Source organism: Rhizobium sp. NXC14, assembly GCF_002117485.1.
Classification (GTDB): domain Bacteria; phylum Pseudomonadota; class Alphaproteobacteria; order Rhizobiales; family Rhizobiaceae; genus Rhizobium.
Genome location: NZ_CP021030.1, coordinates 1,255,228 through 1,310,561, shown reverse-complemented (window position 1 = coordinate 1,310,561; position 55,334 = coordinate 1,255,228). Strand labels below are relative to the sequence as shown.

At 62.1% G+C, this 55,334-nt stretch carries 55 protein-coding genes and 1 pseudogene (2 of these 56 only partly in view); 29 read left to right on the top strand and 27 right to left on the bottom strand.

Features of this window, described 5'->3' with window-relative positions; all coding sequences use genetic code 11:
- Both NXC14_RS06480 and NXC14_RS06475 read right to left on the bottom strand, forming a co-directional pair.
- Positions 1 to 254: the start of a hemolysin III family protein gene (locus NXC14_RS06480; RefSeq protein WP_085777467.1), read on the bottom strand. The gene continues 415 nt to the left of window position 1, outside the view; the window shows 254 of its 669 coding nt (coding positions 1–254); the start codon lies at positions 252 to 254; the stop codon falls past the left edge of the window.
- A gap of 129 nt (positions 255 to 383) precedes the next feature.
- A complete protein-coding gene (locus NXC14_RS06475) occupies positions 384 to 803 on the bottom strand; it encodes a universal stress protein (RefSeq protein WP_085777466.1) in 420 nt (139 codons plus the stop codon).
- A gap of 278 nt (positions 804 to 1,081) precedes the next feature.
- Here NXC14_RS06475 and NXC14_RS06470 point away from each other — a divergent pair, with 278 nt between their 5' ends.
- Positions 1,082 to 1,942: a VOC family protein gene (locus tag NXC14_RS06470; RefSeq protein ID WP_085777465.1), complete on the top strand. Its 861-nt coding sequence runs from the start codon at positions 1,082 to 1,084 to the stop codon at positions 1,940 to 1,942.
- An 11-nt stretch (positions 1,943 to 1,953) separates the two neighbouring features.
- On the opposite strand, the gene NXC14_RS06465 is transcribed toward NXC14_RS06470, so the two are convergent.
- Positions 1,954 to 2,337, bottom strand: a complete 384-nt coding sequence (locus NXC14_RS06465) for a hypothetical protein (protein ID WP_085777464.1) — start codon at positions 2,335 to 2,337, stop codon at positions 1,954 to 1,956.
- A 190-nt stretch (positions 2,338 to 2,527) separates the two neighbouring features.
- Between NXC14_RS06465 and NXC14_RS06460 the strand changes: the two genes are divergently transcribed.
- Complete coding sequence (locus tag NXC14_RS06460; protein WP_085777463.1) at positions 2,528 to 3,694, top strand: AI-2E family transporter; 1,167 nt, start codon at positions 2,528 to 2,530, stop codon at positions 3,692 to 3,694.
- Between the two features lie 18 nt (positions 3,695 to 3,712).
- Positions 3,713 to 5,005 (top strand): FAD-dependent oxidoreductase, encoded by a 1,293-nt coding sequence (locus NXC14_RS06455; protein WP_085777462.1) that lies wholly within the window; start codon positions 3,713 to 3,715, stop codon positions 5,003 to 5,005.
- A gap of 45 nt (positions 5,006 to 5,050) precedes the next feature.
- Here the strand turns inward: NXC14_RS06455 and NXC14_RS06450 are convergent, their stop codons facing one another.
- Together NXC14_RS06450 and NXC14_RS06445 are read right to left on the bottom strand one after the other, a co-directional pair.
- Positions 5,051 to 5,848 (bottom strand): polysaccharide deacetylase family protein, encoded by a 798-nt coding sequence (locus tag NXC14_RS06450; RefSeq protein ID WP_085777461.1) that lies wholly within the window; start codon positions 5,846 to 5,848, stop codon positions 5,051 to 5,053.
- 98 nt (positions 5,849 to 5,946) lie between these two features.
- Positions 5,947 to 6,336 carry a DUF930 domain-containing protein gene (locus NXC14_RS06445; RefSeq protein WP_085777460.1) on the bottom strand — a complete coding sequence of 130 codons (390 nt, stop codon included), beginning with the start codon at positions 6,334 to 6,336 and terminating at the stop codon, positions 5,947 to 5,949.
- Between the two features lie 242 nt (positions 6,337 to 6,578).
- On the opposite strand from NXC14_RS06445, the gene NXC14_RS06440 reads away from it, so the two are divergent.
- Both NXC14_RS06440 and NXC14_RS06435 read left to right on the top strand, forming a co-directional pair.
- Positions 6,579 to 8,687 (top strand): S9 family peptidase, encoded by a 2,109-nt coding sequence (locus NXC14_RS06440; protein ID WP_085777459.1) that lies wholly within the window; start codon positions 6,579 to 6,581, stop codon positions 8,685 to 8,687.
- A gap of 36 nt (positions 8,688 to 8,723) precedes the next feature.
- A complete protein-coding gene (locus tag NXC14_RS06435; protein ID WP_085777458.1) occupies positions 8,724 to 9,248 on the top strand; it encodes a DUF1697 domain-containing protein in 525 nt (174 codons plus the stop codon).
- An 85-nt stretch (positions 9,249 to 9,333) separates the two neighbouring features.
- Here the strand turns inward: NXC14_RS06435 and NXC14_RS06430 are convergent, their stop codons facing one another.
- Positions 9,334 to 10,779: an MFS transporter gene (locus tag NXC14_RS06430; RefSeq protein WP_085777457.1), complete on the bottom strand. Its 1,446-nt coding sequence runs from the start codon at positions 10,777 to 10,779 to the stop codon at positions 9,334 to 9,336.
- Positions 10,780 to 11,039: 260 nt separating this feature from the next.
- Here NXC14_RS06430 and NXC14_RS06425 point away from each other — a divergent pair, with 260 nt between their 5' ends.
- Positions 11,040 to 12,542 carry a protein adenylyltransferase SelO gene (locus tag NXC14_RS06425; protein ID WP_085777456.1) on the top strand — a complete coding sequence of 501 codons (1,503 nt, stop codon included), beginning with the start codon at positions 11,040 to 11,042 and terminating at the stop codon, positions 12,540 to 12,542.
- A 140-nt stretch (positions 12,543 to 12,682) separates the two neighbouring features.
- Positions 12,683 to 15,022 carry a glucose/quinate/shikimate family membrane-bound PQQ-dependent dehydrogenase gene (locus NXC14_RS06420; protein WP_085777455.1) on the top strand — a complete coding sequence of 780 codons (2,340 nt, stop codon included), beginning with the start codon at positions 12,683 to 12,685 and terminating at the stop codon, positions 15,020 to 15,022.
- A 309-nt stretch (positions 15,023 to 15,331) separates the two neighbouring features.
- Here the strand turns inward: NXC14_RS06420 and NXC14_RS06415 are convergent.
- Positions 15,332 to 17,337, bottom strand: a pseudogene (locus tag NXC14_RS06415) (BTAD domain-containing putative transcriptional regulator).
- A gap of 174 nt (positions 17,338 to 17,511) precedes the next feature.
- On the opposite strand from NXC14_RS06415, the gene NXC14_RS06410 reads away from it, so the two are divergent.
- Positions 17,512 to 17,751, top strand: a complete 240-nt coding sequence (locus NXC14_RS06410) for a DUF1127 domain-containing protein (RefSeq protein ID WP_085777454.1) — start codon at positions 17,512 to 17,514, stop codon at positions 17,749 to 17,751.
- 28 nt (positions 17,752 to 17,779) lie between these two features.
- Here NXC14_RS06410 and bla read toward each other — a convergent pair whose 3' ends face one another.
- The 3 genes from bla to dmeR form a co-directional block, all read right to left on the bottom strand.
- Positions 17,780 to 18,685, bottom strand: coding sequence for a class A beta-lactamase (bla, locus tag NXC14_RS06405; protein ID WP_085777453.1), 906 nt, complete (start codon positions 18,683 to 18,685; stop codon positions 17,780 to 17,782).
- Positions 18,686 to 18,835: 150 nt separating this feature from the next.
- On the bottom strand, positions 18,836 to 19,843 hold the full coding sequence (gene dmeF / locus NXC14_RS06400) for a CDF family Co(II)/Ni(II) efflux transporter DmeF (RefSeq protein ID WP_085777452.1): 1,008 nt from the start codon (positions 19,841 to 19,843) through the stop codon (positions 18,836 to 18,838).
- Between the two features lie 19 nt (positions 19,844 to 19,862).
- Positions 19,863 to 20,135 carry a Ni(II)/Co(II)-sensing transcriptional repressor DmeR gene (gene dmeR, locus NXC14_RS06395; protein WP_085777451.1) on the bottom strand — a complete coding sequence of 91 codons (273 nt, stop codon included), beginning with the start codon at positions 20,133 to 20,135 and terminating at the stop codon, positions 19,863 to 19,865.
- A 277-nt stretch (positions 20,136 to 20,412) separates the two neighbouring features.
- Between dmeR and NXC14_RS06390 the strand changes: the two genes are divergently transcribed.
- Positions 20,413 to 20,907, top strand: coding sequence for a GNAT family N-acetyltransferase (locus tag NXC14_RS06390; RefSeq protein WP_085777450.1), 495 nt, complete (start codon positions 20,413 to 20,415; stop codon positions 20,905 to 20,907).
- 41 nt (positions 20,908 to 20,948) lie between these two features.
- Positions 20,949 to 21,578: a glutathione S-transferase gene (locus NXC14_RS06385; protein ID WP_085777449.1), complete on the top strand. Its 630-nt coding sequence runs from the start codon at positions 20,949 to 20,951 to the stop codon at positions 21,576 to 21,578.
- 48 nt (positions 21,579 to 21,626) lie between these two features.
- Here the strand turns inward: NXC14_RS06385 and NXC14_RS06380 are convergent, their stop codons facing one another.
- The 3 genes from NXC14_RS06380 to NXC14_RS06370 all read right to left on the bottom strand — a co-directional run bounded on the left by NXC14_RS06380 (position 21,627) and on the right by NXC14_RS06370 (position 23,833).
- Positions 21,627 to 22,541 (bottom strand): cytochrome c, encoded by a 915-nt coding sequence (locus NXC14_RS06380; RefSeq protein WP_085777448.1) that lies wholly within the window; start codon positions 22,539 to 22,541, stop codon positions 21,627 to 21,629.
- A gap of 86 nt (positions 22,542 to 22,627) precedes the next feature.
- A complete protein-coding gene (locus tag NXC14_RS06375; RefSeq protein WP_085777447.1) occupies positions 22,628 to 23,068 on the bottom strand; it encodes a cytochrome c in 441 nt (146 codons plus the stop codon).
- A 129-nt stretch (positions 23,069 to 23,197) separates the two neighbouring features.
- Positions 23,198 to 23,833 carry a LysE family translocator gene (locus tag NXC14_RS06370; protein WP_085780009.1) on the bottom strand — a complete coding sequence of 212 codons (636 nt, stop codon included), beginning with the start codon at positions 23,831 to 23,833 and terminating at the stop codon, positions 23,198 to 23,200.
- Positions 23,834 to 23,962: 129 nt separating this feature from the next.
- Between NXC14_RS06370 and NXC14_RS06365 the strand changes: the two genes are divergently transcribed.
- Positions 23,963 to 24,655, top strand: coding sequence for a YafY family protein (locus NXC14_RS06365; RefSeq protein WP_085777446.1), 693 nt, complete (start codon positions 23,963 to 23,965; stop codon positions 24,653 to 24,655).
- Positions 24,656 to 24,910: 255 nt separating this feature from the next.
- On the opposite strand, the gene NXC14_RS06360 is transcribed toward NXC14_RS06365, so the two are convergent.
- The gene (locus tag NXC14_RS06360) at positions 24,911 to 25,756 is read right to left on the bottom strand and encodes a metallophosphoesterase (RefSeq protein WP_085777445.1); all 846 of its coding nucleotides are present in this window, start codon (positions 25,754 to 25,756) and stop codon (positions 24,911 to 24,913) included.
- Positions 25,757 to 25,858: 102 nt separating this feature from the next.
- Positions 25,859 to 26,461, bottom strand: coding sequence for a superoxide dismutase (locus NXC14_RS06355; RefSeq protein ID WP_085777444.1), 603 nt, complete (start codon positions 26,459 to 26,461; stop codon positions 25,859 to 25,861).
- 210 nt (positions 26,462 to 26,671) lie between these two features.
- Between NXC14_RS06355 and NXC14_RS06350 the strand changes: the two genes are divergently transcribed.
- The 3 genes from NXC14_RS06350 (at position 26,672) to NXC14_RS06340 (ending at position 28,640) form a co-directional block, all read left to right on the top strand.
- Complete coding sequence (locus NXC14_RS06350; RefSeq protein WP_085780008.1) at positions 26,672 to 26,998, top strand: hypothetical protein; 327 nt, start codon at positions 26,672 to 26,674, stop codon at positions 26,996 to 26,998.
- A 197-nt stretch (positions 26,999 to 27,195) separates the two neighbouring features.
- Positions 27,196 to 27,849, top strand: coding sequence for a class I SAM-dependent methyltransferase (locus tag NXC14_RS06345; RefSeq protein ID WP_085777443.1), 654 nt, complete (start codon positions 27,196 to 27,198; stop codon positions 27,847 to 27,849).
- A 59-nt stretch (positions 27,850 to 27,908) separates the two neighbouring features.
- The gene (locus NXC14_RS06340) at positions 27,909 to 28,640 is read left to right on the top strand and encodes a sulfite exporter TauE/SafE family protein (protein ID WP_085777442.1); all 732 of its coding nucleotides are present in this window, start codon (positions 27,909 to 27,911) and stop codon (positions 28,638 to 28,640) included.
- A gap of 15 nt (positions 28,641 to 28,655) precedes the next feature.
- On the opposite strand, the gene NXC14_RS06335 is transcribed toward NXC14_RS06340, so the two are convergent.
- Positions 28,656 to 28,997 (bottom strand): nuclear transport factor 2 family protein, encoded by a 342-nt coding sequence (locus tag NXC14_RS06335; RefSeq protein WP_085777441.1) that lies wholly within the window; start codon positions 28,995 to 28,997, stop codon positions 28,656 to 28,658.
- An 82-nt stretch (positions 28,998 to 29,079) separates the two neighbouring features.
- Here NXC14_RS06335 and NXC14_RS06330 point away from each other — a divergent pair, with 82 nt between their 5' ends.
- A complete protein-coding gene (locus NXC14_RS06330) occupies positions 29,080 to 30,342 on the top strand; it encodes a multidrug efflux MFS transporter (RefSeq protein ID WP_085777440.1) in 1,263 nt (420 codons plus the stop codon).
- Here the strand turns inward: NXC14_RS06330 and NXC14_RS06325 are convergent.
- On the bottom strand, positions 30,304 to 30,921 hold the full coding sequence (locus NXC14_RS06325) for a TetR/AcrR family transcriptional regulator (RefSeq protein WP_085777439.1): 618 nt from the start codon (positions 30,919 to 30,921) through the stop codon (positions 30,304 to 30,306). The two genes, NXC14_RS06330 and NXC14_RS06325, sit on opposite strands and share 39 nt — an antisense overlap.
- A gap of 117 nt (positions 30,922 to 31,038) precedes the next feature.
- Here NXC14_RS06325 and NXC14_RS06320 point away from each other — a divergent pair, with 117 nt between their 5' ends.
- Entirely contained in the window at positions 31,039 to 31,710 is a 672-nt protein-coding gene (locus NXC14_RS06320; protein ID WP_085777438.1) for a glutathione S-transferase N-terminal domain-containing protein, read from the top strand.
- A 12-nt stretch (positions 31,711 to 31,722) separates the two neighbouring features.
- On the opposite strand, the gene nadE is transcribed toward NXC14_RS06320, so the two are convergent.
- A complete protein-coding gene (nadE, locus tag NXC14_RS06315; protein ID WP_085777437.1) occupies positions 31,723 to 32,556 on the bottom strand; it encodes an ammonia-dependent NAD(+) synthetase in 834 nt (277 codons plus the stop codon).
- Between the two features lie 460 nt (positions 32,557 to 33,016).
- Entirely contained in the window at positions 33,017 to 33,904 is an 888-nt protein-coding gene (locus NXC14_RS06310) for a branched-chain amino acid aminotransferase (RefSeq protein WP_085777436.1), read from the bottom strand.
- 244 nt (positions 33,905 to 34,148) lie between these two features.
- Between NXC14_RS06310 and NXC14_RS06305 the strand changes: the two genes are divergently transcribed.
- Positions 34,149 to 35,192: a zinc-dependent alcohol dehydrogenase family protein gene (locus NXC14_RS06305; RefSeq protein WP_085777435.1), complete on the top strand. Its 1,044-nt coding sequence runs from the start codon at positions 34,149 to 34,151 to the stop codon at positions 35,190 to 35,192.
- An 84-nt stretch (positions 35,193 to 35,276) separates the two neighbouring features.
- Here NXC14_RS06305 and NXC14_RS06300 read toward each other — a convergent pair whose 3' ends face one another.
- Entirely contained in the window at positions 35,277 to 36,203 is a 927-nt protein-coding gene (locus tag NXC14_RS06300; protein WP_085777434.1) for an AraC family transcriptional regulator, read from the bottom strand.
- A gap of 242 nt (positions 36,204 to 36,445) precedes the next feature.
- Here NXC14_RS06300 and NXC14_RS06295 point away from each other — a divergent pair, with 242 nt between their 5' ends.
- The 9 genes from NXC14_RS06295 (at position 36,446) to NXC14_RS06255 (ending at position 44,785) form a co-directional block, all read left to right on the top strand.
- Positions 36,446 to 37,876 (top strand): extracellular solute-binding protein, encoded by a 1,431-nt coding sequence (locus tag NXC14_RS06295; protein WP_085777433.1) that lies wholly within the window; start codon positions 36,446 to 36,448, stop codon positions 37,874 to 37,876.
- Positions 37,877 to 38,012: 136 nt separating this feature from the next.
- Positions 38,013 to 38,891: a sugar ABC transporter permease gene (locus tag NXC14_RS06290; RefSeq protein WP_085777432.1), complete on the top strand. Its 879-nt coding sequence runs from the start codon at positions 38,013 to 38,015 to the stop codon at positions 38,889 to 38,891.
- The gene (locus tag NXC14_RS06285; RefSeq protein ID WP_085777431.1) at positions 38,888 to 39,721 is read left to right on the top strand and encodes a carbohydrate ABC transporter permease; all 834 of its coding nucleotides are present in this window, start codon (positions 38,888 to 38,890) and stop codon (positions 39,719 to 39,721) included. The genes NXC14_RS06290 and NXC14_RS06285 overlap by 4 nt, the downstream gene beginning before the upstream one ends.
- Before the next feature lies 1 nt (position 39,722).
- A complete protein-coding gene (locus NXC14_RS06280; protein ID WP_010052171.1) occupies positions 39,723 to 39,929 on the top strand; it encodes a DUF2160 family membrane protein in 207 nt (68 codons plus the stop codon).
- A 4-nt stretch (positions 39,930 to 39,933) separates the two neighbouring features.
- Positions 39,934 to 40,974: an NAD(P)-dependent alcohol dehydrogenase gene (locus NXC14_RS06275; RefSeq protein ID WP_085777430.1), complete on the top strand. Its 1,041-nt coding sequence runs from the start codon at positions 39,934 to 39,936 to the stop codon at positions 40,972 to 40,974.
- A gap of 122 nt (positions 40,975 to 41,096) precedes the next feature.
- Positions 41,097 to 42,167 (top strand): sn-glycerol-3-phosphate ABC transporter ATP-binding protein UgpC, encoded by a 1,071-nt coding sequence (ugpC, locus tag NXC14_RS06270; RefSeq protein WP_085777429.1) that lies wholly within the window; start codon positions 41,097 to 41,099, stop codon positions 42,165 to 42,167.
- 25 nt (positions 42,168 to 42,192) lie between these two features.
- Positions 42,193 to 42,921, top strand: coding sequence for an SDR family oxidoreductase (locus tag NXC14_RS06265; protein ID WP_085777428.1), 729 nt, complete (start codon positions 42,193 to 42,195; stop codon positions 42,919 to 42,921).
- 23 nt (positions 42,922 to 42,944) lie between these two features.
- On the top strand, positions 42,945 to 43,673 hold the full coding sequence (locus NXC14_RS06260; protein WP_085777427.1) for an SDR family oxidoreductase: 729 nt from the start codon (positions 42,945 to 42,947) through the stop codon (positions 43,671 to 43,673).
- 166 nt (positions 43,674 to 43,839) lie between these two features.
- Positions 43,840 to 44,785 (top strand): IS630 family transposase gene (locus tag NXC14_RS06255; protein ID WP_198175470.1). Its coding sequence is split into 2 segments (ribosomal slippage): positions 43,840 to 44,178 and positions 44,180 to 44,785, totalling 945 coding nucleotides; the frame shifts between segments, so codons are not numbered across the junction.
- A gap of 92 nt (positions 44,786 to 44,877) precedes the next feature.
- Here NXC14_RS06255 and NXC14_RS06250 read toward each other — a convergent pair.
- Positions 44,878 to 45,684 (bottom strand): class I SAM-dependent methyltransferase, encoded by an 807-nt coding sequence (locus NXC14_RS06250; protein ID WP_085777426.1) that lies wholly within the window; start codon positions 45,682 to 45,684, stop codon positions 44,878 to 44,880.
- 467 nt (positions 45,685 to 46,151) lie between these two features.
- Here NXC14_RS06250 and NXC14_RS06245 point away from each other — a divergent pair, with 467 nt between their 5' ends.
- The 3 genes from NXC14_RS06245 (at position 46,152) to tam (ending at position 49,130) form a co-directional block, all read left to right on the top strand.
- Positions 46,152 to 46,613, top strand: coding sequence for a cupin domain-containing protein (locus tag NXC14_RS06245; protein ID WP_085777425.1), 462 nt, complete (start codon positions 46,152 to 46,154; stop codon positions 46,611 to 46,613).
- A gap of 390 nt (positions 46,614 to 47,003) precedes the next feature.
- Entirely contained in the window at positions 47,004 to 48,284 is a 1,281-nt protein-coding gene (locus tag NXC14_RS06240) for a hemolysin family protein (protein WP_085777424.1), read from the top strand.
- 75 nt (positions 48,285 to 48,359) lie between these two features.
- Positions 48,360 to 49,130, top strand: coding sequence for a trans-aconitate 2-methyltransferase (gene tam / locus NXC14_RS06235; protein WP_085777423.1), 771 nt, complete (start codon positions 48,360 to 48,362; stop codon positions 49,128 to 49,130).
- Positions 49,131 to 49,253: 123 nt separating this feature from the next.
- Here the strand turns inward: tam and NXC14_RS06230 are convergent, their stop codons facing one another.
- The 6 genes from NXC14_RS06230 to NXC14_RS06205 all read right to left on the bottom strand — a co-directional run.
- Positions 49,254 to 50,291 carry an Ldh family oxidoreductase gene (locus tag NXC14_RS06230; protein WP_085777422.1) on the bottom strand — a complete coding sequence of 346 codons (1,038 nt, stop codon included), beginning with the start codon at positions 50,289 to 50,291 and terminating at the stop codon, positions 49,254 to 49,256.
- On the bottom strand, positions 50,288 to 51,463 hold the full coding sequence (locus tag NXC14_RS06225; RefSeq protein ID WP_085777421.1) for an alpha-hydroxy acid oxidase: 1,176 nt from the start codon (positions 51,461 to 51,463) through the stop codon (positions 50,288 to 50,290). Before NXC14_RS06225 ends, NXC14_RS06230 begins: the two co-directional genes overlap by 4 nt.
- A gap of 73 nt (positions 51,464 to 51,536) precedes the next feature.
- A complete protein-coding gene (locus tag NXC14_RS06220; protein ID WP_085777420.1) occupies positions 51,537 to 52,334 on the bottom strand; it encodes an ABC transporter permease in 798 nt (265 codons plus the stop codon).
- Positions 52,331 to 53,188: an ABC transporter permease gene (locus tag NXC14_RS06215; RefSeq protein WP_085777419.1), complete on the bottom strand. Its 858-nt coding sequence runs from the start codon at positions 53,186 to 53,188 to the stop codon at positions 52,331 to 52,333. Before NXC14_RS06215 ends, NXC14_RS06220 begins: the two co-directional genes overlap by 4 nt.
- A complete protein-coding gene (locus tag NXC14_RS06210) occupies positions 53,185 to 54,219 on the bottom strand; it encodes an ABC transporter ATP-binding protein (RefSeq protein ID WP_085777418.1) in 1,035 nt (344 codons plus the stop codon). Before NXC14_RS06210 ends, NXC14_RS06215 begins: the two co-directional genes overlap by 4 nt.
- Before the next feature lie 60 nt (positions 54,220 to 54,279).
- A protein-coding gene (locus NXC14_RS06205; RefSeq protein ID WP_085777417.1) for an extracellular solute-binding protein crosses the window boundary here: on the bottom strand, positions 54,280 to 55,334 show its 3' portion. 28 nt of this gene lie beyond the right edge of the window; the window shows 1,055 of its 1,083 coding nt (coding positions 29–1,083); its start codon lies off the right edge, out of view; it ends in the stop codon at positions 54,280 to 54,282.

The window sequence follows — 55,334 nt, the reverse complement described above, 5'->3', positions numbered from 1 at the left end:
AAGCGGCGCAGGAACCATTTGGTGCGCGAGACCGGCCAGAGATTGTAAGAAAAGGAGATGGCAAGCGTCAGCACCAGTCCGACGCCATAGATCCAGGCGGCGGCGAGCGCGCCGTGGGAGCTCCAGACCGTGGCGTAGAAGATCAGAGCGGTGGCGCCGATCAGCGCCAGCACAAGACCGACGCCATGGACGATGCCGTCGGCGATCAGCTCATATCTGTCATAAGCCCAGCGAATACCGTTGAACTCGGCCATGCACGCCAACCCGTTTCGTACCCGATTGCGATGGTCGCACCGAACGGGCGGGGGCGCAACTGCGGCGCATCGTGCGCGTGGTAAATCTTCGTGACAGACCACACAGGCGACCTCGACGGCGGCGCAGATTCAGATCTTCTGCCGCTCGACCAGCACGGAGCACTTGGCGTGCCGCACGACACGGTCGGCCGTGGCGCCGATAAAGTAGTTGGAAAAGTCCGGAATATGCGAGGCGAGGATGATGAGGTCGGCGCCGTGGCTTTCGGCGGCTGCGATGATGGCTTTGGCCGGCGGACCGTTGCGGATGTCGATCGTCGCCGTGACCCCGGTTGCGGCGACCAACGCCTCCAGCTTGTCGCGGCCATCCTTCATGGCGTCCTCGAGCATGTTGGCCGGCAGTTCGATCGCGACATAGGTCGGCACATCCTCGACGACGTTGAGCGCGACAATCTGGCCGCCCGCGTCGAGCAGCGAGGCGGCCTTGCGGAGAATGTTCTCTCCCCTGTCGAGGCTGCCGAGCGCGATCGCCACGATGATTTTCCTGTACATGGCTCCCTCCTGACTGAGATGCATAAGCTTGCTCAGATGAAGATATGGGCGCATTGACTCCGATCAAGCAGGTGAAGGTCATCGTCAACATCTGCTCAACGCTTCATCCTCAAAAACAAGCCTTCTGTGAACAATCGGGATAGGCCATATAGAGATCAAGTACGGCAACCGAAGAGACCAGGCGCATGAACCGGCGAGACTTCCTCGGATCTGCCACGGGCGGCATGATTGCCGCCACCGCCGGTACGCCTTGAACTGCAGAGGCAGGAGACCCATTGATGACGACAGAAACATCCTATGCGCTGACGCGGCCTGCCTATATCGACCAGTCGCATCTCGTCGTCACCGACCTCGGCCTCGTTTCCGGCTTCTATCAGTCGATGCTCGGCCTGAAGGTCATCGAGAAGACGACGAGCGGCGAAGTGCTGGGTGTCGGGGGCCATCCGCTGCTGACGCTGACCACGGCAAAGGACGCGGCAGTCGCGCCACGGAATGCCGCAGGCCTTTTCCACACAGCCTTCCTGATGCCCGACCGCACCGAACTGGCGCGCTGGCTGCGCCACGCCGCCCAAAACAACGTTGTGCTCGACGGCGCCTCGGACCATCTCGTCAGCGAGGCGATCTACCTTTCCGATCCCGAGGGCAACGGCATCGAAATTTATGCCGATCGGCCACACGAGGGATGGAAATTCCTTGAGGATGGTATGGTCGAAATGGCGACGCGGCGGCTAGACCTGCAGGCTCTTTATAACAGCGCACCGGAGGATCGCTGGGGCGGCATGGCTGAGGGAACGGCAATCGGCCATCTGCACCTGCAGGTCGGCAATATCCCGCAGGCGGACGCCTTCTACCGCGACGTGCTCGGTCTCAAGCTGATGGCCCGTTATCCCGGCGCAAGCTTTTTTGCCACCGGCGGCTATCACCACCATCTCGCCGCCAACATCTGGAACAGCCAGGGCGCCACTGCCCGCGCCGACAATATGACCGGGCTGTCGGACTACCGGATCCGTTTCAACGACAAGGCGACGCTCGACGCGGCGGTTTCCAGGCTCGACGTGCTGGAGCTCAACAGCGAGAAGCGCGACGGCGGCGTCTTCCTCAAAGATCCCTGGGGCATCGGCCTGACACTTTCGGCCTGAACCTGAAAACCCTATTGAACCTTCTCGGTTCCTGATGGCGTCGTCACCTGCGTCGGTCCGCCGCCGTTTCCGCTTGGCGTTGGCGACCGGTCTGTCGCTTCGGGCGGCCGTGCAGGGCCGGAGGCCGGGTCGTTGTTGAAGGCGCCGGGACCGGAGGGCTGCGTATTGATCGCATCCGGCTTGGTCGAAGCCGTTGCAGTCGGATCATTGTTGCTGGGATCGGGCCAGATTGCAACGCTCACGCCGGCAATGATGAGAACTGCCGCGCCCGCCGCAAGAACGGCCCAAACCCACCAACGCTGCTGATCGGCGGCTTTCAGCCTCGCCTCGTCCGCATAAGGGGGATCGCTCGAATAGGTCTCGGTGCTTTTCTTCTGGTCGGGATCTGCAATCATGAGCACTCTCCTTCCGAGGTCGAACGCCAGCGACGGCGAGGTTGTTCCGGCTGCAGGATCAAATCGGCGCGCGAGCCGACAAAAGGGCGGACGCTTCAGCGCCCTTACAACAGCGCCATGGGGAGGCGGAACCGGAACCGCATCAGCGCGTTTTTGTGGCGAAGCAATCTGGCTTCGGGGACCTCAACGCATGGGCATCGCCAACGGCATCCGCAAACACGCAAAGAAGATCGCCATCGGCGAACGCCAAACCAGCGCCTGGGCTAAGTCGTTGCAGGAGACGGCGGAGGAATTGCCGTCCCCGCCGGTGCATCGGCTTGAGAAGGACGGGCTCGACATCAGCATGGCCTGGGCGATCATCGGCATTTTCGCCATCCTCGGCCTTGCCGCCGTCTATACGATGTCGCTGATCCTGATTCCGGTGACCCTTGCCGTCGTCGTCGGCATGATCCTAGGCCTCGCCGCGGAAAATCTCAGCAAAATGGGTGTGCCGAGGCTTGCCAACGCCTTCCTTCTGTCAAGCAGCGTCGCTTTGGTCATCGTTCTGCTGGTCACTTCGCTTGCCGATCCGCTGGCGACGCTTGCCAACGAAGCCCCGGCTTTCGTCGAGCGGATGATAAGCCGCATCATGCCCTATCTGGAGCGCATCGAATGGCTGCACATCACGCCGGCGACATTCGAAAGCGGGCCGATGTCGATCGGCGCGCTGCTGGAAAACACTGGTAACGTGCTGCATGTGGTGACGACAAGCCTGACGCCGGCACTGATCCAGGGGCTGATCTTCTTCGCCGCGCTGCTCCTCTTTCTTGCCAGCCGCGTCAATCTGCGCAAGACGATCATCATGACCTTCCGCACCCGCCCACAACGGCTGGCCGCGATCCGCGTCATCAATGGCGTCGAGCAGGTGCTCGGCTTCTATTTCGCCACCGCTTCGCTGATCTACATCGGGCTTGGCGTCGTCATGACCATCATCGCCTATGCGAGCGGCTTGTCGGCGCCGGTGCTCTGGGGCTTCTTCGCCTTCCTGTCGAGCTTCATTCCCTATCTCGGCATCACGCTGATGACGCTCTCCGTCGCCATCGCCGGGATCATCACCTATGACGGCTTCATCGTCGGCCTGGTGCCGGCGGCAGCCTTCTTCACCGTGCATCTCGTCATGGAGAACCTGATCTTCCCGGCGGTGATGGGGCGGCGGCTGGAAATCAATCCCTTTATCGTCTTCCTCGCCATCCTGTTCTGGACCTGGATGTGGGGTGCCGTCGGCGCAATGCTGGCGCTGCCGCTGTCGCTGATCGTCATGACTATCATCGAGGAACTGCTGATCGAGGAAAAACCGCAGCCGCAATTGCCGAAGTGATCAAGCGAGGAGACATAAGTGGCGTCCGATCTCGATCTCGACGAATCCGATCATGACCAGATGGTCAGCGGCTGCTCGCTCTGGGGAAAGAATGCCATACGTCCGCAATGGCGGCCGATGGCGCAGAGCTTTTCGACGGATGTTGCGGTGATCGGCGGCGGCATCACCGGCGCGCTGATCGCAGATCATCTGACGGCGCGCGGCTTTTCCGTTGTTATCATCGACCGGGAAGAGCCAGGCTTCGGCAGCACTGCCGCCAGCACCGCGATGCTGCAATGGGAAATCGACAGCACGCTCACAGAACTCGAGACCTATTACGGCTTCGAACGAGCCGCGGGAATCTATCGCCGCAGCGCCGCCGCCGTGGCCGGTCTTTCGAAGCTGATCGCAGCGAACGGAATCGCCTGCGGCTTCCGGCCGCGCAACACGCTTTATCTCGCCTGCAACCTGGAAGGCGCCCGCGATCTCAGGGAAGAGCGCCAGCTTCGACGGCGGGCGGGGCTGCCCGGCGTCTATCTCGAACATCCTGATCTCTTTACGCAATTCGAGTTCGATCGCGATGGCGCAATCTATTCGCCGGGTTCGGCGGAGGCCGATCCGCTGCTGCTCACTTGGGCGCTCATCGCAATGGCGGTCCGGCGCGGCGCGCAGCTGGTCAGCGCTTCCGTGACCGCGCTGCACAGCGAAGGCGATTGCGTCACGGCGGAGACGGATGGCGCCCATGTCATCGAAGCGCGGCATGCCGTGCTGGCGACCGGCTATTCGATGCCGGGCCTCGACATGCCGAAGCTGCACCGCACAAGTTCGAGCTGGGCCTTCGCCACCGTGCCGCAGGATCCCGCCACATTCTGGCGCGACCGGGCTTTGCTCTGGGAGGACAACCATCCCTATCTCTACATGCGCACGACCGCGGACAATCGCATCGTCGCCGGCGGCGAGGACGACGGTACGACAGATGCCGCGGCGCGGGATCGAAAGCTGCCGGCCAAGATCAGCGCCGTCCAGGAGAAGATGAAGCGGTTATGGCCGGGAGCGGAGCCCCGCATCGCCCATGCCTGGGGCGGAACCTTCGGCGAAACGGCCGACGGCCTGCCGCTGATCGGCCCGTTACCCGGCATGCCGCATGTCTTCGCCGCCCTCGGTTATGGCGGCAACGGCATCACCTTCTCCTATCTCGCCGCCCAGATGATCGGGGCGATGATTGCCGGGATCTACCGCGACTGGTTCGAGGATTTCGCGCTCGACCGGGAAGAACCGGGGATACGGCGGTTTGGAGAGGATATGGTGCGGGCCGGGAGTGAGTTGAGGTAAGGACTTCACATTGGCGGGCGTGCCTTATGGCACACCTTCGTGGATCTAGTCCGTCGTCTTATCGTCGCCCCTATCCTGGACGTCCTCCAGACGAACGAACTCGGTGCCCTTGGCCTTGAGGTCGACCAGCGCCTTCGCCACTCCATCGCCCGCCGCATGAGTCGGCTGATTGATGTGGGAGATGACGACATCGCCGTCCTCGGCGGAGGCGATGCGTTTTTCGGTGATCGCTGCGCCGAGCAGCGAACCACCGTCGCCGTTCACCGAGTAGCCGGCGATGCGATAGCCCATGGCGCGAATCTCGCCGATGGCGGAAAGATCGTATTTGGCCGTGGAGCCGCGGAACCAGTGCGGTGCGGGAATGCCGGCCGCGACCATGGCGGCGGCGCCGCCTTCGACTTCCTGCCGCACCGCCTGCGGCGAGCCGGCCGAGGCGATGCCATAGACGAGCGTCGGCGTATCGACGGCCGGAATATGGTTCTCGCCATGGTTTTCGAGCTCGAAGAGATCCGGATTTTGCAGGAAGACGGCAAGGGCTTGCGGGTTGCGCTTCAGCCAGCGGGCGGTGACGAAGATCGTTGCCGGAATGCGCTCGCGCACGAGGGTCGAAAGGATGCGTTCGTCCGCCTGCCCCATGCAGGCGTCGAAGGTGAGCGCGACGCGGGCATGGCCCGGTATGTTGGAACGGGCGATATGCAGATGCGGCTCGACGAGCTTGACCGACGGCGCCTTGGCCGGACCAATTGCGGTCGGGGCCGAAGCGATTGGCGGAGGCATTTCGTCCGCCAATGCAGCGGAGAAGGAGGCGAGAAGCAAGACCGATGTGAGCAGGATGCGGTTCATGTCATGGACTTTACAATTCGAGCGCCGCGACTCTAGCCGCTCGCCTTGCCAGACGCCATGTGGCCGGATGTCACCGCAGCCGCCGGCTGGAGACCGCATCAATCGTAGAGATAGTACTTGTCCCACTTCTCGCGCGGCACCTTCTCACCGATCTGGTAGTCGAGCTGGCGCACGTTGATATGCTGCGGGCCGGTGATGCAATTGTAGGAAAGATGATACCAGTCGCCCTTGCTGCGGAAGACCGCGCCCGGCGCCTGCAGCGAATTGTCGCCGGCGATCGGGTCCTTGAAGGTATAGGCGATCACCTTGTCGGGCTTGAAGCCGGTGCTGTCCTTGTTGATGCGGCTCATCGCTTCCGTGTCGCAGCTCTGTTCGAGGCGGGTGGAGGGATCGAGTTTTTCCAGCTGCTTCTTAATAGCCGGGTCGACGGCAAAGGCGGGGGCAGCCAAGCCGGCCAGGGATACAAACAGGAGCAGACGTTTCGGCATTGCGGAGGAAATCCCTTACTGTTGTACAGTCTTCATCCTGCCGCCGGCGGCTTGCCGGGGGCTGGCACGTGCAAAATTCGCTCTGCGATAGCGGACCTCCTTAAACATTGTGGTGACATCAAGGCACGGCGGGCGGTGCCGTCTCCTCGACTGTGGACGGTCACCTGCACCCTTGGCGCTTGATCCGGCGGCTGCGCGCCTCTATCTCTTGCCAACCCGACATTCCGACCGGAGCCAATTCCTTGTCCGTCTTCAAGAGCCTGCCGACACCGCCCGCCGCACCGAAAAAGCCCGTCTCCGATACGCGCCACGGCATTACCCGCACGGACGATTACGCCTGGCTGCGCGCCGACAACTGGCAGGCAATGTTCAAGGACCCGTCGATCCTCGACCCCGAGATCCGCCGGCATCTGGAAGCCGAAAACGCCTATATGAATGCGGCGATGGAGGATACCAAACCGCTGCAGAAGGCGCTGTTTGCCGAAATGCGCGGCCGCATCAAGGAAGATGACAGCTCGGTGCCGATGAAGGACGGCGCCTATGCCTATGGCACGTTCTATGTGACCGGCGGCGAACAGCCGCGCTATTTCCGTATTCCCCGCGACGGCGACGTCGCCGACGAGGCGATCCGCACCGTCCTGCTCGACGGCGACAAGGAGGCATCAGGCAAGGCCTATTTTCGCCTCGCCGGCCTCGACCATTCGAGCGACCACAGCCGCGGCATTTGGGGCTATGACGACAAGGGCTCGGAATTCTTCACCCTTAAAGTGCGCGACCTAGCGACCGGTGAAGATCTCGATGACCGGATCGAGAATACCGGCGGCGGCGGCGTCTGGGCGCCTGATGGCAAGAGCTTCTTCTATTCGGCGCTCGATGAGAACCACCGGCCCTCGAAGGTGTTCCACCACATTGTCGGCCAGCCGCAATCGGAAGACCGGCTGGTCTATGAGGAGGCCGATGCCGGCTTCTTCATGGGTGTCGGCGGCTCGCTGCTCGACGACTTCATCTATATCGATATTCACGACCACGAGACCAGCGAATACCGGCTGCTGTCGACCAAGGACCTGACGGCCGAGCCGAAGCTGGTGGCGGCGCGCGAGGAAGGCATCGAATATTCGCTGACCGAGGGCGGGGATGTCTTCTATATCCTGACCAATGACGGCGGCGCCAAGGATTTCAAGATCATGGAAGCGCCGGTGGACAATCCGGGCAAGGAAAACTGGCGCGAAGTCGTCGCTCACAAGCCCGGCACGCTCATCATCAGCCACATGGCCTATGCCCGCCATCTTCTGTGGCTGGAGCGCAAGGACGGGCTGCCGCGGATCATGATCCGCGACCGGGCGACCGGCGAGGAACATGCGATCGCCTTTGCCGAGGAGGCCTATTCGCTCGGGCTTTCGGGCGCGGCGGAATACGATACCGACGTCATCCGCTTCTCCTATTCCTCGATGACGACGCCGTCGCAGCTCTACGACTACAATATGGTGACGCGCGAGCGCACGTTGTTGAAGACGCAGGAGGTTCCCTCCGGCCATAATCCCGACGACTACGTCACCCGCCGCGTCTTCGCCCCGACATGGGACGGCGAGACGGTGCCGGTCACCCTGCTCTATCGCAGGGATACGCCGCTCGACGGCAGCGCCCCCTGCCTGCTTTACGGCTACGGCGCCTACGGCATCACCATTCCGGCCGGCTTCAACACCAATTGCCTGTCGCTTGCCGACCGCGGCTTCGTCTATGCCATCGCCCATATCCGCGGCGGCAAGGACAAGGGCTTTGCCTGGTACGAAGACGGAAAGATGGACAAGAAGACGAATAGCTTCAAGGACTTCGTCGCCGCGGCCGATTATCTGAATCAACAGAAGTTCACCTCTTACGCGAAGATCATCGCCGAAGGCGGATCGGCCGGCGGCATGCTGATGGGCGCCGTCGCCAACATGGCGCCGGAGAAGTTCGCCGGTATCATCGCCGCCGTTCCCTTCGTCGACGTGCTCAACACCATGCTTGATGACACGCTGCCGCTCACCCCGCCGGAATGGCCGGAATGGGGCAATCCGATCGACAGCAAGGAGGAATACGAGCAGATCGCCGCCTATTCGCCCTATGACAATGTCGAGGCAAAGGCCTACCCGCCGATCCTGGCGCTCGGCGGCCTTACCGATCCGCGCGTCACCTATTGGGAGCCGGCCAAGTGGGTGGCGAAACTGCGCGACAAGACAACGGGCGAGGCGCCGATCCTGCTCAAGACCAACATGGACGCCGGCCATGGCGGGGCGTCGGGACGGTTCCAGCGGCTGGAGGAGATTGCGTTCGAGTATGCATTTGCGATCAAGGTGGCTGGGAAGATGTGAGGTGGCGGCGACGGCACAAGATCGAGCGAGAGAGAAATGCCAGTCTACATCGCCCTCCTCCGCGCGATAAACGTCGGCGGCACCGGCTCGCTGCCGATGGCTGAACTCAAGGTGATCTGCGAAGGCGTCGGCTTTACCGACGTGAAAACCTACATCCAGAGCGGCAATGTGCTTTTCCGCTCTGACGAGACTGAGAAGGCGGTCGCGGAAAAACTCGACGCCGCGCTCGGACAAAAGATGGGCAAGCGGCCGGGCGTGATGGTGCGCAGCCGGAAAGAGCTCGAGGCGATTGCCGCCAACGCGCCCTTTGTCGATGCCAAGCCGAATTTCCTGCTCGTCACCTTCCTGTCCGAAAAGGCGTCCGGCGATGCGCTCGATAAAATGGTGGCGCCCGATGGCGAGGAGGCGAAGCTCGCCGGCCGGGAGATCTACGTGTACTACCCCAACGGGTCCGGCCGCTCGAAGCTGAAGCTGCCTGCGCTTAAATCAGGCACCTCGCGCAATCTCAATACCGTGCGCAAGCTTGCGGAAATGGCCGCTGACATGGAGGACAAGATCTGAGAACAAGGATTAAGAACGGCTGCGTCGCGCAGAATTTGATTCAGGCGAAGCGCCTCAAGTGCTTGTTTTCATGGCGCCGCTTTTCTCAAGAAGCATCTTTGGCCCGCTTGGCCTTATAGCCGCTGATCTCCTCGCCAGCGGTCGGCGAAAAACGCAGGTTCCAGACGGTCGCGGTGATCGAGATGATGGTGACGACGATGAAGGCGGTCGAGAAATCGCCGAGATCAGGCGTTTCGCTGCCTGAGAAAGCCATGGAGCCGTGCAGCGCCAGGGCCCCGATGCAGATGCCGAGCGACAGCATCAGCTGCTGAAAAGTGGTGTAAAAACTGGTGGCCGAGCTCATCCGCTCCTTGTCGATCTCGTCATAGGCGATGGTGTTGTAGGCGGTGAACTGGAACGACAGGAAGAAGGCGCTGAGCACCAGAACGACGAAGATGAGCGGCATCGGCCAGTCCGGCCGGAAGGCGGCGCAGAGGGCATAGCCGGCCGTGCCGAGGATGCCGTTGAGGACGAGGCTGCGGCGGAAGCCGAGCCGGCTGAAGACGAACCGCGCCATCGGCTTCATGGCGAGCGCGCCGAGCGCGGTTGATATGACGATCTGACCGGCCGCGGCGGCGGAAAGGCCGAAGCCTATCTGGAACAGCAGCGGCAGCAGGAAAGGCTGGGCGCCCTGGGTGATGCGCGTCAGCGAACCGGCAATGACCGAGGTGCCGAAGCTCGACACCTTCATCAGCGAAAAATCCATGATCGGCGACGGATGCCTGCGGGCATGCCTCAAATAGCCGATGCCGAAGAGCAGGCCGACTGATATCAGGAAGATCGAAAAGGCGCCCTCGCCTTCATGACTCGACATTTCGAAGCCGAAGAGCAGCGAGCCGAGCGAAATGCCAGAGAGGATGAAGCCGATCGTATCGAAGGGGCCGGCCGCCTTGCCCTTGACCTCGTCGATATAGATCGAGACGAAGATCATGCCGATAATGCCGATCGGCACGTTGATGTAGAAGATCCAGCGCCAGTCGAGATAGGTGACGATGAAGCCGCCGAGCGGCGGACCGACGATCGGGCCGATCAACGCCGGCACCAGCAGCCAGGACATGGCGCTGACCATATCCTTGCGGGCGACGCTGCGCATCAGCACCAGACGGCCGACCGGCATCATCATGGCGCCACCCATTCCTTGCAGCAGCCGCGCCAGCACCAGGAAGGGCAGCGTCGGGGCCAGCGCGCAGAGGACGGAGCCGATGACGAAGACGGCGATCGCCGCCCTGAACACTGTGCGCGAACCGAAGCTGTCGGCCATGCGGCCGCTCGCCGGAATGAAGATCGCCAGGCTGAGGAGATAGGAGGTCAGTGAGATCGACATGGCCGGCGCGCTGACGGCGAAATCGCGCGCCATGGTGGGCAGCGCGGTCGCCAGCACGGTCGCGTCGATATTTTCCATCAGCATCGCACTCGCGACGATCATCGCGATCACCCGAAAATTGGGCGCGGCGCGCCGAACCATCGGCGCCTGATAAATCTGATCCGACATCGTCCGGAATCACTCACGGTGGCGCGGCGGAGCAGAGGAAGCAGCAAGGCCGCGGGGATGACATGGCACAAGGCCAAGGGGAGACGATCTGCTATACGCCCGAGATCATGGCGGGGCTATGGCCTTTCTGGCAAAGCAGCTTTGACGAGAGGTAAAAGCAGATCACGATTCCTTGCATCGGCATGATCTGCGTGACGGCCGACCGACCGGGCGCGCAAGACCGGCTTGCGCGCGGGCCAGCCCGGTCCTACCTATGAACAATGACCTCGACCCCGCAGAAAATCCGGTCCGGTGCGGCCTTTCCGTTCGACAACAGCTATGTCGGCTTGCCCGAGCGCTTCTTTGCGCGGCAAATGCCGACGCCGGTGGCCGAGCCCCGGCTGATCAAGCTGAACGAACCGTTGGCCGCCGAGCTCGGCCTTGACGTCGAGACGCTACGCCGCGACGGCGCGGCGATCTTTTCCGGCAATCTCGTTCCCGAAGGGGCCGAACCGCTGGCGATGGCCTATGCCGGGCATCAGTTCGGCGGCTTCTCGCCGCAGCTCGGCGACGGCCGGGCGATCCTGCTCGGCGAGGTGGTCGACCGCAGCGGCAAGCGTTTCGATATCCAGCTGAAGGGCGCCGGGCCGACACCTTTTTCGCGCCGCGGCGACGGCCGGGCGGCAATCGGGCCGGTGCTCAGAGAATATATCATCAGCGAGGCGATGTTCGCGCTTGGCATTCCCGCCACACGGGCGCTGGCGGCCGTGACAACGGGCGAACCGGTCTATCGCGAAGAGGTGCTGCCAGGCGCGGTCTTCACCCGGGTGGCGGCGAGCCATATCCGTGTCGGCACTTTCCAGTATTTCGCCGCAAGGGGCGACACAGACGGCGTGCGGGCGCTCGCCGATTATGTAGTCGACCGCCACTATCCCGAACTGAAGGCTGCCGAAGAACCCCATCTCGCGCTGTTTTCGGCAATCGCGGAGCGCCAGGCGGCGCTGATCGCCCGCTGGCTGCATGTCGGCTTCATCCATGGCGTGATGAATACGGATAACATGACGGTATCTGGCGAGACGATCGACTTCGGCCCTTGCGCCTTCATGGATGTCTATAACCCGGCGACCGTCTTTTCGTCGATCGACCAGCATGGCCGTTATGCCTATGCCAATCAGCCGTCCATCGGCCAGTGGAACCTTGCCCGGCTCGGCGAAACGCTGCTGCCGCTGATCGGCCCCGAGCCGGACGACGCGGTCGACAAGGCCAATGCCATCATCCGCGCCTATGGCGAGCGGTTCCAAGCCGAGTGGCTTGCCGGCATGCGAAGAAAAGTCGGCATTGCCGGCGAAGAAGATGGCGATCTCGAGCTTGTCCAGGCGCTGCTATCGCTGATGCAGGCACAGGGCGGCGATTTCACCCTGACGTTCCGGCGGCTCGCCGATCTGGCCGGCAACGACGGCGCAGAGCCCGCCTTTGCCGGGGGCTTCCGGGAACCGGAAGCCTGCACCCCCTGGCTCACGCGGTGGCGCGAGAGATTATCGCGCGATCCGCAGACAGCGGCCCAACGCGCCAGCGCCATGCGCCGCGTCAACCCAGCCTTCATCCCCCGCAACCACCGGGTCGAACAGGCGATCGAGGCTGCGGTCGAACACGGCGATTTCTCGCTGTTCGAGGCGCTGCTCACCGTGCTGTCGAAGCCGTACGAAGACCGGCCGGAATTTGCCGCTTATATGGAACCGCCGAAGCCGGAGGAACGAGTGCTGCAGACTTTCTGCGGGACCTAAGCGGCTTCAATACAACCGTACCGTGACATCCACCTGCGGCAAATGCAGCCGTTGAAAGGCATCTCCCTCGCTCTATCTGCCTGACCGGCGGACCTTTTCCGCTGATCCCCCACCGGCTAACCCACGCGGGAGACAGCCTTATGGCGCTCGTCATCACCTCCATTCTCTTCATCATCATCGGGGTTGCGCTCGGCGGCGGCGGGCTCTGGCTCATCTCGCTCGGCGGCAGCATTTTCTATCTGTTTGCCGGCCTGATGTTCCTCATCACCGCAGCGCTGCTGCTGATGCGCAAGGCGGTTGCGCTCTGGGTCTATGCGGTGCTCGTGGTCGCCGCACTCGCCTGGGCGATCTGGGAGGTGGGATTCGACTGGTGGCAGCTCGGCCCGCGCGGCGGCGTCATCATCCTGCTCGGCCTCTGGCTGCTGACGCCCTGGATCCGTCGGCCGCTCGGCTTTCGCAGCCCGACCGGCATTGTCTACGGCGCTAATCCCTGGCCGCTCGCCGTGCCGGTCATTCTCGCTATCCTCGTCGCCGTCTATTCGATGACGACGGATCCGCATGATCTGGCCGGTGATCTGCCGAAGGATGCGGTCGCCGCCAATCCAGCCTTCGGCGGCAGCGTGCCGGACGGCGAATGGCACCAATATGGCCGCACGCCGTTCGGCCAGCGCTATTCGCCGCTCGACCAGATCAATGTCGCGAATGTCTCCACCCTGAAGGAAGCCTGGCGGTACCAGACCGGCGACGTCAAGCGGCCGGAGGATATCAGCGAGACAACCTATCAGGTGACGCCGCTGAAGGTGAAGGACACGCTCTATCTCTGCACGCCGCATAACTGGGCGATCGCACTCGACGCCAAGACCGGCAAGGAGAAATGGAAATACGACTCGAACTCGGGCATGAATCCCAACCGGCAGCACCAGACCTGCCGCGGCGTCACCTATTATGCCGATCCTGATGGCGCCGCCGGCGAGCCCTGCGCCGAGCGCGTCTACCTGCCGACCTCAGACGCCCGGCTGATCGCCCTCGACGCGGCGGACGGCAAGGTCTGCACCAGTTTTGCCGATCAGGGCGTGCTGCATCTGGAAACCGGCATGCGCTTCAATCCGGCCGGCTATTATTATTCCACCTCGCCGCCGGTCGCGGTGGCCGGCGAGATCATCATCGGCGGGGCGGTCAACGACAATTATTCGACCGAGGAGCAATCCGGCGTCATCCGCGCCTTCGACATCAAGACCGGCGCACTGATCTGGAACTGGGATTCCGGCAATCCCGACGTGACGACGCCGATCGCCGACGGCCAGACCTACACGACCAACTCGCCGAACAGCTGGTCGGTCTTCAGCGTCGATGAGGCGCTCGGCATGGTCTACATCCCGCTCGGTAACCAGGTGCCCGATCAGATCGGCATCGGCCGCAGCGACAATGTCGAGAAATTCTCTTCTTCGATCGTCGCGCTCGATATCGCCAGCGGCCAGCTGCGCTGGGTGCGCCAGACGGTGCATCATGACCTCTGGGACATGGACGTGCCGGCCCAGCCGGCGCTCATCGATCTGACCAAGCCTGACGGCAGCGTGGTTCCCGCCCTCGTCGGCCCGACCAAGCAGGGCGATCTCTATGTGCTCGACCGGCGCAGCGGCGAGCCGATCATCCCGACCAAGGAGATTCCGGCGCCCGGCGGCGCAGTCTCGGGCGATCATACGTCGCCGACGCAGCCGATCTCCGACCTCACCTTCTCGCCCGAGCCGCTTCGGGAAAAGGACATGTGGGGCGTGTCGCTGTTCGACCAGCTCCTCTGCCGCATCGACTTTCACCGCTACCGCTATGAGGGCCGCTACACGCCGCCGTCGCTGAAAGGCACGATCGTCTATCCCGGCAATTTCGGCACCTTCAACTGGGGTTCGGTGGCTGTGGATCCGGAGCGGCAGATCATGTTCGGCATGCCGACCTATCTCGCCTTCACCTCGCGCCTGGTGCCGGCCGCCGACATTCCGCCGCGAGGACAGGACGAGAAGGGCAGCGAACAGGGGCTCAACCGCAATGACGGCGCACCCTACGGCGTCTTCATGGGTCCCTTCCTCGGACCGCTGCAGATCCCCTGCCAGGCGCCGCCATGGGGCTATGTCGCCGGCGTCGACCTGCGCACCGGCAAGATCGCCTATATGCACAAGAACGGCACCGTGCACGACATGACGCCGCTGCCGCTGCCTTTCAAGGTGGGCGTGCCCGGCATCGGCGGGCCGATGCTGACCAAAGGCGGAGTCGCCTTCCTCGGCGCGGCGGTCGACAACTACCTGCGCGCCTATGACGTGACGAACGGGCGCGAGCTCTGGCGGGCGCGCCTTCCGGCCGGCGGCCAGGCGACGCCGATGACCTATACGACCGACGACAACAAGCAATATGTCGTCATGGTCGCCGGCGGCCACGGCTCGGTCGGCACCACGCCCGGCGATTACGTGATCGCGTATACGCTACCGTGATGGGAAATCTTCTCGCGAGCTCCATGCGGCCGCCGCATGAGCCCCACGGAAAGTGGAGCGTTTCGATCACCCGCGTTTCCCTCACATTCCGTCATCGGCGGGCCTGACCCGGCGATCCATGCTGCGGGCGCCGACTGGAGAGCTGACGTCCGGCGAAACCCACCCTGAAGTCAGGTGCATGGATGCTCGGGTCAAGCAAAAAGCGGATGCCGGGAGCCTCTATCGCCGGCCTCGGCGACATAGACGGCGGCACGACGGGCACCAGCGGAGCGGAAAGCGAATGGGGCAGAGGTCTCGTTCGCCGCATGCCTACTCCGGCAACCCCGCCATACGAAGCGCCTCTATATAGCGATTGCGGTCATCCGGTCGCCGGAACGGTGGGAGAATATCGGCGAGGTTCGAAAGCCGAAGCGCCGGATCCAGCAAGCGCAGGCGCGCAATCGTTTCCCCTGCTTCCGCTTTCCGCCCGGCCATGGCTTGGCCCGCCGCCATCACCCGCATCGCGCTGGGGTAATTCGGCTGATGGCGCAACGATTTTGCGGCCCAGACGGCGGCGTCCTCGTAACGGCCGGCGCAGAAGTGAGCCAGGCCGGTATTGAACTGCCAGGCAAACAGGCGCGGATCCACGGGGCTCAGCCTCATGGCGAGGGCAGCATGTTCGACGGCCTTGTCCGGCTCGCCCAGGCAGGCTCGCACCCAACTGCTGACGCCCAGGGCAACGGCCAGGTACGGGTTGAGGAAGAGCGCGCGATCGATGCAAGCCGCGCTGTCATCGAGGTCGCCGCCGACATAACCGAGCACATATCCGCCATAGGCGAGCGCGACTGCATCGTCCCAGCCGAGTTCGACGGCTCTTCTCGCCAGTTGGGTCGCCTCGGCAATTTCGTTGGCCGGATCGATCATCCAGCCATTGCTCTTGCGGGTCGCGTAGCATCGCGCCGCCCGGGCGTGGGCGATGGCAAAATCCGGATCGCGCTCGATTGCCTTCATGAATAGCCGCAGAGCCTCGTCGACGACTGATCTGTTGGTCACCGTCCGATCGAAGGCCGCCAGCCCGCGGAGATAATAGTCATAGGCGTCGAGGCTCTCGGTCGGCTTGCGTTTGGCCCGCTCGATCTCCGCCTCTTCCACTTTCGGCGTTATTGCGCCGACAATGCTGGATGCGACCTGATCCTGCAGATCGAACAGGTTCGCCAAGGTTCCGTCAAAACGGTCTGCCCAGAGATGCGCGCCGGTCGAGGTGTCGATGAGTTGTCCGGCGATACGAAGCCGGTCGCCCGCGCGGCGCACGCTTCCCTCGACCACATAGTCCACGTCCAGCTCGCGCCCGACCCGCTTTATGTCGACGGCCTGCCCCTTGTAGGTGAAGCTCGAATTGCGGGCGATGACATAGAGATGACGGAACTGCGCAAGAGCGATGGTGATATCCTCCACGATGCCGTCGGCAAAATATTCCTGCTCCACATCGCCGCTCAAATTCTGAAACGGCAACACCGCAAGGGATGGCCGATCATGATGTTTCGTCGGAGCGGAGAAGACCTGCAGCTGCGGCTCGACTGCGGCCGCGGCCCGCCGATCACCGGATCGCTGCCGCGGTTGCAGCGAGGCAGCCAGGGACGACGTCTCCGCTTCGGGTTCGACATCCAGATGCTTCTTCAGGAGAGCTCGGCAGGTCTCGAACTGGCGCAAGGCCCTGTTCTCGTGGCCGCGGAGAGTGTGGATCCGCATCAACGCCCTGTGAGCACCCTCCGCCGTCGGGTCAGAGGCGAGAAGCCTCTCGGCAAGCCCTTCACAGGACGGTTCTTCCGCGAGCCTGGTTCCAAGAGGGCAAGGCTCAAACGCTCCACGAGCTGCAGCGCCTTGCGCTGATATGTGCTTCGGTACGGTGCGAACCACTCAGCCAATTCATCCGGAATGGACTCGCCTTCAAGCAGATCGCCGCGGTAGAGATCCGCTGCGGAGGCGAGATCTGCGCTCGCCCCCGTCCCCAGCTTCCGGTCGAAGAGCGAAATGTCGGCTTGATCGGGATCGACGAAAAGCGCCACCGTCTCCTGATCCCCTTCGATAGAGACGGTGCCGTCACTGCTCGCCGGGAACGACCGCCTGATGTCGACCAGCGCCTGCCGCAAACTATTGCGGGCCTGCTCATTACCTCGTCCCGGCCAGAAGGCTTCGGACAGCACCTCCCTGCGGAAGCCGCGGCGGCCTGCCAACGCCAGGGCAGCAAACAGCAGCGACGTCTTGCGCGTGGCGAAGCGGACTGGCCGGCCTTCTCCGGAGATGACCTCGAGACCGCCTAGCAACCTGATGCGCATAGAAAGCCCCCAGACTTTGAACCGCCGCTCGCAGAATAGCATTTGGGAAGACGGATTTAACACCGATTTAGCGGCGGCTTGTCGAAGTTTTCTTCCCGGTTCACGCTCAGCCGAACAGGCCGAAAACGCTCGTATGGCAGATTTCCACCCGCACATCACAAGTGGAGATCGGAAATGGCTCATACGGAAACACAGCCTATCGTCAGCGCGCCGACAAACCAGGTGGCTGGCCCCACGAACATCATCGCAAACCTGATCGCTGGCCTGCAGGCGTGGCGACGGGCGGTCGTGAGCCGGCAACGACTGGCCGAGCTGACACCCGATCAGCTGAGAGACATCGGTCACCCGGAGGCCAATCGGCCCGTGCTCGAAATCAAAGCGGGCCTGATCACGAATTTGATGTCGATGCGGTAATCAATTGATTCTGATGCGATTTAACACATCACACCATCTCGGTGATCATCCTGCCGACTTCGGCAAAGGTCGGGTTGAGATCCTTCACCGGCGCGGTCGCTTCGGCGATATAGACGGCAGCGACGATCGGCCCACGGTCCGGCGGCCAGATAACGGCGATGTCGCCGAGGGAGCCGTTCGGGCCGGTGCCGGTCTTGTCGCCGACCTTCCAATCGGCAGGCAGGCCGGCCCGCAGCCTTTCCTTGCCCGTGGTGCTCGCCACCAGCCAGGCGATCAGCTTGTCGCAAGAGGCCCCGGTCAACACCGAGCCGAGCGTCAGATTGCCGAGCGTATCGAGCATCGCATCCGGTGCCGTGGTGTCGCGCGGATCGTCCTTACGACCCTCGTTCAGTGTCGGTTCGGTGCGGTCGAGACGCGTGGTGCCGTCGCCGATCGAGCGCAGCCAATCGGTCAGTGCCGGCGGGCCGCCGAAACTTTCGAGCAGCAGGTTGCCGGCGGTGTTGTCGCTGACCGTTACCGCCGCCTCGCAGAGTTCGGCGATCGTCATGCCGTCGGCACCGGCGTGTTTTTCGCTGAGCGGCGAATAGTCGACGAGCTTGTCCCTGCCGTAGGTCACCCGGCGCTCGAGGCTCTCCTGCCCCTTGTCGACGCGGGCAAGGACGAAGCCTGCCGCCAGCGCCTTGAAGGTGCTGCACATCGGAAAAGCTTCGCTGCCGCGATAGCCGAAGGAAATGCTCGTCTGAGTGTCGAGCACCGAGACGCCGAGGCGTCCGCCGGTGCGCTTTTCCAGCGCGGCCAGGCGACGCTCGATATTGTCGTCGCCCTCCCCCGCAGTTTCCTGTGCATTGGCCGCAAGCGCCAGCGTGGACAGGCCCAAGGCAGGCAGGCAGAGTGCCGAGCCGATCAGCATGCGGCGAGTAAGGCTGGGGTCCATAAATTCCTCCGACGATTCGGAGAATAGAGCTAAGGACCGATTGCGGCGGCATCTCGTCCCCGCTGCAACTTGTTGTCGGCCGCTGCAACCTTGTTGTCAGCCGCTGCACCCTTGTTGAGTAGCAGCGATTTCGTCCTCCGCCCGCAGCAATCAGGCGGCGCGCGTGACCTCGACCGTCACATGCGACAATTCTTCCAGCGCCGAAAGCCTGTCCTTGTAAAAGGCCGGATCGCGCGCCTGCGAGGTGACGACCGCGACGATCGCTGCATGATGGCCGGGGCCGACCTGCCAGACATGCAGGTCGGTGATCCGATCCTCCTCTGTCTCGATCGCCTGGCGGATTTCGCCCGGCAGGGTCTCGCCTTCGGGCATGATGTCGAGAAGGACGCCGCCCGACGATTTCAGCAGGCTCCAGGACCAATTGGCGATGACCAGGCCGCCGACGATGCCCATGATGGGATCGAGCCAGAGCCAACCATAGAGGCTGCCGAGGGTGAGCGCCGCGATGGCGAGCACTGACGTGAGCGCATCGGCCATGACATGCAGATAGGCGGCGCGGATATTGTTGTCGCCGGCCTCTGCGTGATGGTGGGCATGGTCGCCGTGACCGCCATGGCCGTTGCGGTGTGCGTGGTGCCCATGCGCGTGATGGCCATGCGCGTGCGCATGATGTCCATGCGCGGCATGACCGCCGCCGGCCAGCAGCCAGGCGCTGGCGAGATTGACGGCAAGGCCGATGACCGCGACGGCGATTGCCTGGGCAAAGCCGATCGGCACCGGATTGGAGAGGCGCAGCAGGCTCTCCCAGGCCATCAGGAGGGCGATCAGGGCAAGGACAATGGCGCTGGCGAAGCCGGCGAGATCGCCGAGCTTGCCGGTGCCGAAGGTGAAGCGCGGATTGCGCGCCTGCCGGCGGGCAAAGAGATAGGCGAGCGCGGAAATTAAAAGAGCGCTGGCATGGGTTGACATATGCCAGCCATCAGCGACGAGGGCCATGGAGCCGTAGACGGTGCCGGCGGCGATTTCCGCCACCATCATCACCGCCGTCAGCGCAATCACCAGCCAGATGCGCCGCTCGTTGCGCAAATGATCGGCGCCGAGGAACACATGATCGTGTTGGAGGGCTTTCACTTCGACTTTCCCGATCCCGGCATTCATTCCCAGGGTCCTTCTCTCATCAGCGGATATAGGTTCTCAGCACTTCAGATATTTCTTCGACTGCCTCGGCCCGGGCTCTGTCGTCCTCGGCATTGAGCACGTGCTCGCGCAGGTGATCATCCAAAACCTCGCCGGTCAGCCCGGTCAGCGCGCCCCGAATGGAGGCGAGCAGTCGCAGGATTTCGCCGCAGGGGCGTTCAGCCTCGAGCGCCCGCTCGACCGCTTCCAGCTGCCCCTTCAGGCGGCTGACGCGGGCAATGAGCTTCTTCTTCTGCAGGGTGGTGTGAGACATCGCAGACCTTCGGGTAGCATAGGGGGGTATCCTATTTGGGTTCTCGGCTGGATTCAAGGCCTGAGATGTTTCAACGTCACGCGCTCACGCCATTGACAAATGCCGCGTTTGCGGCGATGGATGCTGCATGATCAAGAACGTGCACCAGAGCCGCTCGTATTTTTGGCTGTACCTGTAAAGGGCGGCCGGACAGATCATATTGTCAACAAGCCGCCGTCAGGCGGCTTTGTTGTATCGGCAGCGTCCTGACGGCAGATTATCAAAGGACGCGAAAACCATGACTGAAATCGAAGACAGCGAAATTTCACTGATGCGCCCATCGGTGGTGACGATCCGCGCCGCCAAGCCGCGCGACCTGCCCGAGCTCAACGAGATGATCGCGCTGCTTGCCGCCCATCATGGCGACGCGGCCGCGACGACGCCGGAGCAATTGGAGCGCGACCTGTTCGGCCCGCTGCCCTGGATCACCGCGCTTGTGGCAGAGACCAGCGAAGGGCTGATCGGCTATGCCATTCTCGTGCCGCTCTACAGGGCGCAGGAAGGCAAACGCGGCATGGACCTGCACCATCTCTTCGTGCGCGACGGCCATCGCGGCCACGGCACCGGTCAGCTGCTCGTCGACCGCGCCCGCGAGACGGCGCGCAATGCCGGCTGCGGTTACCTCTCCGTCAGCGCCGCTACCGGCAATGTGCTGGCGCATCGTTTCTACGAGCAGATGGATTTCACCCCGCGGCCGGTGACCGGCATGCGTTACATGCAGTCGATCGCATAACCCGCCCCGCGAGTCTAAGTCTGTGTTGATGAGGAGATTTCATGCCTGACTTCAAACTCCATTGCTTCGCTCTCTCGGGGAACGCCTACAAGGTCGCCCTCTTCTTCGCCCTTGCCGGCATCGAGTGGGAGAGCATTTTCGTCGATTATCTCGGCGGTGAAACGCGAACCGAACAATGGCGCGAAACCATCAACGAACAGGGCGAGGCGCCCGTGCTCGAACATGGGCAGACGAAGATCAGCCAATCGGGAGTTATCCTCGACTACTTGTCAGAGGTGACGGGGCAGTTCGGGGCGCAGTCAGCCGAAGAACGGCGCGAGATCATGCGTTGGATCCTTTTCGACAACCATAAATTCACAAGCTGTTACGCGACGTTGCGGTTCATCTTTGGCCTTCAGAAGAGCGGCGAGACGCCGGTCGTCGAGTTTTTGAGGCTGCGGGCCAAGGCTGCCTATGCAATTGTCGACGGCCACCTTGCCCACCGAGCCTTTATGGTCGGCAACCGGGTGACAATCGCAGACCTCTCCTTGGCTGGCTACGTCTTCATGCCGGAGGAAACCGGGATCGATCACAGAGCCTATCCGGCGATCGCAGCCTGGAAAGACCGGATCAGCAGCATGCCAGGCTGGCGCCACCCCTATGATCTGATGCCGGGTCCCACCTCGCTTTAAACAATTTGAACAAGCGTCCTCGTCCGTCCGAATGGACGCACCGCCGCTTTAACGTCCCGGCACGGCCTTGAGATAGGCGGCGATCGCCTCGCGGTCGGCAGCCGGCAGGCGGGCGATATTGTGCTGCACATCGACCATCGAACCGCCGACGGAATCGAAATCGGGCGTGAAGCCGGTTTCGAGATAGTTGGCGATATCCGCCTCGCTCCAGTTGCCGATGCTCTTCGAAGCTGGGGTGATATCGGGTATGCGCCCCTTCCCCTCCGGATTAGGCGCGCCGGCGAGCCACAGATCGGCCTGGAAGCCGCCGAGCGCGTCGCGCGGCGTGTGGCACTCGCCGCAATGGCCGGGGCCTTCGACGAGATATTGCCCGCGCTTGATCTTGTCATCGTTCTTGGCGAGCGCGACGCGCGGCTGATCGTTGAAATAGAGGAATTTCCAGCCGCCGAGCGCAAGGCGGATGTTGTAAGGAAAGGGCAATTCATGCGGGGGCGCGACGCTGGTGCTCTTCGGCAGGGTTTTCAGGAAGGCGAAGAGATCGTTGACGTCCTTGTCGCTCATGCGGGAATAGGAGCCATAGGGAAAGGACGGGTAAAGATGCTCTCCGCCCGGGGCGACGCCGCGCTTCATCGCATTGCCGAACTGGGCCAGCGTCCAGGCGCCGATGCCGGCCTTTTCATCCGGCGAAATGTTCGGCACGTGGAAGGTGCCGAAAGGGCTCTTCAGCGCCAGACCGCCCGCCAGCGTCAGCCTGGCATCGCCTTCGGAACCGGGTGCCGAATGACAGCTGACGCAGCCGCCCGCCCAGAAGACCATCTCACCGTTTGCCGGATCCGGCGCGCCGAGACCGGCCCAATGGCTCTCCGGCAGCGGATCGGGCGCGGTAACGACATAGACGGCGCCGCCGCCGAGAACGGCGACGCCGATCAGACAGAGCAGTAACCGGATGAACCTGCGGACCATGCGCCGCCTCCCCTGTTGCCGACGTGACCCGCCGTCGATCGCAAATCAGGCGATCCGCGCCGGCGGAAATTGCTCAGGCCGGCTTATCATTCCTTAATACGATAGGCCTTGTGACAGCCGCCGCAATTGGCGCCGAGCGTATTGAGCGCGGCACCGACACCGGCGGCATCGGCCGGGAGCTGAGCGAGGGCGGTTTCCGCGTCGGTCGAGAGCTTTGCGGCGCGCGCCTTGAAGTCGTCCATGTTTTCCCAGACCTTCGGGCTGACCTCGGGATCATTCATATCGCTGCCCGGCTTGAACTGATCGGGGAAAACCTTGGCGGTGGCGGCGATCGTCGTCAGCGCCGACCTTACCGTCTCGGCATCATAGGGCTTCTCGCCCTTGGCGATGGCGGCCATCGCGCCCGCCGAACCGCCGATCTTCTTCATCAACGCAATGCGCGAATCATGGGTGCCATCGGCGGCGGTCACCGAACCGAAGGCGATGGCGGCGATCGCTGCGGCGGCAGCTACTGCTTTCCAATTCATATTTCCTCTCCGTTTTCTTGAGGCCAGGGCGGCCGCTGGCCAATCTGCACCGGGAGCATGACAAAATCCATGCGTCCAGGCAGTCACGTTTTGCCGGAGGGTCATAAAAACAATGTGATAACCGGCGGCTCAGGCGGTTTTCCAGCCTTGCCAGAGGCTGAAGGCGGAGACCGCAACCAAAAGCAGTCCGGCGCAGCGGCCGACAAAGGCCGTGGCGTCGGGATTTGCCACCAGCAGATCGCGGCTGCGGCCTGCCGTCATCGCCAGCGCTCCGTAAACGGCAAACTGGGTGACGACGGTCATGGCGCCCATGATCAGCCCCTGCAGCCAGATCGGGCCATATTCAGGCTTGAGAAACTGCGGGTAGACGGCGAACATGAAAATATAGGCCTTGGGATTGACGAGACAGGTTACGGCGCCCTGGCGGAAGGCGCGCCAGCCGGAGCGCGCCGTCGCCGGTCCGACCGCCTCGACGGTGATCGAACTGCGCATCAGCGAAACGCCAATCCAGATCATATAGGCGACGCCAGCAAAGAGCAGCAGGTTGAAGAGCTGCGGCAGCATGGTGACGAGCACGCCGACGCCGGCCGCGCCATAGGCCGAATGCACGGCACCGCCCGCCATGATGCCGCCGGTTGCCGCCAGCCCGCGCCTGATACCGCCGGTCAGCGCGTTGGCAAGCACGAAGAGCATGTCCATGCCCGGCACGATGATGATGCCGAAGAGAAGGGTAAAGAAGAGCCAGAGGTTTTCATGGTAATTCATGTCAGTTGCCACCTTCAGTTCCACGGGCCATTTTCAAAAGACCCCGATTGATTTCAATCCGATAGGCGGCTCTATACGCAAACCCAACTGACAGTGTATTGTCAGGAGCGTGAGAAATGGAGAGGCAAAATGCGCAAGGCCTCGCGGCTTTTCGAGATCATTCAGATCCTGAGGCTCGCCAGAAAACCGATGACGGCCGCTGTCATGGCCGAGACGCTCGAAGTGACCGTGCGCTCGATCTATCGCGACATCGCCGCCCTCCAGGCAATGCGGGTGCCGATCGAAGGCGGTCGCGGCATCGGCTACATCATGCGGCCGGGCTTCGACCTGCCGCCCCTGATGTTCTCGATCGAGGAGATGGAGGCGATCGTTCTGTCGCTGGCGCTGCTCGAACGCACGGCCGACGAGGAGCTGAAGCAGGCCGCCCGCAGAGTCAACCAGAAGATATCGGGCGCCGTGCCGGCGCCGCTTCGTGAGGCGATGAACAACAAGGCGCTTTATGCCTGGGGCTCGACCGCGCAGCCGGCTGCCATCGACCTTGCGGTCGTGCGCAGGGCGATCCGCGACGAACGCAAGCTGATGCTCGCCTACCGCGACGAACTCGGCCGCGCCAGCGAACGGACGATCCAGCCGATCGCGCTGATCTATTATTCGCAGACCGCCAATATCGTCGCATGGTGCGAGTTGCGACAGGCGATCCGCAATTTCCGCAGCGACCGGGTGGAGGGTTGCGAGGAGGCCGACGATTTCTTCAAGGGCGACGGCGACCGGCTGCGGGATTTGTGGACGAGTGGGTGGACGGAGAAGGCTGCGGCGGTGTGAATCAGCCGCTTGGCCGATCATCGACGCTCACATGCGCGTCGACGTGCCCCCTCATCCGCCTGCCGGCACCTTCTCCCCGTAAACGGGGCGAAGGGGATATGCCGCGGCCCCTCCGTTCCTCACCAACCTCTGGTATGGCACGTCCCCTCGCCCACGGGGAGAGGGTTAGGGTGAGGGGCAGCTATTGCACTGATCTGACGGCAGAGTGGCACAAGCCTGAGCAGGATGAAAAGACCTGCCGGCCCCGGTCGCAGCCTAATAAACCAGCGTGCGGCTTTCCTCTCGGCCGAAACCGCGGATCTCGATGCGGTTGGGGTGCAGCTCGACGATGGCGAAGGCGTTCTGGTTCTCGGTGTCGACCACGCCCTTGAAGTTGACGAAGTGGCAGGCGCCGGCCTTGCCGTAATTGCCGACATGGTCGTGGCCGTTGAGATAGGCGACGACATGGGGCTGCGAGGCGAGCAGCGCGACGACGCGCTCGCTGTCCCACATGCCGTGCTCACCCGGCGGATACACCGGATAGTGGTTCATCACGATGACCTTCTCGCCGGCGGCAGCTGCGTTGGCGATCTCATCACCGAGCCAGGCGAATTGCTCGTCGCTCAACGCACCGTTCCAGTGATGGGCGTTCGCCGCCTCTTTGGCCTGCAGTTCCGCCAGCATCCGTGCGGCAAGAGCGCGATGAGGATGGTTTTCCGGCGGCGCGAAGGCGCTGACCTCGCTGCCGTCGAGGACGATGAAGCGCCACCCGTGACGGGAGAAGCTGTAATAGGGAGACGGCATGCCGAGACGAGCGACTATTTCGGACAGATGCCCCGCGGAGACGGAGAAATCGTGATTGCCGAGCAGGAAGAGCGCCTCGTGCCTCAGCTTGCCGTAGACCGGCAGGATGTCGTCGAAGCTGGCGAAGCTGCGGTCGATGACGTCGCCGAGCGTCATGACGAAGCTCAACTCCTCGCCGTTGAATATCTCGATCGCCTCGGCGACTTTGGTCAGGCTGTTGGCGTAATGGCGGTCCATGGCCGCGTGTGGGGCGACCGCCGCATATTGCGGGTCGGCGATGATGCCGAAGCGGAACAGAGGAACAGCAGAGGACGACATGGGGCGTGCTTAAGAGCGGCCGATGACAGGGCTGTGACGGCTTTATGCGAAAAGAAAACACCCGGCGTTTGCGACGCCGGGTGTCGAATTGGGCGAAGTCGCTTACTTCGTGGCTGCTTCATAGCGCTCCAGGACGTAGTCCCAGTTGATCAGGCTATCGATGAAGGCTTCGAGATACTTCGGACGCGCGTTGCGATAGTCGATGTAATAGGAGTGTTCCCAGACGTCGACGCCGAGGATCGGGGTGGCGCCGTGAACGAGCGGGTTTTCGCCGTTCGGGGTCTTGGAGATTTCGAGCTTGCCGTTCTTGACGGAAACCCAGGCCCAACCGGAGCCGAACTGGGTGGCGCCGGCATTGGCGAAATCGGCCTTGAACTTGTCATAGCCGCCGAGATCGGAGGCAAAGGCCGCTTCGAGCTTGCCCGGCAGCTTGTTGCCGCCGCCGCCCTTCTTCATCCACTTCCAGAAGTGGATGTGGTTGTAGTGCTGGGCGGCGTTGTTGAAGAGGCCGGCATTGGTGCCGAAGGACTTCTTCACGACCTCTTCGAGCGAGAGATCCGAAAGGCCGGCTTCAGCGGCGAGCTTGTTGCCGTTGTCGACATAGGCCTTGTGGTGCTTGTCGTGGTGAAACTCCAGCGTTTCCTTCGACATGAAGGGGGCAAGCGCTTCGTAATCATAGGGAAGTTCAGGCAATTCGAAAGCCATGTCAGATCTCCTCTTGGCAATAGATTGCGTCCTCGGCAGGTGAGGCGGAACATAGGAGGGGAAAGGAGGAGAGGCAACCGGCGAAATATCAAAAAACACCCGGACGGAGGAAAATTTGCCTCAGTTTCAGGGCGGTATTCGAGTGTGCAAATCGGCCGCCACACCGCCGAAAACCGCCTCGTCGGCGACCGCTACCAATGGAGATCCGATATGAACAGGAATATAATCCCGCACCTCGCCATTGCCGCGCTTCCGTTTCTTGTCACTGCGGCGCATGCCTCTTCGGACGAGGCCTGGAAACAGCTCGCCGCCGAGGTGGAAGCCAAGTGCAGGAAGGCTGCGGTCGCGATCGAAAAACCCAATGCCGTCGTTGATCCCTTTGGCAGCTCGCGTTACGGGCTGGCCCTGGTGACGGGAAAGCCGAAGGGGGCAAAGGGGTTCGTCGTTCAGATCTGCGTCTATGACAAGCAGGAGAAGTCGGTCGAGATCGGCAGCGAGATGGATGCCAAAGAGCTTGGGTTGACGCCAGCGAAATAGCCTCCCCCGCAGCGATTGTGACTTCAGTCACATTCCGGAGCGGAACCCGGCCCCACTCTCAGGAGTTGACGGTCTCGGTGTTTAGAGCGCCGCGCCTCTGTGAGAGGCGTGAAGGCGCTCTATGTTTGCGATAAATGCATGATCCCTTTCGAAAATCCTTTCCGATTCTCGAAGGTCACGCGCAGGGAGGTCTAGACATGTCGGAGCGTCGCGACAGGGCGGAAGATCAGCAGAAAATCTATCAGCGCTGGGCACCGGTTTATGATCGCGTCTATCGCGGCATCCTGCGCGACGGCCACCGCAAGCTGGCCGCACTTGCCGCCGCAGCCGGCACCGATATTCTTGAAATCGGCGTCGGCACCGGCCTGACGCTCGCCCACTATCCCAACCGGTGCCGGGTGACAGGCATCGACATTTCCGAACATATGATCGCGCGGGCGCGCGAAAAGGTGCGGCGCGAAAATCTTCAGCATGTGCGTGCGCTCGAGGTGATGGATGCGCATGCGTTGCGCCTTGCCGACAAATCGTTCGACGTGGTCTGCCTGCCCTTCGTCATCACCCTCATTCCCGAACCCGAGCGGGCGCTGGACGAATGTGCCCGGGTGCTGCGGCCGGGCGGCGAGATCATCCTGGCGAGCAAGCTCGGCGACGGCGCGGGTCTGCAAGGTGTGATTGAGGCGGCGGTGGCGCCGCTGGTGCGCCATATCGGCTGGTCGTCCGCCTTCCGAATCCACCGCATCGTCGCCTGGGCCGAGCGTCGCGGCGATTTTTCAACAACCGATATTCTGCCGGTTTTTCCGAACGGCTTTTTCAAGATCGTCCGGCTGAAGCAGCGCGGCTTTTCCTCCTGACACCAGAAGATTTTTCCGCATCGCCGATCCTGATGCTACCGTTCGCCTGAGGGGACCGCATGACATCGGATATCTTCTTCTTCATCGCTGTCGGCTTCTGCGCGCAGATCGTCGACGGCGCGCTCGGCATGGCCTTCGGCGTGCTGTCGACGACGAGCCTGCTGGCCTTTGGGGTGCCGGCGGCCAATGCCAGCGCCATGACGCATGTGACGGAAATGTTCACGACGGCGGCATCAGGCCTGTCGCATACCTATCATCGCAATGTCGACTGGCGGCTGGTGGCGCGTCTCGCACCGGCCGGCATGATCGGCGGCGCGATCGGCGCCACTCTGCTTGCCAATATCAACGGCAAGGTGATCGAGCCCTTCGTGTCGGCTTATCTGATCGCGATTGGGCTCCTGATCCTATACAAGGCCTTCCGACCGCAGAACAGGCGCGAGGTGCGGGACTGGGCCGTGCCGCCCGTCGGCTTTTGCGGTGGTCTGCTCGACGCGATCGGCGGCGGCGGGTGGGGTCCTGTTGTCACCAGCACGCTGATCGGGCGCGGCCATGATCTGAAACGGGTGATCGGCTCGACGAATTTCACCGAATTCGCGGTGACGCTGACGATTTCGATCACCTTCGTCGTGACGCTCGGGTGGTCTGAGCTCAATTCGGCGATCGGCCTCATCATCGGCGGCGTCATCGCCGCCCCTTTTGGCGCCATCCTCGTCAAGCGCCTGCCGGTGCGGGCGCTGATGGTGGCGGTCTCGATGGTCATCATCACGACGTCTGCGTTGCGGATCTTCTAATGCCGTTTCGGCGGGTCAGAGATTGCGGCCGAAATAGACCTCCACGGAGGCGATCCTGTCGCCGCGGAAACGAAGGCTTTCCATATTGGCGAAGCTTGCGCCATCCAGTTTTTCAGCGCGATAGCGAACAGCAGCCTCGTCGCCGTTAATCGCCAGGAATTCGATGTGGATCGCGCGGAAGAGTGGCTCCTTCGGCCAGCAGCGCTCGAAATAGGCGGCTCGATCGATATGATGGTCGCGCGGGCTGGAAAAGGTGAAATCCTCCGTCAGCATCGCGCCGGCAATATCCTTGCGGTCGGCGAGATAGGCGCTGTAGAGATCACGGACGTGGCATGTCCTCCGATTGACTGATTGCATTACGCAATCGGATCTGTCCTGGCACTTTTCGCCGAGATGATCCAGATTGCGGCGCAACCGCGCTACAGGATCAATGCAAGCAATGACAGACACACAATGGGACGCCGGTGTCAGGCCGGGCTCAATCTATTGGAAGCGCAACCTTGCCGTCTCGCTGATCGGCTCCTTCACCACGATCGTGGCGATGACGCTGCTGCTTCCCTTCCTGCCGCTCTATGTCGAGGAACTCGGCGTGACCGACCATGCGGCGATCGTGCAATGGTCGGGCATTGCCTATGGCGCGACCTTTCTTGCCGCGGCGCTCGTTGCGCCGCTCTGGGGGCGGCTCGGCGACATCTACGGCCGCAAGCTGATGCTGGTGCGCGCCAGCCTCGGCATGACGCTGGCGATTTCGCTGATGGGCATGGCCGGCGATGTCTGGCAGCTGGTGGCGCTGCGCCTGTTCGTCGGGCTTGCCGGCGGCTACTCCTCCGGCTCGATGGTGCTGGTGGCGACGCAGACGCCGAAGGACCGCTCCGCCTGGGCGCTCGGCGTGCTCTCCTCCGGCATCATGGCCGGCAATCTCGTGGGGCCGCTGATCGGCGGAGCGCTGCCGCCGATCATCGGCATCCGCGGCACGTTTCTCGCCGCCGGCGGCATGATCTTTTTCGCCTTTCTCGCCACCACCTTGCTGATCAAGGAGGAGAAGTCGCCGGATCGCCGCCAGGCGGCCAAGGCGAGCGGCGGCTGGAAATCCATCGCCGACAGGCGGCCTGTTATCGCCATGCTGGCGACCGGCATGCTGCTGATGCTCGCCAATATGTCGATCGAGCCAATCATCACCGTCTATGTCGCCGAGATCCTCCCCGTCGAAGCGCAAGTGACGATGATATCCGGTCTCGTCATGTCGGCTGCCGCCCTCGGCAGCATTCTTTCGGCCTCCTGGCTCGGCAGGCTCGCCGACAGGATCGGCCACTGGCCGGTCATAGCAGGCGCGCTCGCCGTCGCGGGCCTGCTACTGATCCCGCAGGCCTTCGTCACCAGTTCCTGGCAGCTAATCCTCCTGCGTTTCCTGATGGGTGCAGCCCTCGGCGGGCTTCTGCCCTGCATCGCCGCCGTCATCCGCCATAGCGTGCCCGACAGCGCCGCCGGCAGCATTCTCGGGCTTTCCGTCTCCTCGCAATATGTCGGCCAGGTGGCCGGCCCTGTCCTCGGCGGTTTCGTCGGCGGGCATATCGGCATGCGGGCAGTTTTCCTCGGCACCTCACTGCTGCTTGTGGCGGGTGCCGCCTATGCCTGGGCGGTACGGCCGAGGGATACGGAGACATCAAACATGCGTGCTTCCGCAGATCAGCTCGACGCCTGAGCGGGCGATCGCCTCCAGCGTTTCGCGGCTGTCGCCGGCGCGGGCGCGCACGGCGAGCGAATGCATGACGGCGGAAGCGAGCCTTGCCAGCGCCAGCGGGTCGGCGCTTTCGGGAAGCTCGCCCCTTTCAACGGCAATGCGCATGCGCTTTTCGATCTCACCGTCGAAATCGTTCAGGCTGCGGCCGAGCACCTCGCGCACACGCTCATGTTCGACAGCCTCGACCGAAGCGGTGCCGATCAGCAGACAGCCGCGGGCGGCGGTTTCGCCATGCAGATAGATCGCCAAAGCACCGGCATAGACGCGCGCGAGATTGTCGCGCAGCGGCAGCGACGGATCGAGCGCCTGCTTCAGGACGTCCATGCCATCCTGCCGATAGGCCTCCAGCGCATCGAGATAGAGGGCCTCCTTATCGCCAAAGGCGCCGTAAAGGCTTGGGCGGTTGAGGTTGGTCGCGGCACTGAGATTGTCCAGCGAGGCGGCGGCAAAGCCCCTGTCCCAAAAGACATCCCGCGCCTTGCCGAGCGCTGCCTTGGCGTCGAAGGCCCGTGGGCGGCCGCGCTTCTTCTGATCCTTCATATTTGTACCACTTCGCAATAAATTCTTGACGAAGGCCATTTTATGCGAAACAGTACAAATGTCCAATCATTGCGGCGAGCGGAATCTCGCCGCCTCCGCAAACAGGGGAAACCGACGATGAAACTCTATATGCACGCCGCGGCCTGCTCGCTTTCGCCGCACATCATCTGCCGGGAGCTGGGACTCGACATCGAGCTCGTCCAGGTCGACCGGAAAACCCACAGAACAAGCAATGGCGAAGATTACCTTGTCATCAATGGCAACGGCTATGTCCCGGCGCTGATGCTCGACGACGGGAAGGTACTGACCGAAGGACCGGCGATCGTGCAGTTTCTGGCGGAAGGCTCGACCCTGCTGCCGGAGGTCGGCGACATCAGGCGCAACGAGGTTCAATCCTATCTCAATTTCATCACGGCCGAACTGCACAAGCCGATGGTGCTGCTGTTCAATCCGATCTATTCCACCGTGCATGAGGAGATCCGCGCGCTGATCTCGAAACGGCTTGCCTGGCTGAACGATCGTTTCACCGCACCCTACCTTACCGGCGATGCCTTCACCGTGGCCGACGCCTATCTGTTCGTCTGCCTCAACTGGTCGCCCTGGATCGACATCGATTTGAAACAATGGCCTGATCTGCACGGCTTCATGGCTCGCGTCGCGGCGCGTCCCAAGGTGCGCGAGGCGCTGCAGGCGGAAGACCTTCAGGCCTTCGATGCCGACGGCGTCTACTTCGCCCCGCAAGCCTATCTTGCCTCGGCCGGACGGGCGGGCGAGCCAGTACGGCCGTAGCGCCGGCCGCTCTCAGAGTGCGTTGACGGCAACCGGCAGGGCGCGCTTATGCGCCGTCGCCCGATAGGCGGCAAGGATCCGGCGGCGAGCAATCTCGCCGACCGGCTTGCCTTCAAGAAAATCGTCGATCTCGTCATAGGTGACGCCATAGGCCTCCTCGTCGGGACGTAGCGGCCGCTGATCCTCGAGATCGGCGGTCGGCACCTTGAAGACCAGTTCGTCCGGGGCGCCGAGCCGCTTTGCCAGCAGGCGGACGCGGCGCTTGTTGAGGCCGGCAAGCGGCAGGATATCGGCCGCACCGTCGCCGAACTTGGTGAAGAAGCCCATGACCGCCTCGGCCGTGTGATCCGTGCCGATGACGAGACCGCCGAGCGCGCCGGCCAGAGCGAACTGGGCGATCATCCGCTGGCGCGCCTTGATATTGCCTAGGATGAAATCCTGTCGGCCGGCATCGGCGAAAGCGAGGCCGCCGTTTTGAGCGGCGGCCAGCATCGCATCCGCCGCCGCCTTGATGTTGACCACCATTGATCGGTCGGCGCCGATCGTGGCAAGCGCCCGCTCCGCATCGGCCTCGTCCGCCTGGACGCCATAGGGAAGGCGCACGGCAATGAATTCTGCAGAGTGGCCGCTGTCGCGCAGCTCACGCACGGCCTTCTGAGCGATGAGCGCCGCCGTCAGCGAATCGACGCCGCCGCTGATGCCGAGCACATAGCCGCGCATGCCGGAAGCGACGAGATAATCCTTGAGAAATTCGGTTCGCCGCTCGATCTCGTGCTCGGGATCGATCTCGGCGGCAACGCCAAGCTCACGGATGATCTCGCCTTGTTCGTCGGATAGCACGGTCATGGGTCGTTTCCTCGGTGTTATGGAGTTCCGGGCACTATGGCGGTAGGGAAGCGAAGCGGTTTCGGGCACGCCCGCCCTGCATAGTCGAGCGAGCGTTTAACGTTTAGGATCGATCGGCGAAGCCGAAATGATTGCGTGACGACATTGTTCCCGACGAACTGCAACCTGCGTGAGGCCAGATGCAACGGGCATCTCAAACGCTCGTTACGTTGTCGTCGCTGAACGATTGACGACCGATTGCCGGCGTGGGACTGTTCCGCTTGGTGGGGCCGACGCGGATCTCCATTTTGCCACGCATGCCAGACTGCCTTCCAGTCCCCGAGGTTCGCAGTTTGTAATCGCTTATTGGGTCGATTGCTCCCGCTCCGCGGGACCTCTCCGGCCCTACGCTTGCGCTCCGGGCGTTCGCAGTTGCAATCGATGCACCGGATCAATTGCTTCGGCTGCGCCGAACCACTGCTCACTCCTCGCTATCGCTTCGGCCGTGGGCCCAGTCCATGTAGAGCTCCAGCGCCTTGCGGGTGACGGGACCTTCCTGAAAATTGCGGTCATCTAGGCGAGTGACGCCGACGACCTTGGAATAGTTTCCGGTGGTGAATATCTCGTCGGCCTGCATGAAATCCTCGACCGAGAGCGTGGCTTCCACAACGTCGAATCCGGCCTTGCGCAAGAGGCCGATGACGCGGGCGCGGGTGATGCCGGCGAGAAAGGTGCGGTTGGCAGCCGGCGTCATCACCACGCCGTCGCGCACCAGGAAGACGTTCGAGGAGGCGGTTTCGACGACGTTGCCGTTGAGGTCGCGCACCAGCGCATTGTCGAAGCCGCGGCTGCGGGCCTCGGCGATCATGCGGCCGCTGTTCGGATAGAGCGAGCCGGTCTTGGCCTCGGTCATCGCTGTTTCCGGCGAAGGACGGCGATAGGGCGAAACAGTGAGGCTGGTGCCGCCATGGCCGCCCATCGGCGCCTCGAACAGGCAGAGTGCGAAGCGGGTCGATTCGGCATCGACGGAGACGACGCTGCCGGGCGAACCGTGTTCGCCCCAATACATCGGCTTGATGTAGATCGCCGTGGCGCCATCGAATTTCGCAACCCCCTCCCAGGCGAGTGCGGCGATTTCCTCGGCCGATTTCACCGGCTTCAGGCCCATGGCGAGGGCGGAACGGTTGACGCGCTGGCAATGCAGGTCAAGATCCGGCGCGATGCCGTCAAACCAGCGGGCGCCGTCGAAGACCGAGGAGCCGAGCCACATGGCGTGCGAGGTCGGCCCGATCAGCGGCGGATTACCGGAGAGCCATTCCCCGTCGACATGAGTCCAGGTGGTTGAACGCGGTGATGTATCGACGGCCATGCTGCCCTCCCCTATCAAGTCGGGAAAGCAAAAGCCGCAGCGGCAAGTCCGGTCAAGGGCAAATCCGGGCGAAAAATGCGGAAGCAAGAAAATGCCGGAGCACGCCGCCGCGCCGCAATATTCGTGCGTGGCGACGCCAGCTTCGGCGATGGGTGCATCAGCAAAAATGATGGAATGAATGTTGGATCGGCCAGCTGCCGCGTGCGATGATGATGAACCGCGGATAGCTGCAAGGAAGACGCCGATGAAAGCCATGTTCTACGAAGCCTTCGAACAGGCGCCCGAAATCCGCATCCTGCCCGATCCCACGCCTTCGGAAGACGGCGTCGTCATCGCGGTCGGCGCGAGCGGTCTCTGCCGCAGCGACTGGCACGGCTGGATGGGCCACGATCCCGATATCCGCCTGCCGCATGTGCCGGGACACGAGCTTGCCGGGCGGGTCGTCGCCACCGGCCGCGGCGTCATGCGCTTCAAGGTCGGCGACCGGGTGACCGTGCCCTTCGTTTCCGGCTGCGGCCACTGCCCGGAGTGCCATTCCGGCAATCAGCAGGTCTGCCCGAACCAGTTCCAGCCGGGCTTCACCCATTGGGGCTCCTTCGCCGAATATGTGGCGATCGATTATGCCGACACCAATCTGGTGCACCTGCCCGATTCGATCGAGGACGCGACGGCAGCAAGCCTCGGCTGCCGCTTCGCCACCTCGTTCCGCGCCGTCGCCGACCAGGCGCGCACCGGGCCCGGCGAATGGATCGCCGTGCATGGCTGCGGCGGCGTCGGCCTGTCGGCGATCATGATCGCCACCGCACTCGGCGCCAATGCGATCGGCATCGACATATCGGAAGAGAAACTCGCCTTCGCGCGCGAATGCGGGGCGGTGGCGACGGTCAATGCGTCTGAAGTCATCGACGTGGCCGAAGCGGTGCGCGAGATCACCAAGGGCGGCGCGCATGTCTCGATCGACGCCCTCGGCCACCCCGCCACCTGCTTCAACTCGATCAAGAATCTGCGCCGGCGCGGCCGGCATGTGCAGGTGGGGCTGATGCTCGGCGAATACGCCACCCCGCAGATTCCGATGGCGCAGGTGATCGGCCACGAACTGGAAATCTACGGCAGCCACGGCATGCAGGCCTGGCGCTATGACGCGATGCTGGCCATGCTTTCGGCCGGCAAGATCGCCCCGCAGAAACTGATCGGACGCCGCGTCAGCCTCGAGGAGGCCGTGCCGGCGCTGATGGCTCTCGACAAGGCGGAGGCGACAGGGATCAGCGTGATTACGCGGTTTTCATAGGGAGCGTCCGAGTCTGGGCATAAATGAGTCGCAAGGAGAGAATACATCTTCTCCTCTTTGAGTATCATCGACCGACCGCTAGACTTACTGCATAGGCATATGATCTGCCACTGCCTGAGGTAACGGAACGGTTCTGCGGTTGGTGGACAGTTTCCGGTATTTTGACGGTGTTAGGTTGTGGTGGCGGAGAAACACCCGGTTGAAATTTGATAGATTGCGATAGCCCACCTCGAAGCAGATGTCCGTTATCGGCATAGAGGTATCGGTCAATAGCTGGCCCGCCTTCCAGATACGAAGCTTGTTGACGTGGTCGGTGAAGCTGTGGCCGCTGTTTTTCTTGAAGAATCGCGAGAAGGCGCTGTCGCTCATGCCGACCATGCGAGCCATATCAGGCAACCGGATATCCTCCGACAGGTTGGCGAACAGATATGCGAAGACCTGTTGCAGGGCTTCGAGCGAACCATAGCTCAGGTCCGGCACGTAAGCCTCCGAAGACAGTGTATCGAACTCGTCGGTGTCCCGCAGCAGCGAGAGCAATGACAGGAAGGTCGAAAGCCGCACCGAGCCGGACTGGAACTCCATGTCGAGTATCAGCGCCTCCGCCTGATCCCGCGCCCGGCCCTTGAAGGAGAGCCCCCGCTTTGCGCGAGCGAGAAAGTCACGCAGCCCCGCCAGTTCCGGCAGGAAGGCCGAAGCCTGCTCCAGCTTGGCCGGCAGAAACTGGATGACGATGTCACGTCCTGGAATGCGCTCATCCGGCCCGAGCGGTGTCACCCAGTCGTGCGGCAGGTTGCTTCCGATGACGGAAATATGGCCCGGGGTGAACGCGCCGACATGATCGCCTGCAAGTAGGACGCCGCTGGCGTTGGGAATATAGTGGATCTCCACCTCCGGGTGGAAATTCCAGACGTTGCGTTCCCACGGATAGTCGTCGCGGCGCCAGAGGAACGACTCGTCCGCGCCGGTCAAGACATATTCAAATCTCGCGACCGTCGGCGAAATAACTGACATTGCGCACATTCTCCCGTGCCTCCCAGCATGCTCCATACGCCGACAATCAATATTAGATTGTGCAACGCACACAAGAAATCATGAATAAATTCGGTATTTCGCGCATGAGAGTATCAGTATTGCGCAACGGCCGCGCTTGTGTCCACCCGTTCTTTCTAGAACTATTGAGGTCCGTTGAGCGTCTTGGAGGAGAGTTTAGACGCACAACCGGACCGACTTTGCGATCCAAATGGAGGAGAACAATGAACAGTTTCGTCAAAGCCGTGGGCGTCGGCTTCATTTCGCTTGGCCTTTGGAGCTCGACCGCTCTTGCTCAGGATTCCTGGTGGAAGACTGCCGCCCAGCCCTATCAGGGCGCAACCATCCGGGGCATCTCGGAATCGACCCCAGCATCGAAATATGTCGAGCAGGTGCTCGGTCCGAAGTTCACCGAAGAGACCGGCATCAAGGTCGAATTCGAGGCGACATCCTGGGACCAGATGTACGACAAGGCGATCAAGGACATGGAGGCCAATACCGGCATCTATGACTTCGTCTATATCGAGCAGGACATCGTATATACATATCTGGCCCGGAACTTCCTGGTCGATATCACCAAGTCGCTCGCCGATAATGCGAAGATCGCTTCGCCGGACTTCAAACCGGAGAATTTCACTACTTTCCTGAACTATTTCAAGGATCCGAAGTCGGGCGATGTCATGGGCGTCCCCATGGAAGCATTCATCAAGCCTTACCTCTACCGCAAGGATCTTTTCGATGATCCGGCGATCCAGAAAGCCTACAAGGATTCCACCGGTGCGGATCTGAAGCCCGCGACGACGCATGAAGAGTATACCCAGATCGCCAAGTTCTTCACCGAATACGGCGCAGACAAGGAGCTCTGGGGAACCACCGTACAGGCCTCGTCGAGCCACCCCGCCGCCTTCTACGAATTCTTCGAGTCGGTCGCGCCGACCTTTGGCGTGTACAACTGGGGCATCGATGGCACGACCTTCGCGGCCACCGAAGCGAACGGCGGCCAGATGAACTCCGCCGCCGCGAAGAAGGCGCTCAACTACTGGATCGGCCTGCTGAAATACGCGCCGCCGGAATCGACGTCGTCCACTTGGGACGAGGTTGCCGGGACATTTGCCGCCGGCCGCGCAGCCCAAGGCCTCGTCTACGGGGAAAACGCTGCCTGGATCGCTACCGACGAAAGCAAGTCGACCGTCGTCGGCAAGGTGGGAGTGGCATTGCCTCCGGTCGAGGCGGGTGTCATGGAAGCAGCCGAATCCGGCAAGGGATATATCGGCTATTACGATGGTGGCGCGTTCGGCATCCCCCATTCGTCCAAGAACAAGGACGCGTCGCTGCTATTCCTGCAATATATCGGTCAGGCTTCAGTGCAGACCGACTGGGCGCTGGCCGGCTCCCGCATCGTCATGAACTCGACCTACGACGATCCCAAGATCGTCGATCAGGACAAGAAGATGAACGGCTACTACACGCTGATGCGTGAGGACGGAAAGCTGTTCGCCGGAGCGCCGCCGTTCCCGTTCCACGCGCAAGTTCTGCAGGTAGTCGCGCCGTTCATCTACAAAGCGATCGTCGGTGAGATCAAGCCGGACGATGCGTTGGACCAGGCCGCCACCGCAGCCGAAGCTGAACTCGTGAAGCTCGGCTACCGCAAGTAAAAGACCGCACCTCCCAAGCGGTTGGCGGTCGCCTTCAGCAAGGTGGCCGCCCCTTTCCTGACTGCGGTTTGCGGGCCTGCCCGCGACGCTGGTAGTCAGGCGAATTAGTGTCAAGGACGATCTGACGGAGCGCAGGATGAGACAATCCAACATCGGATGGCTGTTTTTAACACCAGCCACGCTAATCCTGTTCGTCGTCGGGTTCGTTCCCTTCATCTACATTCTCTATGTCGGCTTCTTCGACTGGAACACCAACGCAGTCGACCCAACCCTGCGCTGGGCCGGCCTCCAGAACTATCGCAGCCTCGTTTTCGACACGACATTCCTGAACTCGCTTGCGCGCACGCTGGTCTTCGCATTCTTCGTCGTTGTGAGCGAACTGTTGTTAGGCTACGTCCTGGCCCGCGCGCTGATGGCGGACCGCCTGTGGGGCCGGCAGTTCTTTCGCACGATCCACACACTGCCGATCGTTGTCGCGCCCATTGCAGTCGGCGCTACCTGGCGGCTGCTTTGCGTTCCCGGCTTCGGCATCGTGCCCTATTACCTGAAACTGTGGTTCGGCATCGACTACAACATCTCGACCAATGCCTATCACGCCTTCGTCACGGCGATCATCATGGACCTGTGGCATTGGACGCCGTTCGTTACGCTGTCGCTCATGGCCGGACTGACCGCCTTGCCGAAAGAACCGCTCGAACAGGCGCAGATCGACGGCGGCAACAAGCTGCAGATTTTCTGGTACGTGATCGTTCCGATGTTGAAGCCGGTGCTGCTGACAACCGTCTTCATCCGGCTGATGGACGCATTGCGCTCGGTCGACGAAATCTGGATGCTGACCAAGGGTGGCCCGGCTGAGGCGACCCGGTTCATCGGCCTTCATATCTGGATCAACGTCTTTCCGAAGACCGATTACGGCTACGGTGCGGCCATGTCGCTGCTGACGCTATACGTCACGATCGTTCTGAGCTGGCTGCTGTTTGTTGCCATGACCGGCCGCAAGGGAGGCGCACAATGAGACGTTCCGGTATAGCGTCCTTCGTCCTTTGGATCTGTCTGACCATTCTGACACTGCTTCCGGTCTGGTGGATGCTGGTCGTTTCCATGCGCCCCCGCGTGAAGCTTTATTCGAAGTCGTTCCTCATCGACGATCTTTACTGGAACAATTTCCTGGCGGTGCTGAACAGCTCGACCTTCCTGCAGTATCTCTGGAATTCGCTGATCGTGGCGACATCGAACGCAGCGCTGGTGTGCGCGCTCGGCCTGCTCGCGGCGTTCGGGCTGTCGCGTTATAAAATCGGCGGCGGTGACAACGTGTTTTTCTGGCTGATCACCAACCGCATGGCGCCGCCAGCCGTGTTTCTGCTGCCGCTCTTCCTGCTGTTTACCAAGTGGTTCGTGTTCGGCGATTTCATGCTGTTCGACACGAAGATTGGCCTAATCCTGCTCTATTGCGTCTTCAACCTGCCCTTCGCCGTCTGGCTCTTGAAGGGCATGCTCGACGGGATTCCGCTGGAGCTTGACGAAGCGGCGCGCGTCGATGGTGCGACAACCGGCCAGGTGCTGTCCAACGTCATCCTGCCGCTGGCGCGGCCGGGGTTGGCCGTCACCTTCATCCTGACCTGGATTTTCGCCTGGAACGAGTACCTGTTCGCAGCGACCCTAACGTCGTCGGCTCACGCCAGGACCGTGACGACAGCGCTTGCAGAATATGTCTCGGTGACCGGAACGAACTGGGGCGAGATGGCAGCGATGGCGTTCCTGACCACGCTCCCGGCCCTAATCGTGCTCGGCTTCGTCCAGAAGCACATCGTGACCGGCCTCACGTTCGGCGCATTGAAAGGGTAAGATGATGGCTGGCGTTCAACCCCAGAAAACCCAACGCGACGGATTCCTGCCTATCCGAACCAACGGCTTCGACAGGGGCTTCATCTCGGTCGTGATCCTAATCCTAGTGCATCTTCTCTGGATGCGCTTCCTGGAGGGCGTATTGCCCCTATGGGTGGCGACGGTGCTCTGCCTGGCGCTCGCCGTGTTCATTATCCGAAAGGGCTGAAGACATGAGATCACTCGTCCTCGAACGCAAAGACGAACTGCGCATTCGCGACCTGGACCCGAAGGAGGCGCTCGGTCCAACCGACGTGCGCATCGCCATCAAGACCGTCGGCGTCTGCGGATCGGACGTTCACTATTACACCCACGGCGCGATCGGCCCGTTCGTTGTGCGCGAGCCAATGATCCTCGGCCACGAAGCCGCCGGCATCATCGAAGAGGTCGGCAGCGCGGTACAGAACCTGAAAGTGGGCGACCGTGTTTGCATGGAGCCCGGCATTCCCGACCCTCAAAGTCGCGCGTCGCGGCTGGGTCTCTACAATCTCGATCCCGCGGTGCGCTTCTGGGCGACGCCGCCGGTGCATGGCGTACTCCGACCGAGCGTGGTCCACCCGGCGGCCTTCACCTTTAAGCTTCCGGATAACGTTTCCTACGCCGCTGGCGCTATGGTCGAGCCGCTGGCTGTAGGCTTTCAAGCAGTTTCCAAGGCGAGGCTGACGCCCGGTGCGATCGCGCTGGTCACGGGCGCCGGGCCGATCGGCATGGTGACAGCGATCGCGGCGCTGTCGGCTGGTTGCGCCAGAGTTATCGTTACCGATGTTGTCGACGAAAAGCTTGCCGTAGCGCGCAAGCTCGACCCTGCCATCATGACCGTCAACGTACGCTCGCAGGACCTGAAGAGTGTCATAGCCCGCGAAACCGACGGCTGGGGCGTCGATGTCGTCTTCGAATGTTCCGGCGCGGCCGACGTGATCGCCGACACGGCGCACCATGGTTGCCCCGGCGGCGCCATCGTCCTTGTCGGCATGCCCCTGAAGCCGGTCCCGCTCGATGTCGTCATCGCCCAGACCAAGGAGCTGCGCATCGAACACGTGTTCCGCTACGCCCATGTCTACCCGCGCATCGTCGCGCTGTTGGGATCGAACCAGATCAATGTCGACGCGCTGATCACCGATACCTACGCTTTCGAGGATTCTGTCGAGGCGTTCGATTACGCCGTGCGACCGAAGCCGTCCTCCGTGAAGATCCAGATCGAGCTTGGGAGGTAGCATGTACCTGCGGAAGTTGGATCTCAGTGGCGGATGCAGGATACACCTCGTGGTGAAGCTGCCCGTGGACCCGTCCCGAATGATCGGCGGCCAAGCCGCCACAACTGACTAAGGATTGACACATGGCGACGATCGAGCTCGAGCAGGTCGACAAGCATTACGGCTCCTATCACGCACTGCGCAACATCTCGTTCGACATAGCCGACGGTGAATTCGTGGTACTGGTCGGTCCCTCCGGTTGCGGCAAATCCACGCTGCTGCGGTCGCTTGCCGGCCTTGAGGAGATCACCGGCGGCACGATCAAGCTTGGCGGACATCGCGTCGACAACATCGCCGCCAAGGATCGTGACGTGGCGATGGTGTTCCAGAACTACGCGCTCTATCCGCACATGACCGTTCGTGAGAACATGGCCTTCGCACTGAAACTGCGCGGCGAGAATCTTGCGGATCGCAATACCAAGGTCGACAAGGCTGCCGAGATGTTGCGGCTTGCGCCCTATCTCGACCGATATCCGAAGGCGCTCTCCGGAGGCCAGCGGCAGCGCGTTGCCATGGGGCGCGCGATGGTTCGCCGCCCAAAGGCGTTCTTTTTTGACGAGCCGCTGTCAAACCTGGACGCCGCGTTGCGCGTAGATATGCGTTCGGAAATCAAAACTCTTCACCAGCGCCTCGGCGCGACTTCCGTGTATGTCACGCATGACCAGATTGAAGCCATGACAATGGCGGACCGCATTGTCGTGCTTCGCGACGGCAAGGTGGAACAGATCGGTGCGCCACTAGAGCTTTACGACAGGCCGGCAAATATCTTCGTCGCCGGCTTCATCGGATCGCCGGCGATGAACATGCTGCCGGCCACAATCGATCTTTCCTTGAACTCAGCGCGGCTCGCTGACGGGTCGGCCCTTCCCCTTCCACAAGGCACGCGGGCGAGTAACGGCCAGGAGGTTATATACGGCGTACGTCCAGACCAGTGGATACTGTCGAATGGCGATGCGGGCGTACCGGCAACTGTCGAGTTGATCGAGCCCACGGGGGCCGAAATTCTGCTGGCAGTCCAATTGGCGGGCAAGCGGGTCTTGTGCGCCTTTCGCGAGCGCCACGCGCTGAAGCCGGGCGACAGGATACGGCTCGACGTCGATCCTGCCGCGGCTCATGTGTTCGACAGGCAAACCGAGCAAAGAGTCCCGTTCTGAGCAACAGGCATCGGAAGGATCAACCATGTCGGACTTTACAGGAAAAACGGTCATCGTAACCGGTGCTGGCAAGGGTATCGGTCGCGCCTGCGTTGAACTGCTCACCCACCGTGGCGCTCGAATCGTAGCCTTGTCGCGTACGCAGGCCGATCTGGATGATCTTGCGGCAAAGTTCGGCGCGACGGTAATATCAGTCAATCTCGCCGACAATGCAGCAGCACGCGCCGCCATGAAGAAGGCGGGACTGGCAGACGCGCTGATCAATTGCGCAGGAACCAACGTGCTTGAAAGCGTCATCGATATGACGGAGGAGGGCTATGAGCAGGTCCTCGGCATCAACCTGCGGGCCGCGCTGATTTGTGCGCAGGAGTTCGCGCGGGCTCGCATTTCAAACGGCGGCGGCGGTACGATCGTGAATGTGACCTCGATCGCCGGACATCGGGGTTTCGTGGATCACGTGGCTTACGCCGCTTCGAAGGCGGGACTGGAAGGCGCGACACGTGTGATGGCCAAGGAACTCGGCGCCTATGGAATCCGGGTCAATGCAGTGGCGCCTACGGTTACCATGACGGAGCTTGCCGCCAAGGCGTGGTCCGAGCCCTCCAAACGTAACCCGATGATTGTTCGCCACCCGATGGCGCGCTTTGCAGAGGTCGACGATGTCGCACGATCGATTGCACTGCTTATTTCAGAGGACGCAGCCATGATCAGTGGCGCAGTCCTGCCAATCGATGGCGGCTTCCTTGCTGTCTGAAAATCAAAAGGCGAGAAAAGACGATGACTAAATCACTCGAAGGAAAGATCGCTGCGGTAACCGGCGCAGCTTCCGGTATCGGGCTGGCGACGACCCGTGCGCTTGTCGATGCCGGCGCCAAGGTCGTGATGGTCGACTACAACAGACAGGCGCTGGAAACCTACGCTGCCGAGTTCGGCGACGCCGTAATCATGCAGGTCACCGATCTTCTGGACGCCGCAAGTTGTGCGGCCATGGTGCCGGAAATCCTGGCAAAGGTCGATCACCTCGATATCATGCACTGCAATGCAGGATCCTACATCGGCGGGGATCTTATCGATACCGATACCGCGGCAATCGATCGGATGCTGAATCTCAACGTGAACGCCGTCATGAAGAACGTCCGCGATATCGCTCCGCATATGATCGAGCGCGGGACCGGGGACATTTTGGTCACCTGCTCCGTAGCCGGCCATGCGCCGATCCAGTGGGAGCCGGTCTATTCCAGCTCCAAATGGGCGATTACCAGTTTCGTCCAGATCATGCGCCGGCAGTTGAAAAACCACGGCATCAGGGTCAGCCAGGTCTCGCCCGGTCCGGTCGTTTCCGCTCTGCTTGCCGATTGGCCCGCGGAAAACCTTGAGAAGGCAAAAGCCAACGGGAGTCTGATCGAGCCCTCCGAGGTCTCCGATGCCATCATCTTCATGCTGACCCGCCCGCGAAACGTCACGATCCGGGACATGATTGTCTTGCCGACAAATTTCGACGTGTAGGTAAGAGATACCAAGTCGTTGCAGAAGCTCAGTTCCGGGCTTCACGTCATAGGTCTGACTGCTTTGAGGCCTTTAGAGTCGGTCAGCTTTAAGCTGAATCGCAACGGGATTCCCTTTTTGCTTCGGTTGTGATTCAACATCATTGCTGGTGGGGAGGCCAGCAACGATGGCGCGACCTCTTTCCGTGGATTTACGCAAGCGCATTGCCGACGCACTTGCCGAGGGCATGACGGTGCGGGCGGCCGCCTTGCGCTTTGGGGTATCGGCGGCGACGGCAGTGCGGATCGGTCAGCTTGACCGATCCGGGCGTGGTTTGGCGCCGGCCAAGATGGGTGGGCATGTCAAACCCATGCTGTGTGGCGCGGCGGCCGATGAGGTTCACCGCCGCCTGGCGGCCAAAGCCGATTGGACGGTGCGGGCGCTTGCCGTCGATCTGAAGGTGGCAGGCATCCATGTCTCTCATGACACGGTTTGGCGTTTCTTGCGCCGTGAAGGCAAGACATTTAAAAAAAACGCTGATCGCCAGCGAGCAGGACAGGCCGAAGGTGGCGCGGTTCCGGAGCCGCTGGAAGACCCATCAACATCGACTTGATCCGGACCGCCTGGTGTTCGTTGACGAAACCTGGGTCAAAACCAACATGACGCGCACCCGCGGCTGGTGTCAGCGTGGGCAGCCGCTGATCGCCGGAATACCGCATGGCCATTGGAAAACGCTGACCTTCCTCGCCGGGCTGCGCCACGACCGCATCGTCGCGCCTTTCGTGCTCGATGGCCCGATCAACGGCACCGCTTTCACCGCCTGGGTCGAGCAATGCCTGGCACCAACCCTCAATCGCGGCGATATCGTCATCCTCGACAATCTCGGCAGCCACAAGGGCAAGCCGGCGCGCAACGCCATCCGCAATGCCGGCGCCCACCTGTTCTTCTTGCCGCCCTACAGCCCTGATCTCAATCCGATCGAGATGATGTTCGCCAAACTCAAGACTTTGCTGCGCAAGGCCGACGAGCGTAGCGTCGAAGCGACATGGCGGCGCGTCGGTGAAGTCCTCAAAGCATTCAGCCCGCGCGAATGCGCCGCCTATCTCAGGCATGCAGGATATGTTTCAACATAAACCTGACAGACTCTAGCGGCCTGGCAACTTTTGGCTGCCGAAGAACGATAGCTGACACGGGGCCGGCGCAGGCCCCTGCATGCTCTCCAGTGTCAGGCTGGGACCAAGCCACGCACCATACGGAACATCATCGGAAATGACCGGGGTCCATCGGGCAAGCCAACCAGATACCCAGCACGAACATGCTGTTCGATCGAACCTCGGGCGTCGTCAGAAAGTGCCATCAATGTGCTTGTGGTGCTGCCTGGGCCGTCTGTGAAGGTGGCCCAATAGTCCGCGAAGGACGCATACTCGCAATCCACGACAATGGGAATCTCGGTCACGTCAACGAGGCCGATCTTCCGCCACAACGTCGCCTGGCCATCCGGCCAGAAGAGCTGGCGCCCTGCCCGCATGGATCTCAGCCTTGCGAAGTCGGTCTCAAGGACGGCGCCGGTGTTAATCACGAGGTCGAAGGCGGGCATGCCACCAAGGAACTGAGTAACGGCGGACGCGACCACACCGCCTGGACGGGTCACGCGCTTCATCTCCGAAACTACCTGTTCAATTTCCGGGATGACGTCCAAGGCAAGGGTGGAAACTGCCGCATCGAAAGAATTGGCGTCGAACCGCAGTTTCCGGACATCGCCATGTTCATATGCGATATTGGGGTGGGATCGTCGACGGCGGGCTCCTTCCAGGTATCCCTCCGATGCGTCAACACCGATCACATGCGCTCCCGCCTCGGCCAGTGCTTTCGACAACACTCCCGTCCCACATGCTACATCGAGCACGCGATCGCCCCGAGCAACATTGGCACGACTGAGAAATGGGCTTGCCAGATGTTCGCTCCAGCGCCCTATGAATGTCTCGTAGACGTCGGAATCAGCCCAATTATATCGTAGCTCTGCTGTTTCCATGGCTCGCCATGCTCCCTCGACCACGAATGGACCGTAACACGGCCATTCAGGTAGCGCGTATCGCCGTCACACCCAATCCAGCTGAACCTTATTAACGTTTCTCAAGAAAATATGACATAGCGGGAACCCATAAAATCACACTGGCCTTCTCGTCGATCGCTGCTCCGAGGTCCCCGCTTGTCGGTCTGACCAATGTGATCCGCGCAGGTCGCGGTGAGACAAGGCTCAGAACGCGGCAGGCCCGTGTCATTTTCACGCAGGCCGCCCTGGATCGGGGACCTTGCGGACGCGGCCCGCTGCACCGATATCCGCCGCGACGCTTCATCAGGCATTATCCGTGCCGAAGCCATCCGGCGATCTTGCCCCGGCAACGGGGCGGTTGCCAAAGGCGGCGCAAAGGTCTAACGGCTGCGCCGGCAAGAAGGCGCCTACAAGAAAAGCCTCGTTAAGAAGAAGAAGAAAGAGACATGATGTCCAACTCGTTTGTGAAAATGCCTGCCGAAAACACGAAGCGGTATTTCGTGCTCGGCGAACGGATCGAGCGGCGGCTTCGGCTCCGCGGAACCTGGTTCAACATCTTCGACGTCACAGTGCCATCCGGCAGCCGGACGCCGAAACACGCGCATGCAAGCCCGGAAGTCTTCCGCATTCTCGAGGGCCGTTTGACGATCTGGCGGCTGACCGACAGTGGTCCCGAGGAGATCGAGGCCGGTGCTGGCGACATCGTCACGATCCCGCCTTTCACGGTGCACGGCTATGCCAACCGCGGGACCGTTCCGGCAGTCTTTTCGGCCGTCGTCGATCACGAGATGGCAGAGTTCATCGAAACGGAAGGCACGAGCGAGCCGCTGAAAGCCCCCTCGCCTGAGACCATCGCCCGGATGACGGCCGCTGCCAATGCTTATGGGATCACCATTCTGGCGGCGTGACATTCGAGCGCGTGATGCCGGAGCGTTCGGCGTTCGGCATCACGCAGGAATGCGTGAAGGCATGCTTGCCGCCGTTTTTCGAAACTGTCACATCAAGGCGCTATGAGGAATTCGCCCAGCGCCTCTTGCGCCGGACCTGTTTCACCGCCAAGATTGCGCCATGCCCGATAGCGACCCATCCAGTACAAGCTCCGCCCGCTCAAACCGAAAAGCCGCCGCAGAAGGTGCCGGCGCCTGTCGTAGACGGTGCGGCGATGTCTGCCTCGCGCCTCGCACCCAGCCGAGCTCACAGAAAGCTTTGCCGATGGGTGATGCGCATATATAGCGTCTCTGCGAAAGCCCCGCCGCCTCGCCTTATGCGGCATCAAAACCTCAACGAATAGGGTCCCTGTGTTTCTGGAAATTGGAATTGTGGCGTTTCTCACCATCCTGAATGGTGTGCTCGCCATGTCCGAGCTGGCTGTCGTGTCTTCTCGAACAGCCCGCCTGAAGGTCCTCTCCGACAATGGGAGCAAAGGTGCAGCTCAAGCCATCAAACTTGCCGAAAACCCCGGTCGCTTTCTTTCCACGGTTCAGATCGGCATCACGCTCGTCGGTGTTCTCTCCGGCGCTTTTTCCGGGGCCACGCTTGGCGGCCGCCTGACAGCATGGCTGGAGGCGCAGGGAATGTCATCGACGGCCGCTGACGCCATTGGCGTCGGCTCCGTCGTCGTGGCGATCACCTATCTTTCCCTGATCGTCGGCGAACTTGTGCCAAAGCAGATCGCATTGCGGGAACCGGAAGCGGTTGCGGCGAGGGTCGCGCCCGCCATGGCGCTGCTTTCACGAATTGCGCTGCCGCTCGTCTGGCTTCTGAACGCGTCGGGAAATCTGATGCTCAGGCTGCTCGGCCAGACAGGAAAAGCCGGCGACAACGTCTCTGACGAGGAGATCAAGACCGTTCTGGCCGAGGCGCAGTCGGCGGGCGTCATCGAAAGCGAAGAGTCGGCGATGATATCAGGCGTCATGCGGCTGGCGGACCGCACCGCCCGGGCGCTGATGACGCCGCGGCGGGACGTCGAAATTATCGATATCGACGACAGTCTCGACGAAATCCGGGCTCAGCTGCACCGGACGAAGCGGTCTCGACTGCCGGTCCGCAGAGGCAGTTCGGATGAGGTGATCGGCATCCTGCCGGTCAAGGATTTTTACGATTCGATATCGGAACACGGCAGCGCCGATATCAAGGCTCTGACGCAGGACGTCCCGGTCGTATCAGACCTTGCAACCGCGACCAGCGTGATCGAAGCCATCAGGAAATCGCCTGTTCATATGGTGCTGGTGTTTGACGAATACGGCCATTTCGAAGGGATTGTTTCGTCAGGCGACATTCTTGAAGCGATCATGGGCGCGCTGCAGGAGGGACCGGTCGATGAGCAGGCCATCGCGCGTCGAGACGATGGTTCCTATCTCGTCTCCGGCTGGGCGCCGATCGACGAATTCGCCGAGTTCCTGAACCTCAAGCTCGAGGACGATCTCGAATATCAGACCGTGGCCGGCCTTGTGTTGGAGGAGCTGAAACATCTGCCGGAATTGGGGGAGAGCTTCACGAGAGATGGATGGCGTTTCGAGGTCATCGATCTCGATGGCAGGCGCGTGGACAAAATCCTCGTGTCTGAAGTTCGCGACTGAGCTCTACGGGCGCAACATCGAAACGATCCGCATCCGCCACTGGAAAGACGTGGCCTGACATCAGGAGGTATCGCCATGGCATGGTCCGCCAGCCAATATGTCAAGTTCGAGGACGAGCGCACGCGGCCGGCGCGCGATCTTCTGGCGCAGGTACCGCTGCAGAGCCTTCGCCGCGCCGTCGACCTCGGCTGCGGCCCGGGCAATTCGACCGAGCTCATCATCGAGCGTTATGGGGCTGCCGGCGTCTCCGGCCTCGACAGCGACATCAACATGCTGGAGGCGGCCCGCAAGCGGCTGCCGGGCACAGCCTTCGTCGAGGCGGATCTTGGCAGCTGGCAGCCGACGGAGCCCGCCGATCTGCTCTTTGCCAATGCCGTCTTCCAGTGGCTGCCCGATCATCTCGACATTTTCGAGCGGCTGATGGACGGGCTTTGCGAAGGCGGCGTTCTTGCCGTGCAGATGCCCGACAATCTCGGCGAACCCTCGCATCTGGCGATGGAAGAAACTGCCCATGCCGGCCCCTGGAAGGCCGCCTTCGAGGCGAAGAGCGTGCGCCGTCAGCCGCTGGCACCGCCGTCCACCTATTATTCCAGGCTGATTGCCAAGGCGGCGCGCGTCGACATCTGGCACACCATCTACAATCACCCGATGGCCGACGCGGCAGCGGTCGTCGAATGGGTCAAGGGAACCGGGCTGATGCCCTATCTCGCCCGTGCCGGCAAAGAGCATCGCGAGGCGTTCCTCGCCGATTACCTCGCGCGCGTCGAACGAACCCATCCTAAACTGTCGGACGGGCGGGTGCTGCTCAGATTTCCGCGGCTTTTTATCGTGGCGGTGAAGAAATGACCGGCTGCGCCCGGCATGCTCTTCGCATCCATGCGCTATAGTTCGCAGGGATTGCCTTTGAGGTTCCGAGGTCGATGGACCGGTCGTTGATCGAAACCGCTGCACATTTCCGAACGACGTGCTTTATTTGACGGCGGCCAGTCCGCCAGCCAACAGCGCATCCAGTTGGGCAATCTCCGCTGCGGTCAGGCTGATCCCTTCGGCTTCCGATTTGACGCGCGCGGCGAAGCGGCGCTGCGATGGAAGCCGTGCGCCTTGCCCGACGATCGTTTCAAAGAGCGCTTCGGCGCGCGCGAACGGATCGCCGGGGCGGCCCCTGGCGAACGCTTCGGGTGACATCGCAATGATCAGTTCGCCATGGAACGGCGCCAAGGTCGTCGTGCCGAGGTAGTCTAAGACCTCGGGACTGGTGAGATCGCCGATCATGATGCCGGCGAGCAGCTCTATCATGGTGGCGATGGCGGACCCCTTATGGCCGCCAAAAGGCATCATTGCGCCTTCGAGCGCGGCCGCCGGGTCAGTGGTCGGATTGCCGGCAGCGTCGATCGCCCAACCCTCCGGCAGTTGCTTGCCGGCGCGCCGGTGCAGTTCGATCTCACCGCGCGCCGCCACCGACGTGGCAAAATCGAACACGTAGGGCGGCTGGTCTTTGCGAGGCCAGCCAAAGGCAAGTGGATTGGTGCCGAGCAGAGGCTTGCTGCCTCCGGATGGGGCAACCGTCGCATAGCTCGGACACATCACCAATGCCGCCAGGCCGTGCGCGGTCAGTGCCTCGACCTCGGGCCACAGGGCCGAGAAGTGCGAGCAATCGTTGATGACCATCGCGGCGATGCCAAGCCGCTTGGCGCGTTCCGCCAGGGCGGGTACGCCGAGTTCAAACGCCGCGCTGGCGAAACCGCCCCCCGCATCGACCCTGACGATTGCGCTGCCGTCATCCGGTGCAACGACGGGAGCGGCATCAGGCATCACCTTGCCGGCCTTTACCGTGCACAGCGCACCCTCGATGCGGTATATTCCGTGCGACTTGCAGGCATCGCGTTCTCCGGCCACGATGACATGCGCCAAAGCCGCCGCCTGCACCTCGTTCAATCCTGCGCGTTCGAAGATGGCAACGACTCGATTTTGCAGGGCTTCGACGCTCATGGTAACGGCTTCAGTCACGCAATTCTCCATCCGAGATCAAGTTCCGCTTTCGCCCGCCCTGCTTTTGGCCGCCAGTGACACGCTGGCAAGTCCTCCAATGCCTTGCAGCCCAGCTGCGCCATCGTTGCCCTCAGTTCGGCTTTCAGGACATTCATCAAATGATCGCCGCCGCGACGCCCGATGGCGGCGGAAGCAAACAGGAATGGCCGGCCGATCAGGACAAAATCGGCGCCGAGCGCCAGCATCCGGGCGATATCAAGGCCGGAGCGCACGCCTCCGTCTGCGAGAAGCAAGGCCTTGGGGCCAAGTCGTGCGCGGATTTCACCGATGACCTCCGCCGCCGACGGCGCGGCGTCGAGTTGGCGTCCCCCATGATTGGAGAGGATCAGACCATCGCCGCCCAAGGACATATATTCCTCCGCTTCGTCGGCGCGAAGCACACCCTTGACCAGGATCTTGCCTGGCCATGCGTCTCGGATTTTCTTGAAGCGCTCGCGCGTGACGTGACCCGTCATCACCCTGCCGACAAATTCGGCCGCTGCGGCAAGGCTCGAGCCCTTCGGGTAGTAGGGCGAGAGATTGGCGAAGTCGGGAGCGCCGTTTTGCAGAATGCCCATCGCCCATGACGGACGCATCGCCACCTGCATGATCGTCGAAAGGTCGTGGACCGGCGGGATGCTCAAACCATTGCGGATGTTGCGCTCGCGCCGCGTGGGTGCTGGAATGTCGACAGTCACGACGAGAACGTCGTAGCCCGCTCTGCCCGCCCGATCCACCATGTCCTCTTCCATGGCGGGATCATTGGGTGGATAGAACTGGAACCAAGTGTGATCACCGCCTGCAGGGCGGATCGTCTCAAGCGAGGTGTTGGCGAAAGTGCTGAGGATATAGGGAAGGTTGTGCTGCCTGGCAGCCTGTGCCAGCGGTAGCTCCCACCCGGGCCACAGAAGGCCGGCCAGCCCAAGCGGCGCGATGGCAAATGGCGCGTCGAAACGATGACCGAACAGGCTTGCGCCGATATCGGGCTCGTCAGCGTCGGCCAGGTAGCCCGGCATAAGCACCACCTCTTCCATGGCCGCCAGATTGCGCCGAACGGAAGCTTCGCGCCCGAGTCCGCCGGGCATGCGTCTTTGCGCGGCTTTTTCCATGTCGGCGACGCAGGGAAACCGTCGTTCTAGCGCTAGGTCCATCTCGGGTGCTTCGATGTTGAGGAGGTAGGGACGGCTGATCGCCCTGCGTTCCGTGGGGGACTGGTTGCTTCGATCAGGGTTCGTTTGACGTCATCGCGCCAAGCAGTTTCGGCAGGTCGCCGAAGCGCGCGACGAGGCTGAAGGCGATCGCTGCGGTCGCCACGAACAGGATCGTCACCGCCGCCATAGTCGGCGTGTAGCCGTATCGCAGCGAATTGAAGATCTTGATCGGCAGCGTTTCCAGCGTGAAACCGACCGTCATGTAGGCAACGATGTATTCGTTGAGCGACAGCACAAAGGCAAAAGCGTAGCCCGACACGATGTACGGCGAAATTAGCGGCAGAACGACGGTTCGGAACACAGTACGGTCGTCGCCTCCCAAGGTCGAGGCGGCCTCTACCAGCGAGCGGTCGATCGCCGAAAAGCCGAGCGAAATGGTCACTAGCGGCAGCGTGACGAAAAAGATGGCGTGGCCGATCACCGCCGTCCAGGGTTGCCCGTAAAATCCGGTCGTGGCCCAGAAAGTCAGCAGGCCGAGCGCCGTGATAACCGGCGGCAAGGTAAAGGGCGCCACGCCAAGCAACTGGAAAATATTGGCCCAGGGCGCGTGGCGGCGCCAGAGGAACCAGGCGAGCGGCAAGGCAATCAGCACCGCAAGCGCCGCCGACGACAGCGCCAGCACAAGCGACGCGATCAGCGCGTTGCGCCATTCCATATCGAGAAATATCTGGCCATACCAGCCGAGCGAGAAGCCTTGCGGCGGGAAGGTGAGGCTCTGCTTGGCATTGACCGAAACGCCGGCGACAATGATCAGCGGCAAAGCGAGAAACAGTCCGACGACCCCGAAAAGAATGTTGCGGAGAATGGTCATTTAGTCGCTCCTCCTCGGCGGCCAACGAGCAGCGTGAGCGCTACAAGGGCCAGTGTGACCAACACCAGGAAAACCGCCATGGCAGCAGCGAAGGGCATGTTCGACTGATAGATCGCCTGATCGGTAATGTGCACGGAAAGTGTCCAGTGTTGCGGGCGGCCGAGCAGTTGCGGCAACAGATAGGACCCGAGAGCGAAGATGAAGACCATGATCAGCGTGGCGAGGATGGTATCGCGCAGCGCTGGCACGACGACGGTGAAGAAGGCCTTGACCGGCGAAGCGCCGAGCGTTCGCGCGGCCTCTGAAAGCGTCGGGTCAAGCCGCACCAGCGCGGGGTAGAGCACCAGGACCGTGTAGGGGAAGGCCTGATAGACCATGCCTGTGACGACGGCTCCGATGCTCGGCGTGAGGGCGACTGCCTGCTGCATGAGGCCGAGCCATACAAACAAGTTGGTGATGCCGGCCGTGCGCGAAAACAGCGTCGACCAGGCGAAACCGATGATTACTTCAGACAAGGACAGGATCGAAAGGAGTGCGACCAGCCAGGCCACCTGGGTGCTCCGCTTCATGCGGATCAGCAGGTATGTGAAAGGCAGGGCCAGAACGACACAGGTCGCGGCCACCGCAATCGCAAGGAGCAGCGAGAAGCTGAGCACTCCCCCCAAGAAGGCTGAGAGGAAGCGGATATAATTGTCGAAGACGAAATCAGGCGTGTAGAAGCCGCCCTGCTGGCGTTTGAAGAAGCTGACGGAAATCATCGTGCCGAAAGGCACGACGAAGAAGACGATCAGCATGATTGCCGGGAATGCGAGTGGGGCATAATCGCCGAGCGTCTGCGGGGGTTCGCGTCTCATTGCTCGATCACCACGCAATCCTTGTCGGTCAGCGCAATGCCCACCCTCTGGCCCACCGCCACGTCAGGGCGCTCGCGCGGTGTCGAGACCGCAATGAACTGCTGACCGCCGACATTGACAAAAGTTTCGACGACGCCGCCGAGATCGCGCACGAAGGTGACCTCGCCCGTCAATGCGCCGGCCTCGGGCGGCCCCAGGCGCACGTCTTCCGGCCGGATCGAAAGCGTGGCGCGCTCGATACCTGCCGACAGCGACAGGGCTGCGACCGGCTGCCCCAATATGCTGACTGCGCCGCCCTCTCGCCTGGCTTCGACCAGATTTGTCTGGCCAATGAAATCCGCGACGAAGCTGTCTGCCGGCCTGCGATAAATCTCCGTCGGCGACGCCGCCTGGCGTATCTGACCGCCGTTCATGACCACGACCGTATCGGCCATGGTCATCGCCTCGCGCTGGTCGTGCGTGACGGCGATCGTGGTGATGCCGAGCCGCTGATGAAGCTGGCGAAGCTCCACCTGCATGGCTTCGCGCAGCTTGGCATCAAGCGCTGACAGCGGCTCGTCGAGCAGAAACAGTTTCGGCGAAATAGCCAGTGCCCTTGCGATTGCGACGCGTTGCCTCTGGCCGCCGGAAAGTTTCGACACGGAGCGGTCAGCGTAGCCCGGCAAATAAATCATCGCCAGCAGCTCTTCGACGCGCTTCGCCTGCTCGTCCTTCGGACGGCCGCGAATGCGCAGTGGATAGGCGATATTCTCGCCTACCGTCAGGTGCGGGAACAGCGCCAGCGACTGGAACACCATGCCAAGCTCGCGCTGGTGCGTCGGCGTCCTGGTGATGTCTTTGCCGTTGAGCGTGATGCGGCCCGAGGTCGGCAGATCGAGACCTGCGATCATGCGCAGCAAGGTCGTCTTGCCGCAGCCGGAGGGGCCGAGCAGACAGACGAATGCCCCGTGCGGCACCGTCAGGTCGACATTGTCGACGGCGCGAATGACGCTGAAGTCCTTGACGATATTCTGAAGCGTGAGTCCCGACATATGCCTCTTCCCGACCGAAAGGCAGGCCCCTGAACGGGGCCCGCGAAAGCACGATGAGCGTCAGCTGGCGATCATTTCCGTCCACTTCTCGTTCAGCCAGTCGGCCTTGGAGAGGTACATGTCGTAGTGTGGGATGATCGGTTCGATGTCGGAGGAAACCGCCGCAAATTCCTTCTCGGTCAGATCGGTCGTTTCGCGCTTCACCGTTGGCGACGTGCCCACCTTGCGTGACAGCACGGCCTGGATGGACGGCTGACACATATAGTCGATGAAGATATGCGCCTCTTCCGTCTTCTTCGACGCCTTCGACAGCGCCCACGAACCTGCGTCCTGAATGCCGCCCTCCTTCGGGAACGTCGAGCGAACGGGCTGGCCGTCCGCGGCGGCGAGGCCGGTCACGTCGTGATAATACTGTCCCATTGGGATTTCACCCGACTTTAGCGCCTGTTCGAACTGCGCCTCGTCGCGATACCACAGTCGGACATTCGGCTTCAGCTCGGCCAGCTTGGCGAAGACCTTGAGGATGCTCTCCTCAGTGTCGAGGGCCTGGGCGCCGCCGAAATAGGTCTTTGCCGTCACGTCGAGCAGGAAGGAGTTGGACACGAGCGCCAGCAGACCGAGCTTGTCGGCATTGGCAGGATCCCACAGCGCTGTCCAGCTGGTCGGCGCTTCCTTGTAGACATCTGTGTTGGTGACCAGGGTGATGAACCATGAGACCGCGCCGATGCCGGCGACGCGGCCATCCGGATATTTGTTGATGAAGCGCTCAAGCAGGCTGCTGGAATTCTTGATCTTGGCGAGATCGAGCGGAGCCCAGAGCTCTGTGGCCTGGCCCTTGCGCATCGACACCTGCGACATCATCGAAACGTCAGCCGGCGCCTGACCTGCCTGGGCTGCCTGCTGCATCTGCACCAGCCAGGCCTCGCCGGTCGGCTCTGCGACGGATTCGACCGCGATGCCGGTCGCCTTGGTGAACTCCGGGAAGATGTTCTTGTCAAACGAGTCCTTGAAGTAGCCGCCATAAACACCGACCTTCAGCGACTTGTCCTGGGCGCGCAGCACATTGGGCATCGCCAACATGGCTACACCAGCACCTATTCCGACGCCGAGCATGG

What these genes read in the sequence shown, in the direction of transcription:
- NXC14_RS06355 (WP_085777444.1), bottom strand. Translation starts at nt 26,461, where the DNA reads ATGGCTTTCGAATTGCCTGAACTTCCCTATGATTACGAAGCGCTTGCC.
- NXC14_RS06285 (WP_085777431.1), top strand. Translation starts at nt 38,888, where the DNA reads ATGAGACGTTCCGGTATAGCGTCCTTCGTCCTTTGGATCTGTCTGACC.
- NXC14_RS06370 (WP_085780009.1), bottom strand. Translation starts at nt 23,833, where the DNA reads ATGAATTACCATGAAAACCTCTGGCTCTTCTTTACCCTTCTCTTCGGC.
- NXC14_RS06275 (WP_085777430.1), top strand. Translation starts at nt 39,934, where the DNA reads ATGAGATCACTCGTCCTCGAACGCAAAGACGAACTGCGCATTCGCGAC.
- NXC14_RS06330 (WP_085777440.1), top strand. Translation starts at nt 29,080, where the DNA reads ATGACAGACACACAATGGGACGCCGGTGTCAGGCCGGGCTCAATCTAT.
- NXC14_RS06365 (WP_085777446.1), top strand. Translation starts at nt 23,963, where the DNA reads ATGCGCAAGGCCTCGCGGCTTTTCGAGATCATTCAGATCCTGAGGCTC.
- NXC14_RS06295 (WP_085777433.1), top strand. Translation starts at nt 36,446, where the DNA reads ATGAACAGTTTCGTCAAAGCCGTGGGCGTCGGCTTCATTTCGCTTGGC.
- NXC14_RS06335 (WP_085777441.1), bottom strand. Translation starts at nt 28,997, where the DNA reads ATGCAATCAGTCAATCGGAGGACATGCCACGTCCGTGATCTCTACAGC.
- NXC14_RS06340 (WP_085777442.1), top strand. Translation starts at nt 27,909, where the DNA reads ATGACATCGGATATCTTCTTCTTCATCGCTGTCGGCTTCTGCGCGCAG.
- NXC14_RS06210 (WP_085777418.1), bottom strand. Translation starts at nt 54,219, where the DNA reads ATGTCGGGACTCACGCTTCAGAATATCGTCAAGGACTTCAGCGTCATT.
- NXC14_RS06300 (WP_085777434.1), bottom strand. Translation starts at nt 36,203, where the DNA reads ATGTCAGTTATTTCGCCGACGGTCGCGAGATTTGAATATGTCTTGACC.
- NXC14_RS06360 (WP_085777445.1), bottom strand. Translation starts at nt 25,756, where the DNA reads ATGTCGTCCTCTGCTGTTCCTCTGTTCCGCTTCGGCATCATCGCCGAC.
- NXC14_RS06420 (WP_085777455.1), top strand. Translation starts at nt 12,683, where the DNA reads ATGGCGCTCGTCATCACCTCCATTCTCTTCATCATCATCGGGGTTGCG.
- NXC14_RS06215 (WP_085777419.1), bottom strand. Translation starts at nt 53,188, where the DNA reads ATGAGACGCGAACCCCCGCAGACGCTCGGCGATTATGCCCCACTCGCA.
- dmeR (WP_085777451.1), bottom strand. Translation starts at nt 20,135, where the DNA reads ATGTCTCACACCACCCTGCAGAAGAAGAAGCTCATTGCCCGCGTCAGC.
- NXC14_RS06220 (WP_085777420.1), bottom strand. Translation starts at nt 52,334, where the DNA reads ATGACCATTCTCCGCAACATTCTTTTCGGGGTCGTCGGACTGTTTCTC.
- NXC14_RS06280 (WP_010052171.1), top strand. Translation starts at nt 39,723, where the DNA reads ATGATGGCTGGCGTTCAACCCCAGAAAACCCAACGCGACGGATTCCTG.
- nadE (WP_085777437.1), bottom strand. Translation starts at nt 32,556, where the DNA reads ATGACCGTGCTATCCGACGAACAAGGCGAGATCATCCGTGAGCTTGGC.
- NXC14_RS06390 (WP_085777450.1), top strand. Translation starts at nt 20,413, where the DNA reads ATGACTGAAATCGAAGACAGCGAAATTTCACTGATGCGCCCATCGGTG.
- NXC14_RS06260 (WP_085777427.1), top strand. Translation starts at nt 42,945, where the DNA reads ATGACTAAATCACTCGAAGGAAAGATCGCTGCGGTAACCGGCGCAGCT.
- NXC14_RS06305 (WP_085777435.1), top strand. Translation starts at nt 34,149, where the DNA reads ATGAAAGCCATGTTCTACGAAGCCTTCGAACAGGCGCCCGAAATCCGC.
- NXC14_RS06325 (WP_085777439.1), bottom strand. Translation starts at nt 30,921, where the DNA reads ATGAAGGATCAGAAGAAGCGCGGCCGCCCACGGGCCTTCGACGCCAAG.
- NXC14_RS06265 (WP_085777428.1), top strand. Translation starts at nt 42,193, where the DNA reads ATGTCGGACTTTACAGGAAAAACGGTCATCGTAACCGGTGCTGGCAAG.
- ugpC (WP_085777429.1), top strand. Translation starts at nt 41,097, where the DNA reads ATGGCGACGATCGAGCTCGAGCAGGTCGACAAGCATTACGGCTCCTAT.
- NXC14_RS06445 (WP_085777460.1), bottom strand. Translation starts at nt 6,336, where the DNA reads ATGCCGAAACGTCTGCTCCTGTTTGTATCCCTGGCCGGCTTGGCTGCC.
- NXC14_RS06430 (WP_085777457.1), bottom strand. Translation starts at nt 10,779, where the DNA reads ATGTCGGATCAGATTTATCAGGCGCCGATGGTTCGGCGCGCCGCGCCC.
- bla (WP_085777453.1), bottom strand. Translation starts at nt 18,685, where the DNA reads ATGGACCCCAGCCTTACTCGCCGCATGCTGATCGGCTCGGCACTCTGC.
- NXC14_RS06385 (WP_085777449.1), top strand. Translation starts at nt 20,949, where the DNA reads ATGCCTGACTTCAAACTCCATTGCTTCGCTCTCTCGGGGAACGCCTAC.
- NXC14_RS06435 (WP_085777458.1), top strand. Translation starts at nt 8,724, where the DNA reads ATGCCAGTCTACATCGCCCTCCTCCGCGCGATAAACGTCGGCGGCACC.
- NXC14_RS06350 (WP_085780008.1), top strand. Translation starts at nt 26,672, where the DNA reads ATGAACAGGAATATAATCCCGCACCTCGCCATTGCCGCGCTTCCGTTT.
- NXC14_RS06470 (WP_085777465.1), top strand. Translation starts at nt 1,082, where the DNA reads ATGACGACAGAAACATCCTATGCGCTGACGCGGCCTGCCTATATCGAC.
- NXC14_RS06475 (WP_085777466.1), bottom strand. Translation starts at nt 803, where the DNA reads ATGTACAGGAAAATCATCGTGGCGATCGCGCTCGGCAGCCTCGACAGG.
- dmeF (WP_085777452.1), bottom strand. Translation starts at nt 19,843, where the DNA reads ATGAATGCCGGGATCGGGAAAGTCGAAGTGAAAGCCCTCCAACACGAT.
- NXC14_RS06450 (WP_085777461.1), bottom strand. Translation starts at nt 5,848, where the DNA reads ATGAACCGCATCCTGCTCACATCGGTCTTGCTTCTCGCCTCCTTCTCC.
- NXC14_RS06320 (WP_085777438.1), top strand. Translation starts at nt 31,039, where the DNA reads ATGAAACTCTATATGCACGCCGCGGCCTGCTCGCTTTCGCCGCACATC.
- NXC14_RS06310 (WP_085777436.1), bottom strand. Translation starts at nt 33,904, where the DNA reads ATGGCCGTCGATACATCACCGCGTTCAACCACCTGGACTCATGTCGAC.
- NXC14_RS06290 (WP_085777432.1), top strand. Translation starts at nt 38,013, where the DNA reads ATGAGACAATCCAACATCGGATGGCTGTTTTTAACACCAGCCACGCTA.
- NXC14_RS06380 (WP_085777448.1), bottom strand. Translation starts at nt 22,541, where the DNA reads ATGGTCCGCAGGTTCATCCGGTTACTGCTCTGTCTGATCGGCGTCGCC.
- NXC14_RS06345 (WP_085777443.1), top strand. Translation starts at nt 27,196, where the DNA reads ATGTCGGAGCGTCGCGACAGGGCGGAAGATCAGCAGAAAATCTATCAG.
- NXC14_RS06410 (WP_085777454.1), top strand. Translation starts at nt 17,512, where the DNA reads ATGGCTCATACGGAAACACAGCCTATCGTCAGCGCGCCGACAAACCAG.
- NXC14_RS06250 (WP_085777426.1), bottom strand. Translation starts at nt 45,684, where the DNA reads ATGGAAACAGCAGAGCTACGATATAATTGGGCTGATTCCGACGTCTAC.
- NXC14_RS06460 (WP_085777463.1), top strand. Translation starts at nt 2,528, where the DNA reads ATGGGCATCGCCAACGGCATCCGCAAACACGCAAAGAAGATCGCCATC.
- NXC14_RS06465 (WP_085777464.1), bottom strand. Translation starts at nt 2,337, where the DNA reads ATGATTGCAGATCCCGACCAGAAGAAAAGCACCGAGACCTATTCGAGC.
- tam (WP_085777423.1), top strand. Translation starts at nt 48,360, where the DNA reads ATGGCATGGTCCGCCAGCCAATATGTCAAGTTCGAGGACGAGCGCACG.
- NXC14_RS06225 (WP_085777421.1), bottom strand. Translation starts at nt 51,463, where the DNA reads ATGGACCTAGCGCTAGAACGACGGTTTCCCTGCGTCGCCGACATGGAA.
- NXC14_RS06425 (WP_085777456.1), top strand. Translation starts at nt 11,040, where the DNA reads ATGACCTCGACCCCGCAGAAAATCCGGTCCGGTGCGGCCTTTCCGTTC.
- NXC14_RS06375 (WP_085777447.1), bottom strand. Translation starts at nt 23,068, where the DNA reads ATGAATTGGAAAGCAGTAGCTGCCGCCGCAGCGATCGCCGCCATCGCC.
- NXC14_RS06245 (WP_085777425.1), top strand. Translation starts at nt 46,152, where the DNA reads ATGATGTCCAACTCGTTTGTGAAAATGCCTGCCGAAAACACGAAGCGG.